The organism is Variovorax atrisoli, assembly GCF_014195185.1.
Lineage (GTDB): Bacteria > Pseudomonadota > Gammaproteobacteria > Burkholderiales > Burkholderiaceae_C > Variovorax > Variovorax atrisoli.
The window spans coordinates 667,139-721,790 of sequence record NZ_JACIBG010000003.1 but is presented as its reverse complement, the minus strand read 5'-3'; the positions used below and the strand labels follow the sequence as shown (position 1 = coordinate 721,790).

55 protein-coding genes and 2 tRNA genes (2 of these 57 cut by a window edge) are annotated in these 54,652 nt (G+C 64.6%); 45 read left to right on the top strand and 12 right to left on the bottom strand.

Translation table 11 applies throughout. The features are described 5' to 3' along the window. The 5 genes from FHY06_RS14560 to FHY06_RS14540 all read left to right on the top strand — a co-directional run. A protein-coding gene (locus tag FHY06_RS14560) for a helix-turn-helix domain-containing protein (RefSeq protein WP_184605586.1) crosses the window boundary here: on the top strand, window positions 1–299 show its 3' portion. 1 nt of this gene lie to the left of the window's left edge; 299 of the gene's 300 nt are visible here — the last part of the coding sequence; the start codon is cut by the window's left edge — 2 of its three bases fall inside, at window positions 1–2; it ends in the stop codon at window positions 297–299. Between the two features lie 124 nt (window positions 300–423). Continuing rightward, window positions 424–1,332: an LvrA C-terminal domain-related protein gene (locus FHY06_RS14555; protein WP_184605585.1), complete on the top strand. Its 909-nt coding sequence runs from the start codon at window positions 424–426 to the stop codon at window positions 1,330–1,332. Continuing rightward, window positions 1,329–3,149 carry a toprim domain-containing protein gene (locus tag FHY06_RS14550; protein WP_260310413.1) on the top strand — a complete coding sequence of 607 codons (1,821 nt, stop codon included), beginning with the start codon at window positions 1,329–1,331 and terminating at the stop codon, window positions 3,147–3,149. The genes FHY06_RS14555 and FHY06_RS14550 overlap by 4 nt, the downstream gene beginning before the upstream one ends. Window positions 3,150–3,568: 419 nt before the next feature. Next, window positions 3,569–3,820, top strand: a complete 252-nt coding sequence (locus FHY06_RS14545) for a hypothetical protein (protein WP_184605584.1) — start codon at window positions 3,569–3,571, stop codon at window positions 3,818–3,820. Further along, window positions 3,817–4,359: a hypothetical protein gene (locus tag FHY06_RS14540; RefSeq protein WP_184605583.1), complete on the top strand. Its 543-nt coding sequence runs from the start codon at window positions 3,817–3,819 to the stop codon at window positions 4,357–4,359. The genes FHY06_RS14545 and FHY06_RS14540 overlap by 4 nt, the downstream gene beginning before the upstream one ends. A 174-nt stretch (window positions 4,360–4,533) precedes the next feature. Here the strand turns inward: FHY06_RS14540 and FHY06_RS14535 are convergent, their stop codons facing one another. Further along, window positions 4,534–5,019 (bottom strand): hypothetical protein, encoded by a 486-nt coding sequence (locus tag FHY06_RS14535; protein WP_184605582.1) that lies wholly within the window; start codon window positions 5,017–5,019, stop codon window positions 4,534–4,536. A gap of 576 nt (window positions 5,020–5,595) precedes the next feature. Between FHY06_RS14535 and FHY06_RS14530 the strand changes: the two genes are divergently transcribed. The 27 genes from FHY06_RS14530 to FHY06_RS14405 all read left to right on the top strand — a co-directional run bounded on the left by FHY06_RS14530 (window position 5,596) and on the right by FHY06_RS14405 (window position 26,281). Next, window positions 5,596–5,907: a hypothetical protein gene (locus FHY06_RS14530; protein WP_184605581.1), complete on the top strand. Its 312-nt coding sequence runs from the start codon at window positions 5,596–5,598 to the stop codon at window positions 5,905–5,907. After that, window positions 5,904–6,215 carry an HNH endonuclease gene (locus tag FHY06_RS14525; RefSeq protein WP_184605580.1) on the top strand — a complete coding sequence of 104 codons (312 nt, stop codon included), beginning with the start codon at window positions 5,904–5,906 and terminating at the stop codon, window positions 6,213–6,215. The genes FHY06_RS14530 and FHY06_RS14525 overlap by 4 nt, the downstream gene beginning before the upstream one ends. 161 nt (window positions 6,216–6,376) lie before the next feature. Next, window positions 6,377–6,754, top strand: a complete 378-nt coding sequence (locus FHY06_RS14520; RefSeq protein WP_221404245.1) for a hypothetical protein — start codon at window positions 6,377–6,379, stop codon at window positions 6,752–6,754. Next, on the top strand, window positions 6,708–8,552 hold the full coding sequence (locus FHY06_RS14515) for a terminase large subunit (RefSeq protein ID WP_184605579.1): 1,845 nt from the start codon (window positions 6,708–6,710) through the stop codon (window positions 8,550–8,552). The genes FHY06_RS14520 and FHY06_RS14515 overlap by 47 nt, the downstream gene beginning before the upstream one ends. A 62-nt stretch (window positions 8,553–8,614) precedes the next feature. Then, window positions 8,615–9,202, top strand: coding sequence for an HK97 family phage prohead protease (locus FHY06_RS14510; protein WP_184605578.1), 588 nt, complete (start codon window positions 8,615–8,617; stop codon window positions 9,200–9,202). Window positions 9,203–9,211: 9 nt separating this feature from the next. Then, on the top strand, window positions 9,212–10,609 hold the full coding sequence (locus FHY06_RS14505; protein ID WP_184605577.1) for a phage major capsid protein: 1,398 nt from the start codon (window positions 9,212–9,214) through the stop codon (window positions 10,607–10,609). A 52-nt stretch (window positions 10,610–10,661) separates the two neighbouring features. Beyond that, window positions 10,662–10,898, top strand: a complete 237-nt coding sequence (locus tag FHY06_RS14500; RefSeq protein ID WP_184605576.1) for a hypothetical protein — start codon at window positions 10,662–10,664, stop codon at window positions 10,896–10,898. Beyond that, window positions 10,895–12,301 (top strand): phage portal protein, encoded by a 1,407-nt coding sequence (locus FHY06_RS14495; protein ID WP_184605575.1) that lies wholly within the window; start codon window positions 10,895–10,897, stop codon window positions 12,299–12,301. The genes FHY06_RS14500 and FHY06_RS14495 overlap by 4 nt, the downstream gene beginning before the upstream one ends. Continuing rightward, complete coding sequence (locus FHY06_RS14490; RefSeq protein WP_184605574.1) at window positions 12,286–13,365, top strand: phage portal protein; 1,080 nt, start codon at window positions 12,286–12,288, stop codon at window positions 13,363–13,365. The genes FHY06_RS14495 and FHY06_RS14490 overlap by 16 nt, the downstream gene beginning before the upstream one ends. A gap of 2 nt (window positions 13,366–13,367) precedes the next feature. Beyond that, window positions 13,368–13,721, top strand: a complete 354-nt coding sequence (locus FHY06_RS14485) for a head-tail connector protein (protein ID WP_184605683.1) — start codon at window positions 13,368–13,370, stop codon at window positions 13,719–13,721. Then, window positions 13,718–14,065: a phage head closure protein gene (locus tag FHY06_RS14480; RefSeq protein ID WP_184605573.1), complete on the top strand. Its 348-nt coding sequence runs from the start codon at window positions 13,718–13,720 to the stop codon at window positions 14,063–14,065. Before FHY06_RS14485 ends, FHY06_RS14480 begins: the two co-directional genes overlap by 4 nt. Further along, the gene (locus tag FHY06_RS14475) at window positions 14,058–14,573 is read left to right on the top strand and encodes an HK97-gp10 family putative phage morphogenesis protein (RefSeq protein WP_184605572.1); all 516 of its coding nucleotides are present in this window, start codon (window positions 14,058–14,060) and stop codon (window positions 14,571–14,573) included. Before FHY06_RS14480 ends, FHY06_RS14475 begins: the two co-directional genes overlap by 8 nt. Further along, window positions 14,573–14,956 (top strand): DUF3168 domain-containing protein, encoded by a 384-nt coding sequence (locus tag FHY06_RS14470; RefSeq protein ID WP_184605571.1) that lies wholly within the window; start codon window positions 14,573–14,575, stop codon window positions 14,954–14,956. The genes FHY06_RS14475 and FHY06_RS14470 overlap by 1 nt, the downstream gene beginning before the upstream one ends. A gap of 64 nt (window positions 14,957–15,020) precedes the next feature. Beyond that, window positions 15,021–15,500, top strand: a complete 480-nt coding sequence (locus FHY06_RS14465) for a phage tail tube protein (RefSeq protein ID WP_184605570.1) — start codon at window positions 15,021–15,023, stop codon at window positions 15,498–15,500. Continuing rightward, window positions 15,497–15,988 (top strand): hypothetical protein, encoded by a 492-nt coding sequence (locus FHY06_RS14460; RefSeq protein ID WP_184605569.1) that lies wholly within the window; start codon window positions 15,497–15,499, stop codon window positions 15,986–15,988. The genes FHY06_RS14465 and FHY06_RS14460 overlap by 4 nt, the downstream gene beginning before the upstream one ends. Further along, a complete protein-coding gene (locus tag FHY06_RS35215) occupies window positions 15,898–16,128 on the top strand; it encodes a phage tail assembly protein T (protein WP_457810496.1) in 231 nt (76 codons plus the stop codon). Before FHY06_RS14460 ends, FHY06_RS35215 begins: the two co-directional genes overlap by 91 nt. Then, the gene (locus FHY06_RS14455; protein WP_184605568.1) at window positions 16,125–18,545 is read left to right on the top strand and encodes a phage tail tape measure C-terminal domain-containing protein; all 2,421 of its coding nucleotides are present in this window, start codon (window positions 16,125–16,127) and stop codon (window positions 18,543–18,545) included. Before FHY06_RS35215 ends, FHY06_RS14455 begins: the two co-directional genes overlap by 4 nt. Continuing rightward, window positions 18,542–19,135 carry a hypothetical protein gene (locus FHY06_RS14450; RefSeq protein WP_184605567.1) on the top strand — a complete coding sequence of 198 codons (594 nt, stop codon included), beginning with the start codon at window positions 18,542–18,544 and terminating at the stop codon, window positions 19,133–19,135. Before FHY06_RS14455 ends, FHY06_RS14450 begins: the two co-directional genes overlap by 4 nt. A gap of 17 nt (window positions 19,136–19,152) precedes the next feature. Then, a complete protein-coding gene (locus FHY06_RS14445) occupies window positions 19,153–19,713 on the top strand; it encodes a hypothetical protein (RefSeq protein WP_184605566.1) in 561 nt (186 codons plus the stop codon). Next, window positions 19,710–20,105, top strand: a complete 396-nt coding sequence (locus FHY06_RS14440; RefSeq protein WP_184605565.1) for a DUF6950 family protein — start codon at window positions 19,710–19,712, stop codon at window positions 20,103–20,105. Before FHY06_RS14445 ends, FHY06_RS14440 begins: the two co-directional genes overlap by 4 nt. Then, complete coding sequence (locus FHY06_RS14435; protein ID WP_184605564.1) at window positions 20,105–23,155, top strand: phage tail protein; 3,051 nt, start codon at window positions 20,105–20,107, stop codon at window positions 23,153–23,155. Before FHY06_RS14440 ends, FHY06_RS14435 begins: the two co-directional genes overlap by 1 nt. Window positions 23,156–23,222: 67 nt before the next feature. After that, complete coding sequence (locus FHY06_RS14430; protein ID WP_184605563.1) at window positions 23,223–24,074, top strand: hypothetical protein; 852 nt, start codon at window positions 23,223–23,225, stop codon at window positions 24,072–24,074. Window positions 24,075–24,077: 3 nt separating this feature from the next. After that, complete coding sequence (locus FHY06_RS14425) at window positions 24,078–24,506, top strand: hypothetical protein (protein WP_184605562.1); 429 nt, start codon at window positions 24,078–24,080, stop codon at window positions 24,504–24,506. Beyond that, a complete protein-coding gene (locus tag FHY06_RS14420) occupies window positions 24,503–24,913 on the top strand; it encodes a hypothetical protein (protein ID WP_184605561.1) in 411 nt (136 codons plus the stop codon). The genes FHY06_RS14425 and FHY06_RS14420 overlap by 4 nt, the downstream gene beginning before the upstream one ends. Beyond that, window positions 24,910–25,230, top strand: a complete 321-nt coding sequence (locus FHY06_RS14415) for a hypothetical protein (RefSeq protein WP_184605560.1) — start codon at window positions 24,910–24,912, stop codon at window positions 25,228–25,230. Before FHY06_RS14420 ends, FHY06_RS14415 begins: the two co-directional genes overlap by 4 nt. Then, window positions 25,227–25,760 carry a hypothetical protein gene (locus FHY06_RS14410; RefSeq protein WP_184605559.1) on the top strand — a complete coding sequence of 178 codons (534 nt, stop codon included), beginning with the start codon at window positions 25,227–25,229 and terminating at the stop codon, window positions 25,758–25,760. Before FHY06_RS14415 ends, FHY06_RS14410 begins: the two co-directional genes overlap by 4 nt. Continuing rightward, window positions 25,757–26,281: a DUF2514 family protein gene (locus FHY06_RS14405; RefSeq protein WP_311733690.1), complete on the top strand. Its 525-nt coding sequence runs from the start codon at window positions 25,757–25,759 to the stop codon at window positions 26,279–26,281. The genes FHY06_RS14410 and FHY06_RS14405 overlap by 4 nt, the downstream gene beginning before the upstream one ends. A gap of 67 nt (window positions 26,282–26,348) precedes the next feature. Here the strand turns inward: FHY06_RS14405 and FHY06_RS14400 are convergent, their stop codons facing one another. Beyond that, the gene (locus FHY06_RS14400) at window positions 26,349–27,257 is read right to left on the bottom strand and encodes a UbiA family prenyltransferase (protein WP_184605558.1); all 909 of its coding nucleotides are present in this window, start codon (window positions 27,255–27,257) and stop codon (window positions 26,349–26,351) included. Beyond that, window positions 27,254–29,998 carry a hypothetical protein gene (locus tag FHY06_RS14395; protein ID WP_184605557.1) on the bottom strand — a complete coding sequence of 915 codons (2,745 nt, stop codon included), beginning with the start codon at window positions 29,996–29,998 and terminating at the stop codon, window positions 27,254–27,256. The genes FHY06_RS14400 and FHY06_RS14395 overlap by 4 nt, the downstream gene beginning before the upstream one ends. Window positions 29,999–30,112: 114 nt before the next feature. Between FHY06_RS14395 and FHY06_RS14390 the strand changes: the two genes are divergently transcribed. Further along, window positions 30,113–32,779: a glycosyltransferase family 4 protein gene (locus FHY06_RS14390; protein ID WP_184605556.1), complete on the top strand. Its 2,667-nt coding sequence runs from the start codon at window positions 30,113–30,115 to the stop codon at window positions 32,777–32,779. Further along, complete coding sequence (locus FHY06_RS14385) at window positions 32,760–33,077, top strand: 3TM-type holin (protein ID WP_184605681.1); 318 nt, start codon at window positions 32,760–32,762, stop codon at window positions 33,075–33,077. Before FHY06_RS14390 ends, FHY06_RS14385 begins: the two co-directional genes overlap by 20 nt. 357 nt (window positions 33,078–33,434) lie before the next feature. Here the strand turns inward: FHY06_RS14385 and FHY06_RS14380 are convergent. Next, window positions 33,435–33,510, bottom strand: a tRNA-Lys gene (locus tag FHY06_RS14380). 141 nt (window positions 33,511–33,651) lie between these two features. Between FHY06_RS14380 and FHY06_RS14375 the strand changes: the two genes are divergently transcribed. Continuing rightward, window positions 33,652–34,359, top strand: a complete 708-nt coding sequence (locus tag FHY06_RS14375) for an SDR family oxidoreductase (RefSeq protein WP_184605555.1) — start codon at window positions 33,652–33,654, stop codon at window positions 34,357–34,359. A gap of 50 nt (window positions 34,360–34,409) precedes the next feature. Here FHY06_RS14375 and FHY06_RS14370 read toward each other — a convergent pair. Then, window positions 34,410–34,485, bottom strand: a tRNA-Ala gene (locus FHY06_RS14370). 90 nt (window positions 34,486–34,575) lie between these two features. Between FHY06_RS14370 and FHY06_RS14365 the strand changes: the two genes are divergently transcribed. Next, window positions 34,576–35,442 carry an alpha/beta hydrolase gene (locus FHY06_RS14365; RefSeq protein ID WP_184605554.1) on the top strand — a complete coding sequence of 289 codons (867 nt, stop codon included), beginning with the start codon at window positions 34,576–34,578 and terminating at the stop codon, window positions 35,440–35,442. Window positions 35,443–35,451: 9 nt separating this feature from the next. Here the strand turns inward: FHY06_RS14365 and FHY06_RS14360 are convergent, their stop codons facing one another. Next, window positions 35,452–36,429: a GMP reductase gene (locus FHY06_RS14360; RefSeq protein WP_184605553.1), complete on the bottom strand. Its 978-nt coding sequence runs from the start codon at window positions 36,427–36,429 to the stop codon at window positions 35,452–35,454. 206 nt (window positions 36,430–36,635) lie between these two features. Between FHY06_RS14360 and FHY06_RS14355 the strand changes: the two genes are divergently transcribed. Continuing rightward, entirely contained in the window at window positions 36,636–39,056 is a 2,421-nt protein-coding gene (locus FHY06_RS14355) for a UvrD-helicase domain-containing protein (RefSeq protein ID WP_019654691.1), read from the top strand. A gap of 68 nt (window positions 39,057–39,124) precedes the next feature. On the opposite strand, the gene FHY06_RS14350 is transcribed toward FHY06_RS14355, so the two are convergent. Genes FHY06_RS14350 through FHY06_RS14340 form a run of 3 tightly spaced genes read right to left on the bottom strand, consistent with a single transcriptional unit; the run spans window position 39,125 to window position 41,468 of the window. After that, window positions 39,125–39,964, bottom strand: a complete 840-nt coding sequence (locus FHY06_RS14350) for a BPSS1780 family membrane protein (protein ID WP_019654692.1) — start codon at window positions 39,962–39,964, stop codon at window positions 39,125–39,127. A 9-nt stretch (window positions 39,965–39,973) separates the two neighbouring features. Further along, complete coding sequence (locus tag FHY06_RS14345; RefSeq protein ID WP_019654693.1) at window positions 39,974–41,038, bottom strand: homoserine kinase; 1,065 nt, start codon at window positions 41,036–41,038, stop codon at window positions 39,974–39,976. 58 nt (window positions 41,039–41,096) lie between these two features. Then, window positions 41,097–41,468, bottom strand: coding sequence for a hypothetical protein (locus FHY06_RS14340; protein ID WP_019654694.1), 372 nt, complete (start codon window positions 41,466–41,468; stop codon window positions 41,097–41,099). A gap of 97 nt (window positions 41,469–41,565) precedes the next feature. Here FHY06_RS14340 and polA point away from each other — a divergent pair, with 97 nt between their 5' ends. The 3 genes from polA (at window position 41,566) to FHY06_RS14325 (ending at window position 46,711) form a co-directional block, all read left to right on the top strand. Next, the gene (gene polA, locus FHY06_RS14335) at window positions 41,566–44,385 is read left to right on the top strand and encodes a DNA polymerase I (protein ID WP_184605552.1); all 2,820 of its coding nucleotides are present in this window, start codon (window positions 41,566–41,568) and stop codon (window positions 44,383–44,385) included. 113 nt (window positions 44,386–44,498) lie between these two features. Next, on the top strand, window positions 44,499–45,794 hold the full coding sequence (locus FHY06_RS14330) for a M20/M25/M40 family metallo-hydrolase (RefSeq protein WP_184605551.1): 1,296 nt from the start codon (window positions 44,499–44,501) through the stop codon (window positions 45,792–45,794). Window positions 45,795–45,808: 14 nt separating this feature from the next. Beyond that, window positions 45,809–46,711 (top strand): LysR family transcriptional regulator, encoded by a 903-nt coding sequence (locus FHY06_RS14325; RefSeq protein ID WP_019654697.1) that lies wholly within the window; start codon window positions 45,809–45,811, stop codon window positions 46,709–46,711. A gap of 3 nt (window positions 46,712–46,714) precedes the next feature. Here FHY06_RS14325 and FHY06_RS14320 read toward each other — a convergent pair whose 3' ends face one another. Further along, the gene (locus tag FHY06_RS14320) at window positions 46,715–47,926 is read right to left on the bottom strand and encodes a D-amino acid dehydrogenase (protein ID WP_184605550.1); all 1,212 of its coding nucleotides are present in this window, start codon (window positions 47,924–47,926) and stop codon (window positions 46,715–46,717) included. A gap of 192 nt (window positions 47,927–48,118) precedes the next feature. Between FHY06_RS14320 and FHY06_RS14315 the strand changes: the two genes are divergently transcribed. The 5 genes from FHY06_RS14315 (at window position 48,119) to FHY06_RS14295 (ending at window position 52,254) form a co-directional block, all read left to right on the top strand. Next, complete coding sequence (locus tag FHY06_RS14315; protein WP_145760397.1) at window positions 48,119–49,018, top strand: transporter substrate-binding domain-containing protein; 900 nt, start codon at window positions 48,119–48,121, stop codon at window positions 49,016–49,018. Between the two features lie 124 nt (window positions 49,019–49,142). Continuing rightward, on the top strand, window positions 49,143–49,892 hold the full coding sequence (locus tag FHY06_RS14310; RefSeq protein WP_184605548.1) for an aspartate/glutamate racemase family protein: 750 nt from the start codon (window positions 49,143–49,145) through the stop codon (window positions 49,890–49,892). A 104-nt stretch (window positions 49,893–49,996) separates the two neighbouring features. After that, entirely contained in the window at window positions 49,997–50,896 is a 900-nt protein-coding gene (locus FHY06_RS14305; protein ID WP_184605547.1) for a dienelactone hydrolase family protein, read from the top strand. 118 nt (window positions 50,897–51,014) lie between these two features. After that, the gene (locus FHY06_RS14300) at window positions 51,015–51,935 is read left to right on the top strand and encodes a ZIP family metal transporter (protein WP_126185431.1); all 921 of its coding nucleotides are present in this window, start codon (window positions 51,015–51,017) and stop codon (window positions 51,933–51,935) included. A 115-nt stretch (window positions 51,936–52,050) separates the two neighbouring features. After that, the gene (locus FHY06_RS14295) at window positions 52,051–52,254 is read left to right on the top strand and encodes a hypothetical protein (protein ID WP_019654703.1); all 204 of its coding nucleotides are present in this window, start codon (window positions 52,051–52,053) and stop codon (window positions 52,252–52,254) included. A gap of 79 nt (window positions 52,255–52,333) precedes the next feature. Here FHY06_RS14295 and FHY06_RS14290 read toward each other — a convergent pair whose 3' ends face one another. Both FHY06_RS14290 and FHY06_RS14285 read right to left on the bottom strand, forming a co-directional pair. Beyond that, on the bottom strand, window positions 52,334–53,782 hold the full coding sequence (locus FHY06_RS14290) for an N-acyl-D-amino-acid deacylase family protein (protein WP_132797307.1): 1,449 nt from the start codon (window positions 53,780–53,782) through the stop codon (window positions 52,334–52,336). Window positions 53,783–53,817: 35 nt separating this feature from the next. Beyond that, window positions 53,818–54,652, bottom strand: the 3' portion of a protein-coding gene (locus FHY06_RS14285) for an ABC transporter ATP-binding protein (RefSeq protein ID WP_019654705.1). The gene runs 158 nt beyond the window's last position; only the last 835 of its 993 coding nucleotides appear in the window; the start codon falls outside the window, past its right edge; it ends in the stop codon at window positions 53,818–53,820.

The window sequence follows — 54,652 nt, the reverse complement described above, 5'->3', positions numbered from 1 at the left end:
TGACAGTCGAGCCGCCTGAAGACCGCGCTCGGAAGATCGTGTCGAGCATCCTCAAGGCCACCCAGCGCGACGCCTCTCAGACCGCGATTGCCGCGGCCATGGGGGTGAGTGAGTCCACGGTCTCCAGGCTGCTCAGCGATCACCTGGACAAGCTGGCGCTGGTGATGGCTCATGCAGGCCTGAGAGTCGTCGCGCAGGACATGCGGTGCTTCCCACCTGACTACGTGGACGCGCTGCTGCTCATGGCCAAGCAGCACCTGAGCGCCGTGCAGACGGTTCGCACCCTGGAATGGGACTGATGCGCGGCCCGATCAATCGCGTGATCTACATCGCGCACTTCCTCTACTACCTCCGCGTCCATCGCTCCTGGTCGAGTGCGATGTGGTGCATGGCCCATGAGGGCAGAGCTTGGAGATCGCAGTAATGGCCCGCGCACGCAACATCAAACCCGGCTTCTTTCGCAACGCGGACCTGGTGGAACTCCCCTACGAGGCTCGACTGCTCTTCATCGGGCTGTGGACGATTGCTGACCGCAAGGGGCGACTCGAAGACCGCCCCAAGCAAATCAAGATGGAGCTTTTCCCTGCAGACAACCTGGACTGCGATGCGCTCCTGGATGAACTCGCGCAGATCGGGGTGGTGGAACGGTATCAGCACGGTGACAAGCGATACCTGCAGGTGGTGAATTTCGAGAAGCACCAGAACCCCCACAGGGACGAGAAGGCAAGCAGCATCCCGGGACCGGGCGAAGAGGCTGCTGAAATAGTCGATGAACAAGACTCGCACGATGCAAGCACTGTGCAAGCACCGTGCACCGATGGTGGCGACACCGTGGCAATCGGGCTGATTCCTGATTCCCGATTCCTGAATCCTGATTCCGGAAATACCCCCCTTACCCCCCAAGGGGGGCAGCGTGCCCGAAAACCTTCGGTTGACCTCGGCGTCGTGCTGGCAGGGTTCGAGGCGTTTTACGCGGCGTACCCTCGCAAGGCGGGCAAGAAAGCGGCGTCGAAGGCGTGGATCACGCTGAGGCCTGATGCGGCTTTGCAGGCCACGATCCTCGGGGCGCTTGCGGCACAGAAGCCGCACCTCGACACCCGAGAGAACGGACGGTTCATTCCGCATGCCTCGACGTGGCTCAACCAAGGCCGATGGGAGGACGAGATTCCGGGCGCAACGGCCAGGGCTGCGCCGGTCACTGACGACGGCCGGCAGTGGTGGCAGGCTGCCGGCTTCGAGCATCCGGGTGAAGCGGCGAACGCCCGCTGCCACATCGGCAACTACCGCGACTTTCGTGACGGCAAGCGGATCCCCGACGAGGTGGCTGCTTGAACGTCATCGAGCTGAAGCACATGCTGGCCAGCCAGGCTGCCGAGGTCGCGCGCATGCTGCTGCCACAGGGCAAGCAGCGAGGCTCCGAGTGGAAGGCCGGGAACACGAGCGGCGAGCCCGGAGACAGCCTTTCGGTGTCCATCCGCGGGCACAAGGCCGGGGTGTGGAAGGACTTCGCGAGCGGGGAAGGTGGGGACCTGATCGACCTTTGGATGGCATGCCGTGGCTTGTCGATGGTCGAGGCCTTGAAGGACATCAAGCGCCACTTCGGCATCCGCGACGAGTTGGTGAAGCCGCCCGAGAAGGCCTACCGCCGGCCGGAAAGACCGAAGTGCCAGTCCGCGAAGGGGCGCGTTCACGAGTGGCTGACCGGCCGCGGTCTGACCGACGACACGATCAAGGCCTTCCGAATTGCCGAGCAGTTGCAGCACGGCAAGACCTACGCGGTGTTTCCTTTTATTGACGAGACCGGCGCGCTGTTGAACTTCAAGTACCGCAATCCGGACGAAAAGAAGGACATGCGGCAGGAGAAGGATGCAGCGCCGTGCCTGTTCGGCTGGCACCTGATCGACCCGAAGGCGCGTACCGTCACGATTACAGAGGGCGAGATCGACGCCATGACGCTTCATCAGATGCGCGTGCCGGCGCTGTCGGTCAACCAAGGCGCGGGGAATCACCAGTGGATCGAGGTGGACTGGGAAAAGCTGGAGCGCTTCGACGACATCCTGATCTGCTTCGACAACGACGAGGCCGGCGACAAGGGCGCGGCCGAGGTCATCAACCGACTGGGCATCGAGCGTTGCCGACGTGTCCGCCTCGGGGCCAAGGACGCCAACCAGTGGCTGCAGGATGGTGCCGAGGCGGTCGATTTCCAGCAGGCGATGGAAGACGCTCGCCCGCTCGACCCCGACGAGCTGCGCAACGCCGATGAGTACACGCAGGCGGTCATCGAGTTGTTCTATCCGCCGCCGGGAACACCTGTCGCGCCAGCGCTGTACATCGACAAGGAGCTGGAGTGGTTCCGCTTCCGCATGGCCGAGTACACCTGCTGGACCGGCATCAACGGGCACGGCAAGAGCCTGATGCTCGATCAGATCCTGCTCGGCTTGATGTTGCAAGGCGAGCGCGTCGTGATCTTTTCGGGCGAAATGGGTGCTGTGCGCCACCTGAGGCGCATTCACAAGCAGGCCACGGGACTGGACCGACCCACACGGGAATACATCCAGGCGGTTGGTGCCTGGCTGCGAGAGAAGCTCTGGATCTTCGACCTGGTGGGCGTCGCCAAACTGGACCGCCTGCTGGAAGTATTTGCGTATGCGGCGCGGCGCTACGGCGTGCGGCACTTCGTCATCGACAGCCTGATGATGATCGACGTCCCCCAGGACGGGCCTGGCTCGATCACCAAGCAGAACGAGGCGGTGCAGAAGTTGGTGTCGTTCAAGAAGACGCACAACGTGCACGTCCACCTGGTGGCCCACCCGCGCAAGCTGCGCGATGAAGCAGAGGCGCCGGGAAAGATGGAGGTCGCCGGTGCCGGCGGCATCGTCAACGGCGCCGACAACGTGTTCTCCATCTGGCGGGCCCAGAAGGACGAGGCTCCCGCCAACCCCAACGACCCCGAAGCCGTGGCCGCGTGGGAAGCCATGCAGTCGGACATCGACGCGAAGCTGATCCTCAAGAAGCAGCGTGAGGACGGTGTGCAGGACTACACGCAGGTCCTTTGGTTCGACAAGCCCTCGATGCAGTACCGCACCAGCCAACGGCGTTACCCGCTGCGCTTCGTCGAGTTCTCAATCCAAGATCAGGAGGTGGGATGAAGCCGGCTAAGACCCACCAGCTGTTCCGCCGCCAGATGGCAGGTTGGGTGCCGCTGAGTTCGATGCTGTCAACGGAGTGCCAAACCCGAACGCTTGTGGCTCCCTTGAACTCCTCGCCGATAGCACGTGATCCGCACGGATCAGCATCGTCAACTGAGGATGCCCTTCCTCCGCAATGGTGGCTTCCAAGAAGCCATTCAAGACGGGCGTCACCGTCGTGCAAAACAGCGTTGGCACGGGACCCAGCGGAGTCTCCATGGTCCTAATGAGCGTTCCGTACTGCCATATAGGCACATTGTTGAAGAAGATGATTTGCCAATTAAGCATTGCGCCAGCCCTTCAAAAAATGGTTGTGTCGGCGCTTTCCATTCTGCCCCTCGCGGGTCTTGACCATTTCAAACTAAGGAGGGCTTGATGCCATGAGCATGCGCGAGTTTGAGCAGTACCTGAAGGCGTCCGATTTCTTCGCCGACACCATGAACGCACACCGCGCGGCAACGGCCGAGGTGATCGCGGCCTTCGCCCATCTGCTGAGGCGCCGCGGCGTGAGCGATGCCGAGTTCAAGGAGCTGCTTCGGCGCCTGGAGGATGCCACTGGCCGTCCTTCGGTGGACGGAAGTCGGCGCAACCTTGCGGCTCGGATCGGCGACAGCCTGAAGGGCCGCGCATGAAGGTCATCGAGCGCTACGCCAGCGCGGTTCGCTCGACGAACCTGGAGATCAACGAGCGCACGACGCGATCCGACTCGGACGTGCTCGGCGCGATGGGGCTCGCCGGCCGGGAATTCCCCTTGGCAGTGGCACTGCAGCGGCTGTTCCTGGGCGACGGCACCGCGGCGCGCGAGCTGGTCGAGATCCTGGCCGACGACGCATGGCGGCAGGCGAGGGCGATGAAGGTGAAGCTCAACCGGGTTCAGGCCTACGACCTGGCGCAGGGCTGTGTTGCGTGGCACCGGAACCCTACCTGCGAGCACTGCGGCGGGCATGGTGCGACGGTGATCCCTGGCAGCACGACGTTGGGCGTGAAATGCAAGCCCTGCAAGGGCACTGGTCGCACTTCACTGAGCAGGATCTTCAAGGAGCACGCGGAGGTCGCGGACTGGCTGGTAGCCCACATGGAGCGGCATCAGGCCATGGCAGGGCCGGAGGCGATGAAGCAGATTGCTGGCTATCTGGACCTGAAGATCGCCGTGGCAAAGGCAGCAGGGTAAAAAATATTTACTCTGAAGCAGGTTCTCGGCTAAAATGACGCTGCCTGTACAAATCCCGGGTGAGCCGGGAACAATAAGAGCAGCCCGATCCTTGATGGCGGAGCTTTCTCTTCAGGTTGATGACCCGTCTCGCGCAAGCTTGGCGGGTTTCTTCTTTCTACTATCGGCTCGGCACTACGGAATCCACGTGGTGTCGTTCCCCATGGCATCGAATATTGCAATGGATACGTGGTCACCCTTCCACATGCAAGTTAAGCCGTAGGTCATGTTCAGCCAATCAAGCCTCGCGCGTCCTTCCACGCTGTAAGCAACAACAATCATCCAGCGTTTTGAGCCTGCAGGGGCTAATGTGCGCAGCTTCGTGATGTCACTCATGATCGCGGCATCCATACTCGGCTTACCTGCATACGTACCCGCGTGGTGAGCGCTCTCGACTTTAAGTTCTACCCAGTATTGTTCCCCTTGATGTACATAGGCAAGATCGCAGGTCTTTTGCGATCCTGGGTAGGGAATCTCTCGGCCCATTACATTGAAGTGGGCCAATATTTGAAGGGCCATTTCGGCCTGCGCCGTGACCTCGTACTGCGCGCCCGTAGAAATATACGAGGCCAGACGGGCGGCCAGTGGCGTGAGCGCATTGAGAAGTTCGGTGGGAGTCATAGCATCTTCATGGTCGAGTTCAGATCGTCACAGCTCGTCGAAAGCCGGCCCGATGGCGGGCGACTGGACACAACGACTTCGTAAGGCGCTAGTGCGTCATCTGTTGTGCCTCGTAAAGTCGCGGGCGGCCTGAGACAAATTTCTGCTTTTTCGAGTGCGATGGGCCAACCGCCTAGCGTTCGCGATCTGCAACTTCTCGCTTGACGCGACGTACCGCCTGTTTGTGAGACTCGGTGCTGGTGTCGGAGACTCCTCCGCGGGTGACGGTAGTAGTCCCGTTCGACGTAGTGATGGTGATTGTTTGGCCATCCCCTCCCTTGACTCTGGTGGTTTGAGGCGGCGCCGCAATTGATTGCGATACGGCAACCATCAACACAGTCGAGACGACAGCAATTCGCCAGATGGACATACTCATCCTCACCTCCAGTTGTTGATAGTGCTTATCGTGACTGGTTGAGCGTTGTGCCGTATCCCATAAACATGGGGCTCGGGGTCTGTGCCCTTGAGGCTGATCTTCGAGGTTGATCATCAGTGCCTTGCCCGCCTTGTGCGGGCTTTTTCATTACTGAGGTGCCCATGCTCATCGCCTTGATCGTCCTGGTCATGTTGAATCTGGCGCTGACCATCGTGGTGTTCTGCTGCCAGCGCGCGCTGTGGGCACGGCTGCCGGCGCCCGTGTCGGTGGAGAACACGGTCGGCGAAGTGATCTCCGCCACGCAGGCGGCCGAAGCATGGATCGCTCGGCAGCAGGAACTGCGCAAGCATCCGCCCACGCTCACCCCCGAGGCACTGTCGCAGGTGGCTTCGTACCGTGCGAAGTACGGCGAGGCGACACAAGGGAAGACGGACCTTGAGGTGTTGGCGCTGTTCCGACTCAACCTGGCGTGACTGCGAAGTTCGACAACAACGACGGCCGCATCCGTGGTCGCGCATTGCAGGCAAGACGCCTAAAGGTGTGGAGCAAGGACCCTCGATGCGCCAAGTGCCGCAAGCTGTGCGAGTTCAACGCACTACCCGGTCGCGGCTTCCAGCTCGATCACAAGAACCCGATCATCAAGGGTGGCCCAGACACCGAGGAGAACTGCCAAGTGCTCTGCTGTGGCCCAGGCAGCTGCCATGACATGAAGACGGCCAAAGACCTTGGCCATGCCCCTACGGTGCGCATCACCGAGGACGGATGGCCGGAAGGGATGTGAGCGGGTGCCCTCGTGCATGTCTCTTTTCGCCCACTGTTGCGAAATTGCGGCTGGATTTTTAAGGCCACTCCCGGGGGGGAGGCGAATTTTTCGAGGGGGGGCTCCTTGGAAACCGGGCGCATCCCTCTCTTTTCACATCTCCAATTTGAAGGACGACCCTGATGCCCCGTGCAAGAACGCCGCTGGCGAAGGCAAAGGCGGCTGGCGCGGAAATCATCCATCCTGAACGGTTCCGAGACCGGAAGGGCCCGAAGAAGCCGCGCGCAGTTGGCGACCCCTACGTTGGCATGTCCGACAAGGAAAAGAAGGTGTGGGCGGAGTTTCGTGCCGAGTTGCCGTGGCTGACGAGCAGCCATCGCACCCTGTTGCGCCTGGCGTGCTACTGGACTGCAAAGCTGGACGAAAAGGAGTTCGGTGTCAGTGCCACCCAGGCCCTGAGTTCGATCCTGTCGAAGCTGGGAGCCACACCCGTCGATGAGACCAAAGTGAATCATGGCGACGACGAAGACGAAGACCCCGCCGACGAGTTTTTCAACTGATCGGGTCAGGGCCTACGCCGACGCAGTCGTAGCCGGCAAGATCGTTGCGGGCCCGCATGTCCGCAACAGCTGCAGGCGGCACTTGGAGGATCTGAAGAAGGGCCCGGACCGCGGGCTGTACTTCGACCATGAGGCTGCGGAGAAGGCGTTCAGGTTCTTCGAGAAGGTGTTGAAGCTCTCCGAGGGGCAGTTCGAGGGGAAGGCGTTCCAACTGCACCCGAGCCAGGCCTTCATCGTGGGTTCGCTGTTCGGCTGGAAGCGTGCTGACGGCACGCGGCGGTTTCGCCGCTCCTTCATCGAGCAGGGCAAGGGGAACGGGAAAAGCCCGCTGGCTGGCGGCATCGGGTTGTATGGCCTGGTCGCAGACGGGGAGGCCGGCGCGCAGGTCTACGCTGCTGCGGCGAAGAAGGAGCAGGCCGGCATCCTGTTCGCCGACGCCGTGAAGATGGTGAAGGCTTCGCCGGGTCTGAAGAGGAGACTCGAGTTCTCTGGTGGCGAGGGGCGCGAGTACAACATCGCGCACCATCGCAGCGGGAGCTTCTTCCGGCCGGTGTCGCGCGACACGGGAAAGACCGGTTCGGGCCCGCGGCCTCACTTCGTCCTGGGTGATGAGGTCCACGAGTTGCCGGACCGTAAGAGCATCGAAATGCTGGAGCGGGGCTTCAAGTTCCGCCGGCAGCCGTTGCTGTTCATGATCACGAACAGCGGCAGCGATCGGAACTCGGTCGCGTGGGAGGAGCACGAGCACGCGGTCAAGGTGGCTGCGGGACACACCGAGGCAGTGAACGATCCGACGTTCGTAGGCGACGTGATCGACGACACAACCTTCAGCTACGTTTGCGCGCTGGACGATGGCGACGACCCGTTGCGAGATCCGAGCTGCTGGCCGAAGGTGAACCCGCTGCTGGGCGTGACCATCACCGAGCAGTACCTGGCCGACGTGGTCGCCACGGCGAAAGCGATTCCTGGTCAGCTGAACGGCATTCTGCGGCTGCATTTCTGCGTCTGGACGGACGCCGAGACGGCGTGGATGACGCGGACCACGCTGGAGCCGGCGCTGGTCGAGTTCGATCCAGTGGTCGAGCATGCAGGCGAAGAGGTGTTCATCGGCCTGGACCTCTCCCAGTTCCGGGACATTACCGCCAAGGCTTCGGTGGTGCGCACGGGAACGACGGCAGATAACAAGCCGACGTTCGACGCCTGGATCGAGGCCTGGACGCCCGGTGACACGTTGCTGGCGCGCGAGCTGCGTGACAAGCTGCCGTACAGCGTCTGGAGAGACAAGGGCTTCATCCACGCGCCGGCTGGCGAGAGCATCAGCTTCCGTCACGTTGCGCAGGCTTTGGCGGACGATGCCAAGCAGTACGACGTGAAGCTGGTGGCTTACGACCGCTACGCCTTCCGGAAATTCGAGGAGGAGGTCGATGACATCGGCCTGAGCGTCGAATTCGTCGCCCACCCGCAAGGCGGCACGAAGAAGGGCGAGCCAACCGAAGGGATGATCAAGGCGGCGGAGGCGAAGAAGGCAAAGGCCGAGGGCTTGTGGATGCCGGGATCGGTGAGGCTGCTCGAAGAGGCCCTGCTTGAAAACCGCATCCGGCTGCGGAAGAACCCGGTGCTGGTGTCCGCAATGATGTCTGCGGTCATCGAAGAGGACAAATGGGGCAATCACTGGATCGCGAAGAAGCGCTCCATCAACAAGATCGACGCGGCCGTCGCACTAGCGATGGCGATCGGAGGGGCGCACGCTGGAGAAACAGTGCAGGCGCCCAAGTACCAGATGTTCGTCATCGGCTGACGAACGGAATCGAATCACCACCGAGGCCCGTCCCGTGCGGGCCTTTTTCATTGGAGCCACGTATGGACCGTGCTTATTCCACCTTGGAGATCAAGGCGCTTGGCGACGATAGCGGCGACGGACGCCGCACGTTCAAGGGCATCGCCTCCACGCCGACCGCCGACCGCGTGGGCGATGTGATGGAGCCAGAGGGCGCGCAGTTCAAGCTGCCCATCCCATTCCTATGGATGCACGACAGCAGCGATCCGATCGGCTGGATCACTGGCGCAAAGGTCACTGCGAAGGGCATCGAGGTCGAGGGTGAGGTCGCCACGATCGCCGAGGACGGCCCACTGAAAGAGCGCCTGAGCACTGCCTGGCAGATGCTGAAGGCGAAGCTCGTGCGCGGCCTGTCCATCGGCTTCAAGCCCATCGAGGCCGCGCAGATCAAGGGCTCCTTCGGTCTGCGCTACACGAAATGGCTCTGGTTCGAGCTGTCGGCCGTCACCGTGCCGGCCAACGCCGAAGCCTCCCTCACTGCGATCAAGTCGATCGATCGGGCCCTGCTCGCCGCGTCTGGCAAGCAGCAGGACCGGGTTGTTCGCCTGCTCGCCCCCGGCGTCTCGGGAAATCCGCAAGCCCGAAAGGGCGTCGTCTACCTCAATCCCTGAAAGAACATCATGAACCTGCAAGAACAGATCAAGCGCCTCATGGAGACGCGCACCCAGAAGGCCCTCGAACTGGAGGGCGTGCAGAAGAAGGCCCTCGACGAAGGCCGCACGAAGGACGAGACCGAGCGCGAGACGTTCAAGAACCTCACCGAGGACATCGCCCAGATCGACGCCGAACTGGCCGACTTGCGCCAGCTCGAAGCGCTGCAGATCGAGAAATCCACTCCTGCCGCTGGCGGCAATCCGGCGGCAGCGACTGGTGCTCGCGGTGCTCTGGCCACCGGCGGCGCCCCCGCTATCCACATGAAGAAGGATGCGGACGAGAAGTTCAAGGGCCAGAACTACACCCGCATGGTCATCGCCAAGGCGCTCGCACGTCTGAGCGATGGTGAAGCGACTGCCATCCAGATCGCGGAGCAGCGCTGGGGCAGGACCAACCCGACGCTCATCAACGTGATGAAAGCTGCCGTGCCCGGCGGCGGCTCGGGTTCGGGAGAGTGGGGCTCCGAACTCGTTGCGATCAACCAGCAGTACAACGGCGACTTCATCGAGTTCCTGTACTCGATGACGGTCTACGACAAGCTGCCGCTGCGCCAGGTGCCGGCCAATGTGCAGATCAAGGGCCAGGATGGCGCCGCGACTGCCTACTGGGTAGGCCAGTCGAAGGCCATCCCGGCAACCACCGCCGATTTCTCCGCGGTCAACCTGACCCCGCTGAAGGTCGCCGCCCTGGCAGTGGTCTCGAACGAACTGCTGCGCGATTCGAGTCCGGCAGCCGAGCAACTGGTTCGTGACGCACTCGCTGAAGCCAGTGCCCAGCGTGTGGACACGACGTTTATCTCGGCAGCAGCAGCGGTAGCGGGTGTGTCGCCGGCCGGCATCCTGAACGGCCTGACAGGCATCACCTCAGCGGGCACGGACGGCGAAGGCCTGCGCTCGGACATCAAGGCGCTGTATGCCCCCTTCATCGCAGCTAAGAACGCCAACGGCCTGCAACTGGTGACCACGCCGTCGCTCGGCAAGGCGATCCAGCTCATGACCAACGCCTTGGGCCAGACCGAGTTCCCCGGCATCACCGCCAACGGCGGCACGCTGCTGGGTGATCCGGTGGTCACCGGCGACAACGTCGGCTCGGGTCAGCTGATCCTGCTGAAGCCCAGCGACATCTACCGCATCGGCGATTCCGGCATCGAGGTCTCGATCAGCCGCGAGGCAATGATCGAGCAGGACACGGCACCCACCGGCGCCACCGATACGCCTACGGCCGCCTCCGCGAACATGACCTCCATGTTCCAGACCGAATCGACCGCGATCAAGGTGGTGCGGTCGATCAACTTCGCGAAGCGCCGGGCCTCTGCAGTGGCCTTCGTGACCGGAGCCGACTACGGCGCCCCCGTCACGCCCTGATCGTGACCAGCCGGGCCCTTCGGGGCTCGGCCACCTTCCTTAAGGAGCCGACATGTCCAAGAACCTCATCGCCCTCAAGCCATTCACCTATGCGGGTCGAGCCCTGCAGGCGGGTGACCCGTTCACTGCTTCGAGCGCGGAGGCCCGTGCACTGTGCGCGATTCGCCGCGCCGCTCCTGCCGACACGTACCAGACCGCCGAGGCAAAACCTGAGGTGACGAAGGAGACGCCTGAAGTGAAGAAGCCGTCTGGCAGGGCTGCATCGAAAAAGGCGAGCAGCAAGGAATGAGCGCACTGTCGCGCCTCGTGAACAGCGCGCGTACCAAGGCGGCCAGCATCATTGCTCCGCGCACGGTGCAGCCCGGCGGCTTGGTGTCGCTGAATTCGGGCGGTGTCTGGCACGACATCACTCCGGCGCAACCGCCGGGGTACTTCCAGCTGGACATCAACGTCCGGCCGGAGACTGTGCTGTCCTTCCCCGCTGTGTTCTCGTGCGCGACGGTGATCTCAAACGACATTGGCAAGCTATGCACACGCCTGATGGAGCGGGGCGAAAACGGCATCTGGACCGAGACGACCAGCGCCGCCTACTCACCGGTCTTGCGCCGGCCGAACCACTATCAGAACCAGATCCAGTTCAAGCAGTGGTGGGTCATCTCGAAGCTCATCTGGGGCAACTCCTATGTGCTGAAGGTTCGAGATGGTCGCGGCATCGTGGTTGCGCTCTACATCCTCGATCCAGCCCTTGTGATGCCGATGATCTCGCCGGACGGCTCGATCTTCTACCAGTTGGCCAAGGACAACCTCTCCGGCCTGCAGGAGGCGACTATCTATGTGCCTGCGTCCGAGATCATCCACGACCGGATGAACTGCCTTTTCCACCCGCTGGTAGGCGTGGGCCCGCTCTATGCGGCCATGCTGCCGGCGTCGAGTGGCCTGGAAATGCTGCGGGACTCACAGCGCTTCTTCAAGCAGGGAGCGAAGCCCAGCGGCCTATTGGTTGCGCCTGGCGCGATCTCCGACCCGACGGCGAAGGAACTGAAGGAGTACTGGAACAACAACTTCACGGGGCCGAACGCCGGCAAGGTCGCAGTGGTCGGCGATGGCCTGCGCTACGAAGCTATTCGCATGACTGCAGTGGATGCGCAAATGAAGGAACAACTGGGCCTGACTGCCGAGATGGTGGCGCAGGTCTTCCACGTCCCGCTGTTCAAGGTCGGAGGACAGCTACCGGCGGGCCAGAAGGTCGGCGATCTGAACCAGATCTACTTCAACGACGCGCTCCACTCGCTGATCGAGGAGATGGAGGCTGCGCTGGATGACGGTCTGAGCTTGCCTGACAAGTACCGCACCGAGCTTGATCTGGACAACCTGCTGCGCATGGATCCGGCGACGCAAGCCGATGTAGCCGTGAAGCTGGTGGGCGGAGGCCTAAAGACGCCGAACGAGGGGCGCCGTGGGTTCAATCTGCCCCCGTTGACCGGTGGCGATACGGTCTACATGCAACAGCAGGACTTCCCGCTTGACCAGGTTCGGCTGAACAAGATCGCACCGCCAGCGCCTCCAGCACCGGCTTCAGCACCTGCTGAACCTGAGTCGCAGCCTCCCGCCGACGACGGCGACATCACGGACGAGGAGCAGCGCGAGCTGGCCGACTACATCGCAAAGGAGCTGGCATGCGAGCCGATCTGAAAGCCTTGGCCGACATCGTGATCCAGTCCGTGAAAGCTGCGGTAGCGCCCTTGGCAAGACGGCTGGATGACCTCGATTCGGTGATCAAAGGAGTGCCCGAATCCCTAGGGCCCCACATCGAGCAGACCGTCAAGAAGGCCGTCGATGCGCTGCCGCCCGCCAAAGACGGCAAAGACTTCCCGGTGGAAGAAGTACAGCGGATGGTGGCTGATGCTGTAGCTGCACTCCCTCCCGCAAAGGATGGGGCGGACGGTGCAAGCGTGACGGTGGCCGACCTGGAGCCGCTGGTCTCCGATGTCGTCGCGAAAGCCATTGCTCTGATTCCTGCGCCGAAGGAGGAAAGCACCTTTCCGGCGGAGGAAGTGCGTCGAATGGTGGAGGAAGAGGTCGAGAAATCGTTCTCTGCGATTCCGCGTCCCAAGGATGGCGAGCCCGGCAGGAGCGTGACGGCAGAAGAGTTGGCGCCCATGGTGACGGATGAGGTCGCCAAGGCTGTTGCTGCGATCCCTGCGCCCAAGGACGGCGAGAGCGTGCCGGTCGAAGAGGTCAAGAAAATGATCGATGAGGCGGTTGCAGCCGCGGTTGCTGCGATTCCCCCAGCCCAAGACGGCCGCGATGGCCAAGCCGGCAGAGATGCGCTGCAGATCGAACTCCTGCCGGAGATCGATCTCGCGAAGTCCTACGCGCGCGGCACCTATGCACGGCATGCAGGCGGGATGTGGCGGGCGTTCGAGGCCACGAAAGGCCTGCACGGCTGGGAGTGCGTCGTGGACGGCATCGCCGAGTTGCGCATCGATCAGCCCGGCGGGCGCGAATTCACCCTGGTCGCGCGCACGTCGAGCGGTGCTGAGGTGGCGAAGTCGATCAAGGTAGCCGCGCTCGTGGACAAAGGGGTCTTCCGCGCGGAGGAGGCCTACGAGGCCGGCGACGGCGTGACCTGGGGCGGCTCGTTCTTCATCGCACAGAAGGATGCACCTATCGGCAAGCCCGGCGAGCCTGGCTGCAATGGTTGGCGCCTGGCAGTGAAGCGCGGTCGCGACGCCGGAAAGGCGGTGCTGCTGTGACCATGCTCGTGACGCTGGGGCAAGCCTCCGAACACCTACGCCGTGACGGAGACGATGACGACGCGGACCTGACGCTGAAGATCCACGCTGCCTCGGGCTCGGTGCTCAACTATCTCAAGGGCGCCAATCACTTCCAGCCTGAGCTGGACGGAGAAGGCAAGCCGGTGCTCGACGACGACGGGAAACCGGTCTACACCACGCAGGTGCTGTACGAAGTGCAGGCGGCGGTCCTGCTGATGGTCGGCTACCTGTACAAGGACCGCGACAACGACAAGAACCACGAGTACGAGACCGGCTACCTCCCGCGGCCGATCACGGCGCTTTTGTACAACCTGCGGACTCCGGCGCTGGCATGACGCTCGAAGCCGGAACCCTCAACCGCCGGGTGTCGCTGCAGCGCAAGGTTGTCGCGCAGGACCAGACCACCGAAGCGCAGGTGGAGACTTGGGTGGAGGTGGCCAAGGTCTGGGCGAACATCCGCTACCTCAACGGCACCGAGACGATCAAGGCGGCCACGCCAACCAGCATCGCCAAGGCCTCGATTCGCATCCGCGCGCGCGATGACGTGGCTGACACCTGGCGCGTCGTGCGCACGAAGGGCGGCAAGGACACGTTCTTCAACATCACCGCGGTCCTGCTCGACGAGCAGGGCGGCGAGTTCATCGACCTGGCGGTCGAGACCGGAGGCAGCCATGGCTGACACCCGGACCATGAAGGGTCTCGACGGGCTGCTCGACCAGATGCAGAAGCTTCCGGCCAAAATCGTCAGCAAGCGCGGCGGTGTTGTCGCCCCTGCGCTGCGCAAGGGCGGCGTCGTGATCCAGAAGCAAGCGCAGGCCAACATCCGCGCCGTCACGCGCAACAAGATCGGCGAGGGCTACATCAACACGGACACACTGGAAAAGGCCGTGGTCGTGCGCCGCGACCCGAACCCGCAGCGCAGCGGCGCCGCCGAGCGCTACCGTGTGGTGATTGCCCGAGGGCGGAAGTACCCGGGCGGCCGCGTCAACAAGAACGGCGGAAAGCCCCTGACGGCCGTGATGACAGGGAGGTATCTGGAATACGGCACCGAGGATCAGCCCGCTGAACCCTGGATGACGCCGGCCTACGTGAACAAGCGCGATGCCGCGCTGAACACGGTGGTCGAAGAGATGGGCAAGGGCCTGCAGAAGGCGATCCGCAAGGCAGAGCAGGGGGCGAAGAAGTAATGCTGCCGAAGATCCAGCACCTGCTGAAGGCCTCACCGGCCGTCACCGCGCTGATCGGCGCCGGCACGGACCCGGTGACCGACCCGGTGCGCGTCTACCGCCATGGCGACGCGCCGCAGGGCGTCGTTCGGCCTTATGTCACCTGGAACGTGCCCGCCGGCGACGTGGAGAACACGTTTGACGGTGCAGACGCGGACCTGTTCCGCGTGCATGTCGATTGCTGGTCCGACGGCGACGCCGAAGTGGAGCAACTGGCCAAGGCCGTGCGCACCGCCCTGGAGGTGGAGGCCTACTGCGTGGGCTACTACGCCGACGACCGCAACCTGGAGACGAAGCGCTACCGCATGGGCTTCGCCTTCGATTTCATCCTCTCGCGCGAATAGCGCCCCGCGTTTCCCAACCCTTGGCCGCCTTGAGCGGCCTTTCCTTTTTGCGAAAGGCAAAACTATGGCAACCACCAAGCCTGTCATCAAGAGTCAGGGCACCGAGCTCTACTACGCATCGGGACCAACCGCTGTCACCAAGATCGTGTGCCCCACGGGTATCAGTGGCCTGGGTGGTGCGCGCGGCCAGATCGATGTGACCTGCCTTGACGATACCGAAGACGAAGAGTTCGTCGGCGGCCTCGGCACCCCCGGCCAGGTGACGATCCCGTTCAACCTGCACAAGTCCGAGATCAGCCACGAGGCGCTGATGGCACTGAAGGCCTCAGGCGAAACCGTGTCCTGGGGCATCTACAGCTCCAACGCGGCCACTGCACCGACGGCCGTGGCCTCGGTCATGCAGCCCGTGGTCGGCCGTGTTTCCGCGGTCTTCAATGCCTACGTGGCCGACGTTGCCATCGACATTGGCGCGAAGGACATCTGGAAAGGCACGATCACGCTGCAGCGCAGCGGCCCGGTGACCTGGGACCTGCTGACGGCATGAGCAAGTACGTCGCCTTCTTCGTTTCGACGGAGATCCACAAGCGCACCGTCGAACTCGCCGACGGTTCCAAGCATGAGCTGCACTTCCGCGAGTTGCCGGTGGCGGACTATCGCAAGTTTCAGATCGCCGAAGCTTCGAAGGACGAGGATGTGCGGGCTGCCAGCATCTCCCGGATGATCGCGGCCAGCATGTGCGAGGCTGACGGCTCGCCGGCTGTCACTGTCGAAGAGGCGATGAACATGAAGCCGAACGTGAGCAGCCGCCTCTTCGATGTGGTCCTCTCGCTGGGAGGCATCGGCACCAAGGGGGAAGCATCGCCTCCGGAGGCGAAGAGTGGTTCTGGCACGTCCTCGCTCTCGCCCTCGGAGGCCGATCCGTCGCAGAGTGGAAAAACGCCATCTCCCTCGGAGAGTTCGAGCGATGGGTCGCGTTCTACCGAAGCCACCCCTTCGACGACCACCACCGATACCACCGGCCAGCGGCCCTGATCGCCCACAGCATTGCGGGGCAGCCTTTCGAGGACCTTATCGAGTTCCTTCAGCCACCGCCGACCGACGGCTACACCTCCGCGGACCTTGATCTGTTCAAGGCCGCCAGGATTCGGCCACCCCCGAGGAAATCTGAATGAGCATTGGCACCATCACCGTCGATCTGCTGGCGCGCACCGGTTCGTTCGAAACGGACATGAACCGATCCGCCAAGCTGGCCGAGAAGCGAGCGAAGGAGATCGACGCGGCCGTGACCAAGGCCGGCGCCGCCATTGGCCTCGCGCTCAGTGCGGCCGGCGTGGCTGCGCTGGCCATGGCTAGGAACGTCATCGACGGGCTGGATGCGCTGAACGATGTGAAGGACGCCACGGGCGCCAGCATCGAGAACATCAGCGCTCTGGAAGATGTCGCGCTGCGCACTGGCACCACGCTGGAGAACGTGTCAGGCATCCTGGTCAAGTTCAACAGCGCGTTGAAGGAGGCTGACGGAAAGAATGGCGTCTCGCAGGCGCTGCAGGCTATTGGCCTCGATGCTGCGGAGCTGAAGAAGCTCGACCCGGCCGAGGCGCTGCGCCAGACCGCTGTGGCGCTATCGGGCTTCGCCGACGACGGTAACAAGGCCCGGCTCGTGCAGGAGCTGTTCGGTAAGTCGATCAAGGACGCGGCGCCATTCCTGAACGACCTGGCCGAGAAGACGAAGCTGGTGGGCACCGTGACGGACGAGCAGACCGCGGCCGCCGAGAAGTTCAACAAGCAGCTGTTCGATCTCCAGAAGAACTCCCTCGACGCGAAGCGGGCCCTGTTGTCCGACTTGCTTCCGGGCATCTCGCGCGTGATCGAGGAGTTCACCATCGGCCGCAAGGTCGCCGGCGGCTTTCTCGACGCGCTACTGACGTTCGGCACCATCAACCCATTCCGTGACCAAGCCGGCAACCTGAAGGCCCTGCGCTCTGAAATCGAAGGTCTGGAGGGCGACCGTGCCCGTTACCAGCGCGCTGGCTCGGATACCCGGGCGATCGACGAAGCGCTGGCCAACAGCCGCAAGCAGTACACGTACCTGAAGGCTATCCAGCAGCGCGACGCCCTGGCCGACGTGGGCGACACGTCGGATGCCGTATCGCGCCGATTCCTGCGTGAGCCGCCCAAGCCGACCGTGGGTGAGTTCAAGGAGCCGAAAGGGACGAAGGGCCACAAGGACAACAGCGCCGCGCAGGAGGCCAAGGCCCAGCTGACGCAGGACCTCGAAGACATGAAGAAGAACACGGCGTTGCTGGCCACTGCCTTCGACAACGACGAGAAGATCCTGTCGGCCAAGCGCGCGGCCAGCCTGATCAGCGATGTCGAGTACTACGCCAAGAAGCGCGACATCATCATTGCCACCGGCGAGGTCGAGGACGCCGGCCTACAGGCGAGCATTGACCGGCTGAAGCGCGAGCAGACCACGCTGACGGGCAAGGACGCGATCGACAATCAGCGCAAGCTGAACGACGCCGAAGCCGAGCTGCGCAAGAGCCGCGCCGAGACCGCGACGCAGCTGACCACGCTGAACATCGAGGCCGAGGCCTCGGCCAAGAGGCTGACGACTTCGATGGAGGATGCACGCGCCGCGGCCCAGTCGCTGCTCGATGTCACCAACCGGGCGCGCGCCCTGGAGCTGTCCGGGATGGGGCGCGGCTCGAAACAGCGCGACTTCGACGCGGCAATCAACCAGATCGAGCAGACCTACGAGCAGAAGCGCCAGGATCTGGAGCGCGACCGCCGGAACAACAAGTTCGCTGGCCGCGAGGACGACTACAAGCGCGAGCTGGCGCTGATCGAGGAGTTCCAGAAGAAATCGATCGACAGCTACGTCAGCTCGTATGCCCTCATCGAGGAGAAGCAGCGCGATTTTCTGCTCGGTGCGTCCGAGGGCGCAAAGAACTACGCCGACGAGGCGGCGAACGTCTACAAGCAGACCGAGGACGCGGTCAAGAACGCCTTCGGCAACATGGAAGACGCGCTGGTCGAGTTCGTGAAGACCGGCAAGCTGGACTTCAAGAGCCTGATCGACTCGATCATCTCGGATGTCGCGCGCCTGGTGATTCGAGCGCAGGTCACTGGTCCGCTTGCCAACATGGTGAACGATGCCCTCAACAACATCAGTCCCGGCAAGGTGAGTGGCGATGCCGATTACCTGAAGTTGATCGGCCTATCTGGCAACTCTGGGCTGTCCATCACCGGTGGCAGCGGCGGAGGCGGGAGCAATTGGCTGGGCGACCTGTTCAGCGGCATCGGCAACATCTTCGGCGGCTTTTTTGCCGATGGCGGATCGCCGCCGATCGGGAAGGTCTCGGTGGTGGGCGAGCGCGGCCCGGAGCTGTTCGTGCCGAACACCGCGGGCAAGGTGATCCCGAATCACCAGCTGGCACGCGCGAGCGGCGGCGTCACCACGAACAACTACTACAACGTCGGCGAAGTGGCCACGGTCGGCATGCTGAAAAGGGCGCTGGCGGCGCAGCAGGCTCAGACCGCAGCCGGCCTGGTGCGAAGCCAGGACTACGGGGGGCGCCTGTCATGAGCGTGATCGCGCTGCCGAACGGGTTCTGCCCCAACAGCTTCACCATGCAGATGATCACGAACCAGCGCATGGCCGCTTCCCCGTATGGCGGAAGCGAGCAGGTCGTGGACATGGGGAACGATCGCTGGATGGTGTCGCTGTCGCTGCCGAACCGCCTGTTCGCGGACGCAGCGCGTGTCGAGGCATTCATTGCTGCGCTGCGCGGCATGACAAACACGGTTGCGCTGTACCACTGGATCCGCAAGCAGCCGCGCGGGACCATGCGCGGGTCTCCGACAGCGCAGGCGGCCGCTGCCGGTGCGCAGGTCCTGCAGTTGAACACTACGGCAGGGGCGACCCTGAGGGCAGGAGACCTGATCGGCGTCTCCGGTCTCCTGCTGATGGTCGCCGAAGACACGGTGGCCAACGGCGCCGGCTACATGATCGTCTATATCGTGAACCGGCTGCGCGTGCCGGTAGCCAATGGTGCGCCCGTGACCTGGGACAAGCCGACGACCCTGTTTCGCCAGACCTCTCAGTCTGCAGCACTTCAGTACGTGCCGGGCTACGCAACCTCGGTGTCGTTCGACTTCGCGGAGGCTATCGGATGAGATCGCTGTCTCCCACGATGGTGGCCGCACTCAGTGCGCCGGTGGTGAACGTGGCTCAGCTGGTTCTCATGGACTTCGGCGGCGGCCTGGTGATCGCTCTGAACTCGCGCAATCACGACATCGAGTGGGGCGGTGTGGTGTACCGCGGCGCAGCTGGGCTCGGCACCATCAGCCCGATTGATGACTCGCCGGGCGAGGTGAAGGGGCTCCAACTACAGATGTCTGGTGTCCCCGTCGAGTATCTGTCGATGGCGCTCGATGATGCTGCGGTGGTGCAGGGCGCCCGATTGGTGGTTCGGCTGGCGGTGCTCAATGACGCAGGCGCCGTGGTCGATGCGCCGATCGACTGGGATGGGTACATGGATACGACGCCGATCGAGACTGACGGTGTTACGTGCACGATCACCGCGACCGCTGAAAGCTCCGCAGTGGACTTTTTGCGCGGCAATCCCAGAACGACCAGCAACGCAGATCAGCAAGCTATGTATCCGGGCGACCGGGCCATGGAATTCATCGTGTCGCAAGACGGTGTTCCCATCGTCTGGCCCACCAAACAGTACTACATCGACAGCCGATGAGACTTCCAAACTGGCAAGAGCGTTTTTCCGACTTCGGCAAGGCGCGCGCAAGCATGCCCTTCGCCTGGGGCTCGAACGACTGCTGTACCTTCGCGGCAGCCGCGGTGGAGGCGATCACGGGCAAGAACCCGATGTCCTCGGTCGCGTCTTACACCACGGAGATCGCGGCCATGCGACTCGTCGTTGCCGCCGCAGGATTGCGGGCGCTGGCGTGTGAGTACCTGGGCTCATCGGTATCGCCCCTCATGGCTGGCGTGGGCGACGTGGTGCTCGTGGAGAACGAAGGGCGCGAGATGCTGGCTGTGTGCAACGGTGCGAACGTGATGGCACCGTCCAAGCTCGGCATGGTGGCACTGGACATGAGCGCCGCAAAAGCGGCCTGGAGGATCTGATGCCACAGGCGATTGCATGGGGAATCAGCGTCCTGGCTGGGGCTGGCGGAACCATCACTCTCGGGATGCTGGTCGCCGCCTACGCCATCACCCTCGTCGGAACGTTGGCGCTAAGCAGCTACCAGAAGCGCAAGGCCGAGCGCATGGCTAAGGCGCAGTTCGACGCCGCGCAGGTGGATCGCCTTGTGAACGTGTCCGGCACTGTGGCACCTCGCCGGCTGGCGCTGGGCCGACTGCGCACCGGCGGTCAGGTTTTCTACAAGGCCTCAGTCGGTCAGTACAAAGAGCTGTTCATCATGTGCGTGGCCCTGGCCGAGCACGAGATCGACGGCATCGAGCAGATCTATCTCAACGATCAGCCGGTAGAGGTCAACGCGCAGGGACAGGTGACGACCGCACCCTACGGGCGACCCGCTACGATCAGCGCCGAGAAGCAGGTGCCCTACGGCTCCCTGACTGTCACGCTCGACTTCGACCCGATTCCGGGCTCCGTATCGGCCACAGAGTCGCCCCCTGGACAGGTCGGCGGCCACGAGGTGCAGTGCAGCGTTGACGGCCGCGTCGTGACCATCATCGACCCCTTGCCAGGCTGGCTGCTGCGCGTCAACTACCAGTACTCGGGCTTCAATTCCTTTGTGCGGATCCTCTCGCACCTCGGCTCTCCCGACCAGCCGGCGGACTGGGAACTCACGCAGATGCTGCCGGGCACCTGGACCGCTGAGCACCGGGCCCGCGGCGTCGCCTATCTCGTGTGCCACTTCGCCTACAACGACGGGGCACTCCCATCGGGCATCCCCACGGTGACGGCTCAGATCCGCGCCGCCAAGCTGTACGACCCCCGAACCGGCACCACGCAGTTCTCCGAGAACCCTGCGCTGATGATGCGCCACGTCCTGCTGCATCCGCAGTTTGGCAAGCGCACCAGCATCCGCCCCTCGGAGGATGCGCGCATCATCGCCGCGGCGAATGCATGTGATGTCGGCATCAGCTACACAGGCAGCGACTGGGTGCAGATGTACCGCTCGGCCGGGATCTACCTCGAAGGTTCGCCCGCGCGCGATGTGCTGGACGACTTGGCGCAATCGATGGCCGGGGAGTGGGCCTATGCCGCCGCCGAGTTCTTCGTGCGCCCTGGTGTGTATCAGTTGCCGGTCATGGACCTGACCGAAGCCGATCTGGCCGTGGTGCAAACCGATAGTGAAGGCTCGATCTCTCAAAGCGCGATTCGCATCAGCCCACACCGCCCACGCAATGAGAAGGTCAACACGGTCGCGATTCGCATCTGGGACCAGGCAGCGAGCTACGTGATGACGCCGATCACGCCGTTCACCAGCGACGCACTCGTGGCGAAGGATGGGGCCGTTCTCACGCAGGAGGTGACTATGCCGGGCGTGTTCTACGCCGGCCAGGCGCGGCACATCGCCGGCATCATGCTGCGCGATGCGCGCGACCCGCTCACGGTGACGCTGCCGTTCAAGCTGCGCGCTTACCCGCTCGAGTTGTTCGACGGCGTGCGATTGACTCTCGCGCACTTCGGATGGGTGAACAAGGAGTTCCGAATCCTGAGCCGCACGTTCTCACCGGAGGGGTTCGTGGTGCTCACGCTGAAGGAGACCACGGCCGCGATCTTCGCTTTCGGCGGCGCGTTCCCGCCAGAGGGCTATGCAACGAACAGTAACCTCCCGAAGCCTTGGGACATCCGGCCCCCGTCAATCCAGACGATTACCAGCGGCGAGAGCGAGCTGATCGTCCAGACGGACGGAACGCTGATCAACGGGGTGCGCGTGACCTGGAACCCCATCGCGGACCAGTCGATTGTCAGCGGCGGCCAGGTGGAGGTCCGATACCGCGTTCTCCCGGATGGCGACTGGATCAGCGTGTTCGTCCCGGGCGACGCGACGGAGGCGAGGTTCGCTGGTCTGCCAGATCTTGCCGTCATCCTGATCAAGGCGCGCACGCGCAACAGCGTGGCCTCCAGCGACTGGAGCATGCAGTACCAGCACACGGTGATCGGCAAGACCGAGCCGCCGCCCGACGTGGAGAACCTTACGATCGCGGGGAGTGTCCTCTCCTGGAGCCTGACGCGACGAGTGCCCGACTTGGCCGGCTTCGTCTTTCGTTTCCACTACGGCCAGAACCTCGACTGGAACAGTGCCGCGCCGCTGCACGACGGGCTCGTGACGGAAAGCCCTTGGGAGCCAGAGACGCGGCCCGGCGGCGTGGTCACGATCATGGTGAAGGCGCAGGACACTAGCGGCAATCAGTCGCGCCTGGTCGGTAGCGTCGTCATGAACCTGGGTGATCCGCCGATCGCCAACATCGTCGAGGAGTGGGACTACAAGGCGCTGGGCTGGCCAGCGGCAGCCGGTGAGCAGAGCGGCTGGACGCTGGTGAGTGGCAATCCCACTGCGAACCCGCTGGATTCCTTCTACGGTTCCGATGCGCAAGCCTTCTATGGCGGCGACACGGACCCTTTCTACAAGGCCGAGTCGTATTCGGAGATGGTCTACGTGACAACCGAACTCCCCGTTAGCTCGGCGCTGGCCGGCTCGATCATGACGCTGCTGGCCGACGTTGAGGGCGTGGACCTCCGCATCGACTACAGGCTGGCCGGGCCCGGTGTGTTCTATGGGCCCGACGCGGATTCGTTCTATGGACCTGACACGGATCCTCGATATGGCCTCGCTGGCGACTGGATGCCATGGCCAGGCCAGCTGGTCGTCGTGAACGATGTCTACCAGTTCCGCGTCATCATCGGCGCCGGCGCGACGCGGGGCATCCTGAAGGGCCTGGCGGTCACAGTCGATGCGCCTGATCTAGAAGAGCTACTTCCGGACGTGCCGATCTCCGCCGGTGGCACGGTCATCCCCTACACGAAGGCGTTCACAAAGATCGTCGTCGTCTCCGCAACGCTGCAGGCCAACGCAAGCGGCGCCGAGACGATTCGCATCGACAAGACCAACCCTCTGGCTCCGGTGATCGGGGCCTACAACGCTGCCGGGACCGCAGTGTCCGGCGCCACAGCAGACATCACGATCCGCGGCTACTAGCTCGCACCTCATCGCAACCAACAGCCCGCCTTCGAGCGGGCTTTTTCGCTCATCGAAAGGAGCAAGCATGGCAGCACCACCCGCAAGAGACGACATTTCCGGCAGCGGCGCTACGCCGAGCAACGGGCAGGCGCGCACGGGCTTCGGCAAGCTCTATGACTACTTGATTGGGCTCCTGGGCCTGACCGGCAACGCCAGTGACGCCAGGGATGCGCTCGGCATCGGCTCGGTGATCACTTTCCGCAACCTGCTGATTAACAGCAACTTCTCGATCAACCAGCGCGGCTATGTCTCAGGCACCGCCACCGGGACCGCCAACCAGTACACGCTGGACCGCTGGCGCGTGGTCACCTCCGGGCAGAACATCTCGTTCGGCTCCGCCTCGCCTGACCGCATCGTGACTGCGCCGGCTGGCGGCATGGAGCAGGTGATCGAAGGTGCCGCCATCGAGGGCGGCGTCTACACGCTGAGCTGGGCAGGCACGGCAACTGCAACCGTGAATGGCGCAGCGATCACCAACGGCGGCAATACCGCGGCGCTGACTGCTGGCGCTAACGTGACGGTGCGATTCACTGGCGGGACTGTGGACAAGCCGCAGTTCGAGCGCGGGACCAAAGTCACGCCTTATGAACGCCGTCCTCCGGGCCTCGAACTTCTCCTCGCTCAGCGCTACTACGAGGTAGGGCAAGGCGAAGTCTCGGGTAACGGCCCCACAGGCATCGAGTACGCCTCGCGCGTTCACTTCAAGGCGACAAAGCGGGCCACACCGACGGTCACTTCGGCGATCGTCTCCAGCGTCAACGCCACCGTGCTGGACATCACCGCGGTGGACGCGAATGTAGCGCGCGTGCGCGTGCAGCCGCTGGCCTCCGGCGGCTTCATCGGCGTGGCTTCTTACACGGCATCTGCGGAGCTCTGAACCATGTACACGATCTACCCTGACCACATCCTGCGCCAGTCCGATGGCGCACGCATTCCGCTCGATCCGGAGAACTCCGACTTCGCGGCCTTTCAGGAATGGCAGGCAGGCGGCGGGGAGGCTGACCAGCCGCCAGGTCCTACCTTCGAGCAGCGCACCGCGGTGTTGCTGGCCAAGGTGGACGATCACCTGAACGCAGCCGCACGAGCCAAGGGCTACGACAGCATCATCACGGCGGCGCTGCGCGCTGCACTGCCGGCCAGCCGCTTCCATGAAGAGGGCATCGCCTTCGGGACCTGGATGGACGCTGTCTATGCCAAGTGCTACGACGTGCTGGCGGCCGTGCAGAGCGGACAAGCCGAAGAGCCGGACGAGGCGCAGCTGATCGCGATGCTGCCGGAGCCGCAGCTGCCGGCGCAGGGGACCAGATGAACCAGCAACCCCTGACCGACATCGTCGCGCTCGCCATCTTGATCGCCGCAGCCTTCTTTTCGCGCGCGGTGGCCGAAGCGGTCGGCCCCTACCTGGTGATCGTGGTGGCCTCGGCCATCGGCGCTTCGTTCGCGCTGGCACGGCGTGAGAAGTCCACCCGCGGCCGTGCGCTGTGGTTCTTCACGCGAGTGGTTGGGCTGGCCGTGCTGCTGACCGCCGGGGCGGCGGCGGCGGTCAGCGCCTACCGGCCTGACCTGTCGCCGCGCGTGCTGCTTGCGCCGATCGCGCTGCTCATCGGCTTCATCGGCGACGGCTGGCCGCGGCTGCTCGCCAAGGCGGTGCAGATGCTCTACGGCCTCATGGACCTGGCGCGGCCTGGCACGAAGGATGGAAAGGATCTGCCATGAACGAGCTGTACCTGTTCGCCCTGGTGAACGCCGGGCTGTGCGCCGGCATCGTGTTCATCTCGATCTGCCGCCTCAACACCATGCAGGGCACCGTCCTCGTGCGTGTGCAGAGCGAGTACGCCGGCTACATCGGCGGGGCGTTGGCCTCGGCGCTGCAGCCCTGGTGGAACGAGTGGCCGCAGTGGGGCTCGCTGGCGATCGCTGGCTGCCTGCTGGCCGGTCTGCTGTTCAGCGGTCACGCATGGCGCCGAGACCGGCCACCGGCCACGGCCACCGCGCCGGCGCCGCTTTCCGACTTCCCGGAGATCCACCAATGACCCTCGACGAAATCACCCGTACCGCCATCGATCCGGCGCTGGCCTGGCTTCCGCCTAAGATGGACAGCCTGGAGGCCCGGCAGGAGCTGCTGACAATCGGCCTGCAGGAGTCACGGTTCGAGCATCGGTGGCAGGTGCTCAACGACCCGAAGAAGAAGGGCCCGGCGCGGTCTTTCTGGCAGGGAGAGCAGGGCGGCGGCATGGTCACGGGCACCATGACCCACCCGGCCAGCAAGGGGCTCGTGCGCGCGGCGTGCGCGGAGCGCAAGGTCGCCTTCACGTCCTGGGCGATCTGGACGGCCATCGAGAACGACGACGTGCTGGCGGCGATCCTGGCCAGGCTGCTGCTGTGGACCGAGCCGGGCCCGCTGCCGCGCGTGACGGACGAGGATTCAGCCTGGGACCTGTACCTGCATGCCTGGCGCCCTGGTGCCTACGCGCGCGGCATGCCGGCCGAGCGGGACGCCCTGCGCAAGAAGTGGGACGTCAACCACCGCCGCGTGCGCGCCTTCCTGGGCGCACCGTCGTGATCCTCCCGGATCTGAAAACCCCGCTGCTCTGGGCGCTGGGCCTGGGGCTCGTGGCCGCGCTGGCCACGACCGGCATCGAGCGCACGCGCGCGGCAGGTGCTCGCGCCGACGCCGCCACCGCCCGCGGGGAACTGGCCGACTACCGCGCCACGGCCGCCGAGTCCGGCCGGCTGGCGGAGCGCGCGGCGCGCAACACCGAACGGACCTGGCGCTCTCGCGTCGATGGAGTGATCCAAGATGGACAGAAACAACTCACTGCCGTGCGTGCTGACGCCGCTACTGCTATCGCTGCTGCTCGCGAGCTGCACGGCCAGCTTGCCGCCTATCGCGCCGCCGCCCGTGCAGCCACCGCAGCGCCCGCCGCTGCCGCAGGAGGGACGCCAGCCTCCGACCCCCTCGATCTGCTCGCCGACCTGTTCGGCCGGGCTGACGCGCGAGCGGGAGAACTGGCGCGCATCGCTGATGAACGCGGCGCTGCCGGCTCTACCTGCGAGTATTGGGCTGAAGCCACCAGACCCTGAATCAGGCCAGGGCGCGCGGTAGTGGCGGCGCTGTCGCTGACACTAGCCACGAAAAAACCGAGAGCTTCTACCAAGGAGGAACGGTAGTCAGCATCAGCAGGCCGATGACGATGTGGATGTTTCTGTAGGTGGTTTGCAGCCAGCGCACATTCGCATAGGCGAGGCCAGCGTGAAGGGTTCGCCAAGTCGCGAACAGATGAATGGCATATAAGCCGATTGCTAGGGAAAGAATCGACGGAACAAGTCCCCGCCAAGCCATCACTGTCAGTGTGATGTAGGCCAAGCTGAACAAGAGGGTCCCTGCTGCAAACGATGCTCTCTGGCCAAAGGCTACGGCATTCGTTCGGATGTTATTTCGCTGATCTGCGTCATGATCGCGTGTCTCGTGGATCAAGTGCCCTGCAGCAAAGACAAGCCCAAAGTAGCAGCCGATAACCACACTTCGGGGCGAAACCGGAGACAGCGCGGCATATCCAAGCAGGAAGTGCAGCGTACCGCCCAGGACATGCAGCAGCGAGTTCAGCAAAGGCACTCCCTTGCCGTTGAGGCCTGGAAGTGAATAGACGGCACTGAGCATTGCGATTAGCACTGCTATGGCAAAAGAGCTCTTGCCGATCAGTGCAAAGACTAACAATGCGAGGGCCAGCAACGCCCAAGCAAGAAACCTCATCCTCTCAGCGTTTTCACCTTTGGCGAGGTAAGTCCCTTGAGCTCGCGTTGGGTCGTGGAGATCTGTGTGTCCTCCCGACCAATCGTTCAGGACGAAGACATGTGCTACGAGCAGGAGATTGCCTGCAATCAAAGCTGCGGCGGTGAGCAATGTTGCTGCGCCAAAACCGGACATCGCGAAGCAGGCGCCGATGACTGGTGCTCCCTGGAGTACGCAGACCTCATCAAAGCGAATGCAGGTCAGGAGGCGCCAGAGCGACAAGAGATGCTGCCGGATGGCGGGTTGCCTGATGTCAGGCTGTCTCATGAGTTAGTGCTTCGCAAACTGGTGGTACGAGGGTCGCTCTGGCCTTCAATGCTCCGGCTGGCGTAGTAGAGCCTCAGCCAGAGTGCAAAGCCGACCTCTTGCGACCAATAGTAGCGTCGCACCGTAGCGCTCATGTCGTTGTGATAGAGCAAAGGGGGAGTGCTCGCCAGGTACGCGAAGTCATTGGATGCGAGGACTTGCAGGATGTGTGTTGCCTCGTTGCGCTGGGCGGAAGTGATGGGTGAACTCTCTAATGTGTTCACTAGCGAGGCAACCTTTGGCCATATTGCCTGGTCGGGGACGATCGGTTGAAGCCTGGATGTAGGTATTTCCAGCGCGCAACCTAAGCGGCGCAGATCTGCTTGCCTCAGGTGGATCATCGTGGGAGCGCCAGCGTAGTAGACCCAGATCGCAGGGTCGTCGGCATGCCTTCTGAGCGATTCGCACAACAAACGCGCGCCGGACGGGTCTTTTTCAGCTAGAAACAGGTACATGTGCATCTGAATGCCGATGTCCGCGGGATTGGGATCCGCCCCCGGATCGAGGCATTGGTAAGCTGTGCGCGGTGCCAGCCAGGTGCGATAGAGACCGTCATCCGTGCGAAAGCGCCGCATGATCCCCATTGCCTTCGACAACTTTATGCGGTCTTTGCCAGGCGCCACGCGCCACACGAGCGCGGTATCGTCCGAATCCGGCGTGATCGCACAGCCGAGAACGCCGATCGTTTGAGCATCGGGTCTGCCGTGATAACGGACAAGGCCGTCGTCCTCGATCTGTTGAGTGAGGAAATCGCGTGCACGCCTCAGCATTTCTTCCATGCTGGCGACGTGCTCGATCGGACCTGCGATGTCCAGCATGATCGCGTTGAGATAGGTGTTGAGTTCGACTTGAGGCTTCTCGAAGCGAGTCTCGCTCGTGAACGAAGTGAGCCAATAGCCGGGCGCGCTCTGCGCGCGAGCAATACGTTCGACTGCTCGGCTCGCTGATTGGTCGAGGAAGCGCTCATGGGGATCACCCGCGGCCGGTAAATCAAAGGATTTCTCACGCAGCAACCGAGCTTCGCCGCCAGGATGAGCGCGCACTAAAACTGCCAGCTTGTGCCGCCCTGGCCGTAAGTCATCCGCGGGAATTCGCAGCCGCCATCCGGCATGACTTCTTTCGGCCAGCGTCTGAACAACATCTGGACGCTCGAAAAAGTGGCTGGTGCCCGCCACCTCATGTCCATCGATCAGAACTGCGACGTCTTGGGGTGAACTCGAATCCACGAGTGCCCAACCAGCGACATCGATTCGCCGCTCCACCCGATCACCTTTGGCTGCGTCATGTACTACGACATCTAGGAACTCGATCAAGTCCACATTGCCGCGCAGATCCATGAACAGGTCGCGCTGCACAGGTGGATGAGACAGTTCGGCCACGAAAGCTGCGTTTCGCACGTCCCACATAGGCTGCATCCTGTCGTCGGCCTTTGTAGTCAACATCCTTGTGTCGGATTCGCCGGTGTACCAGAAGGCGCCGATTGCCTGGATGGCGATAGACGCCGCACAGGCGCCGGCAAATACCACTCGCGTACTTCGCGACATACTCGCCAGAATGGGGGGAAGCATCCACACGAGTAGCGGCACGAGGTCCGTTAGCCAGCGAGGCCCCCACGCGATGCCTTGCCGCCAATCAACCATCGCGTAGCCGATGACCTGGGCGATGATGGCTATGCACAACGCTATCGTCAGCCCGCGATCACTTTTTTCCCGAAACGCACGAACGACGAGAAATGGAACAAACAGCAAAAAGGGAGAAAAGACGAATAAGCCGCGCGTGGGACTGAATAGCAGTCCCGCGATGCCCTCAAGAGTGTTGTCGTTGAAGTCGCTAGGGTGAACGGTGAGGGCGTAGGCACCTGCTACATGCCCGACCACACCCAAGTTGTACGTCAGCGTGAGCAAGACTGGCACTGCGCCTGCTAGAACGAACCAAGTCCACCGCTTCCCCGCCCATTGCAGTCCCCACAACCCGAGCGCTGCGGCCAGGATGGCATCGGGAGGTCTATTTGCTGCAATCAGCGCACATAGGAATCCAGCCACCGCTATGCGTGCAAATGTTCGTGGGCCTGTGATGAGCCACATGGTTGCGATGATCAGGAGCTGTGCCAGCCCATGCATCCAGAGTGCTTGGCTGCTGATCACCCATGCAGTCGTTCCGAAGGCGAAGGCAAGGCTAAGCAGTGATGCGGTGCGCGCATCTGTTCGTCTGCGCAGCAGCAGGTACAGCAACGCGACCGATGTCGCCGCGATCAAGGAGGCGCACAGTTTCTCCATGATGCGAGCCACTTTGTCAGTGACGTGCGGCTGCCAGCCGATGCTGTCCAGATAATGCGCTGCCGGTAGGTACAGAGGGGTGAGGACGAGCGGGACGACCAGCGGATACTTCGATACCAGCTGGTTCCGACGTCCCCGCTGAAGCCAAAACGCCGTCCCATCATGCGTGTCAGCTGTTGGAGCTGAACGGCCCAGCGCAACTGGTCCGGCAATCGGATCCATCAACACCGTATGGTTTCGAAGGATCGAAAAGGGCAGGTAACGCGCTGCGAAGGTATCTGCTGCGGATATCAGGCGGCCATTGGCGTTGAAGACCACGAACGCGAAAATGGCCAACATCAGGGCGATCACCGCATCACGTAGATAAGACCCTGGCGGCCCTTGCTGTTCTGTTCCGCTTGGCCGTCCAGGGTCGGTTCCGGTCATCTCAATGCTTTCTGAGGGATAGTCCTGAGCTTCATCGGCAGTTCGGCTGCCGAACAGGATTATGCATTTGTAAGCTATAGTTACTAGTCTTGCCGTTTCGCGGCCGGAGTCCTCATGCAGCGCCGCTATTCACTCGATCGGCATCTAGTACCGGCCGACCTCGCCATCTTCACCATCTGTGCGAGCAACTATTTGGCCCACGCCTGCGTGCTAGGGGCTTCTGTGCGTCAGCACCAACCGGGGGCTACTCTGGTTGTCTTCCTGCTGGATGAACTGCCGGACGGAATTGAACTGCCGGAACACGTGGTACTTGTTGCAGCCGAAGCCGTCTTCGAGCGTCGGGAATGGAATCATCGACGCAGCCACTACAGCTTTCTGGAATTCGCAACAAGCGTGAAGCCGGCCTGCTTCCGCTTTCTGTTGGACCAGGGCGTGCAACGCGCGATCTATCTTGATCCGGACATCCGCGTGTTTCAGAGAGTCGATCAGTTCTGGGACGGCGCGGGCGCAGACGCCGAACTTGTACTTACGCCGCATACGCTGGCGCCGCTTCCGGACGATGGATGTATGCCGGATGATCTCGTCATCCTGCGGGCGGGTCTCTACAACCTCGGCTTCGCTGCGCTGCGAGACACACCGCGCGCTCGGTTCCTGCTGCAATGGTGGGATGAGAAGTTGCGCACGCTGTGCTTTGAAGATGTGCGCACGGGTGTGTTTACTGATCAGAAGTGGATGGACAACGCGCCATTGCTTGTGCCCGGAGCGAACGTCCTGCGGCACATAGGCTTCAACGCCGCGTATTGGAATCTTCACGAACGCAGCCCCTACTGGTTGGGCGATCGCTGGCAGATGAAGGCCGCGAGTGGGGAGATGCGGGATCTCGTCTTCTTTCACTTCAGCGGTTTCAACCCCGACTTGAAGCGGCTGTCGCGCTATGAGAGCCGCTTCGGCTGGAACCTGCCGGGCGACGCGCAGACCTTGTTCGGCGAGTACGCGCACGCACTGAAAGATGCTGGTATCGACCGATTCCGCACGTTGGAACTCCCGCGGGTTTCGTTCGCCGACGGTGCCACATGGGATCGGGCATGCCGTGCGCTGTATCGCCAGTTGCTCACCGAAGGAGTGGACTTGGGTGACCCGCTGGAGGATCCGGCGTTCTTGGGTTGGGCAAGAGACAAAGCGCCCGGCGATCATGTGACTCGGTACATGCGAACGGTGCTTGAGATGCGTGCCGATCTTGTGAACGCATTTGATGATGGCCACGATGCAGTGGGTCTGATGGCCTGGATGCGAACCTCCGGCCTGCGCGAACTAGGCCTTGATCGCAGCCTCGTGGAGCGTCTGGGAATTGCCGGCAAGTCCGACCAGATGAGCGTGAACTACATCGGTTACCTCAGCGCCCATCTTGGGGTCGGAGAGGCGGCGCGAAACAGTGTTGTGGGTCTGGATGCCGCGGGAATTGCCGTCCGCTGCCATGATATTTCGTTCGATACGACAGCACCGACGGGGCGGTACACCCTCCCGACCCCGCGCTGGGCCTCAGGCGTGCCTGCCGCGACGATCGTCGGCTGCAATGCGGACATGCTGCCCGATGTGCTGTCGAAACTGCCGTCGGAGTTTCTGAGCCAGTATCGCATCGGCTGTTGGTACTGGGAGACTCCCGACTTCCCGGAGGACTGGACGGATCGGTTCGAATTGGTGGATGAGATCTGGGTCGGGACACAGTTCGTCGCTGATGCCATTCGGCAGAAAACCACCATCCCTGTCACAGTGATGCCCCCCACGGTAATGCCACCGCCGGTCAAGCGCGACCGCGCGTGGCTTACGGAACTATTGCCGGAGATCAGGAGCGACGAGTTCGTCTTTCTTTTTCAGTTCGATGTTGCTTCCGTTCCATTCCGGAAAAATCCAGAAGGTGTAGTCGCTGCTTTTGTTGAAGCCTTTCGGCCGTCGGAGGATGTTCGATTGGTCGTCAAGGCGCTGAACGCAAAGGCGGCGCCTGACCTGATGCAGTCGCTGCGCGATTCGGCAGAAGGCCATCGCATTTCTTTCCTATCCGAAGCGATGGACAGCGACGAGCGCTTCCGTCTGCTGGCGTCTGTGGACGGCTTTGTCTCGCTGCATCGGGCTGAAGGTTTCGGTCTCTCGATTGCTGAAGCGATGGCATATGGCCTGCCCGTGGTGACTACGGGTTGGAGTGGCAATGCAGACTTCACGCATCCCAACAACGCAGCATTGGTGCCTTTCGATCTCGTGCGCAGCAATTCTGCCCACGGGCCGTATGGAGCGGGGACGCTCTGGGCTGAACCCAAGATCGACGCCGCTGCCAAACTGATGCGGCGTGTGTGGTTGGACCTCACATGGCGGGCACAAATTGCACAGGCGGGGCAGCAAACTGTGGCCTCTCAGTTCTCCGCCGGTGTGGTGGGCACTGCTATGCGGGCTCGCCTCGTGCAGGTCGCTGGATTGCGTCGGGGTCAAGTTGCCGCTCGGCAACGATCGGCCCTCAAGAATGCCGCCAAGGTTCTGCAATCGCGTAACACATCGCTTTTAACCACTGTGCTTCGCGATATGGTCCGTTACCCTGGCTACTACCTCGTTCGGATGCCACGCGTGCCCCGGCTGTTGTTGCGCCATGGGATTTACGGGGTGGCAACGAGGGCAGAGGCCCTCGCGACTGCCACCGTCGATGTCAAGGGCCAGTATCGCGTCACGCGCATGCTGGCCCAACTACGCAAGCGACTGCTGAAGTGGCGAGGCGATAGTCCGCGTCTGCGCTGATGCCCTTGCGGGAACTCCAGCCGCGATAGCGATCGCCACGGCGCAGACCGAGATCAACAAGGTCGAGTCATTCAGCACGCGCCTGTTCGTAGCCGGCTGGCGCCCATTCGTCGGCTGGATTTGTGGATTCGCTGTGGGCTTCAAGTTCATCGGCGGTCCGGTGCTGTTCATGGTGACCCAGGCGCTGGGGCATCCTGTGATGCAGCCGATCTTCGGGACCGAAGAGATCTGGCCGCTGCTGCTGGGCATGTTGGGGCTCGGAGAGCCTGCACCATTGACGAGGCGCGCGACATGCTGATGCTCCAGTCTGTGAGCGCGATCAGGGCATGCCCGGCAGGTGACGATGCGCCCGATATGAAGAAGAGACGGTCGAGATCTGACCTTGCCGGTTGGTCAGGGCCTTGAGGTGGGGATTCGCCGATAAGCAATGCAACGACGTAGTCTCGACATGAGAGTGGATGCAATCGTACCCACGCCATGGCTCACCACCGGTAATGCTTTTTCCCATGAGCGTCACGATCAGTGGATGGCGCGCAAAAGAAAAAACCTCCCAGTCTTTCGACGGGAGGTTTCTCTGTTTGCGGAACACGTTCTGCAATTGCGGAACAGTGCTCCTTAAGAAATAGCGCGAAAACCGCGCAGTTCCTAGTGTTGGTGGTGGGCCCTGAGTGACTCGAACACTCGACCTACGGATTAAGAGTCCGCTGCTCTACCAACTGAGCTAAGAGCCCTTGCGTTGAAAACGTTTAGTGTTTTCTGGCAAGACCACGAGTATATCCCATAAATCGAGCTTGTCCAAAAAATTTGTGACTTGCAGCGTTAGGATTCGTCATCACCGATGGGGCAGGGCCCCTCAACCCAGGAGAACTTCGATGAGCGACGCCAGCACCACGCCACATATCTTGATCACCGGCGCTGCCGGCGCACTCGGCCGCGCGGTGGCCCAGCACTTCATCGACCAGGATGCGCGCCTTGCGCTGGTCGATCACCACGCGGGTCGTCTGGCCGAGGTGTTTCCCGGGCTCGACAATTCGCAGCACCTGCTGCTGTCCGGCGACGTGACTTCCACGACCGAGATGGCCGCTCTTGCAGAGCAGGCGCTCAAGTCCTTCGGCCGCATCGACACACTGGTGCACATCGCGGGTGGCTTCGAGATGGGAGAGGCGACCCACGCGCTCTCCCGCGCAAGCTGGGACCGCATGATGAATCTCAATGCCTGGTCGTTCGTCGCCGTGACGCAGGCGGTGCTGCCTTCGATGATCGGGCGTCGCTCCGGCAGCGTCATCGCCGTCACTGCGAAGGTCGCGGCGCGCGGCGTACCGGCCATGGCTGCGTACATCGCATCGAAGAGCGCATTGCAAAGGCTGGTGGAGGCCATGGCGGCCGAGGCGGCGCCGCATGGCGTCAACATCAACAGCGTGGCTCCCAGCGTGCTCGATACGCCCGCTAACCGGCAGGCGATGCCCGATGCGAACCCCGCCGAATGGGTGTCGACATCGGTCGCCGCGCAGACCATCGCCTTCCTCGCGTCGCCTGGCGCGGTAGCGCTGCATGGGCAGCATCTGACGCTCGATAGCTGAGCCAAAAGAGAAAAGGCCCTGGCGGATGCCAAGGCCTTTTCGGTGTCGGTTGGTGGAGAGGAGGAGGATCGAACTCCCGACCTCCGCATTGCGAACGCGGCGCTCTCCCAGCTGAGCTACCCCCCCAACGCAAGGCGAATTTTAACCAGAACTCCCGTTTTGGCGCATGCCGCCGTGCCAAGATGCGCGCCTCGTGAAACACGGAGCAAAGACTGCATGGCCTCGTTCGAACCCGCCTGGCTGGAAGGCATGTACAACAACCTCGCGCGGGTCAGGAACCATCCCGCGTATTTCGAGCGCTGGGCGAAGGAATCGGCTGCGGAGCGCGAAGCTCTTCCGGCCCGCATCGACGTGCCCTACGGCCAGGGCGTGAACGAGACGCTCGACATCTTTCCCGCGCCGGTGCCCGATGCGCCGGTACTTGTCTTCATCCACGGCGGCTACTGGCGCGCGATGGACAAGAAAGACCATTCCTTCATCGCCCCGGCTTTCAACGATCGCGGCATCTGCGTGGTGCAGCCCAACTACGCGCTGTGCCCCGGAACTTCCGAGCGGCCGGTCACGGTGCCCGGCATCATGCTGCAGATGGTGCGTGCGCTCGAATGGACGTGGCGCCACATTGCTGATCACGGCGGCGATCCGACGCGGATCACCGTCGCGGGACACTCGGCGGGTGGACACATGGCGGCAGCGCTGCTCGCCTGCGACTGGAAGGCAGTCGCCCCCGACCTGCCTGCGCATCTGGTGCGCAATGCGCTGTCGATCTCGGGCCTCTACGATCTCCGTCCGCTGCAGCGCACGCCGTTCCTCGAGAACACGCTCAAGCTGACCGACGCCGATGTACTGCGCGCCAGTCCTGCCTTGTGGCCGGCGCCGAAGCGCGGCCAGCTCTATGCGGTTGCCGGCGGCAGCGAAAGCGAGGAATTCATCCGCCACAACGCCATGATCCGCGACGCGTGGGGCCGCAACACCGTGCCGGTGTGCGAGGTGCTCCCAGGGCTCAACCACTTCGACGTGGTGGACGCGCTCGCCGATCCGGCGCATTCGCTGCACCGTCACGCGGTGCAGCTCCTGGAAGCCTGACGGGGGCAGTTACATCAGCAGGTGCTCGCCGGCGTTGTCGCCGCCGAGCGTCACGTAGTTGACCTTGCGGATGTCCATCAGCGCGCGGCCGCCCGCGTAGCTGATCGAGCTCTGGACGTCCTGCTCCATCTCGATCAGCGTATCGGCCAGCTTGCCCTTGATGGGTTCGAGGATGCGCTTGCCCTCGACGTGCTTGTATTCGCCCTTGTTGAAGTCGCTGGCCGAGCCGTAGTACTCCTTGAACAGCTTGCCTTCGACCTCGACGGTCTTGCCGGGCGATTCCTCGTGCCCCGCGAACAGCGAGCCGATCATGACCATCGACGCGCCGAATCGCACGCTCTTGGCGATGTCGCCGTGGTCGCGGATGCCTCCGTCGGCAATGATCGGCTTGGTCGCCACGCGGGCGCACCACTTGAGCGCCGACAGCTGCCAGCCGCCCGTGCCGAAGCCGGTCTTGAGCTTGGTGATGCAGACCTTGCCCGGGCCGATGCCGACCTTGGTCGCGTCGGCGCCCCAGTTCTCGAGGTCGATCACCGCCTCGGGCGTGCCGACGTTGCCGGCGATCACGAAGGTCTTCGGCAGCTTCTGCTTGAGGTAGCCGATCATGTTCTTCACGCTGTCTGCGTGGCCGTGCGCGATGTCGATCGTGACGTACTCGGGCACGAGGCCCTGGGCCACCAGCTGGTCGACGGTGTCGTAGTCCGCCTTCTTCACGCCCAGCGAGATGGAGGCGAACACGCCCTTGCCCTGCATGTCCTTGACGAACTTGACGTTGTCGAGGTCGAAGCGGTGCATCACGTAGAAGTAGCCGTTCTGCGCCAGCCACAGGCAGATCGACTCGTCCACCACCGTCTTCATGTTGGCGGGAACCACCGGCAGGCGGAAGCAGCGCTCGCCCAGCGTGACGCTGGTGTCGCACTCGGAACGGCTCTCCACGCGGCACTTGCGCGGGAGGAGGATGATGTTGTCGTAATCGAAAATCTGCATGACCAGGCTCCTGGAAGGAATCGTTGAGAGGAACGAATGAGCGCTTGGTCCGGCCGGTTCCTGCAGTACGTTTCGCAAAGGAAACGCCCACAAAAAACCGGGCGCAAGAAACTTGGGCCCGGTGATTGATTTTACGCGGACTCGCGAAGTCAGGTCTTCCGCTTCTTCGTATAACCCGCATACGCCGTGGTTTCTACAATCGGAGGATGTTGTTTAACGATCCCGCGGCCGACGCCAACCCCCCAGCGCTGCCGCTGCTCCAGAATCTGAACGCGGAGCAACTCGCCGCGGTCACGTTGCCAGAAGGCAACGCCCTCATCCTGGCAGGCGCCGGCTCCGGCAAGACGCGGGTGCTCACCACCCGCATCGCCTGGCTGCTGCAGACGGGCCAGGTCTCCGCCGGCGGCATCCTGGCCGTGACCTTCACCAACAAGGCCGCCAAGGAAATGATGACGCGCCTGACGGCGATGCTGCCCGTCAACGTGCGCGGCATGTGGATCGGCACCTTCCACGGCCTGTGCAACCGCCTGCTGCGTGCGCACTGGAAGCTCGCCAACCTGCCTTCCACCTTCCAGATCCTCGACACGCAGGACCAGCTCTCGGCCATCAAGCGCCTGATGAAGCAGTTCAACGTCGACGACGAACGCTTCCCCGCCAAGCAGACCCAGTGGTTCATCGCCGGCGCCAAGGAAGACGGCCTGCGCCCCGACGCCATCGAGGTGCGCAACGACGACGACCGCAAGAAGGTCGAGCTCTATCGCCTCTACGAAGAACAGTGCCAGCGCGAGGGCGTGGTCGACTTCGGCGAGCTCATGCTTCGCAGCTACGAGCTGCTTCGCGACAACGAACCGGTGCGCGAGCACTACCAGCGGCGCTTCCGCCACATCCTGATCGACGAGTTCCAGGACACCAACCGCCTGCAGTACGCGTGGATCAAGATGCTTGCGGGCAACACCGTCGAGGGCCGCTTCGTCCCGGGCGAGCACAACAGCGTGATCGCCGTGGGCGACGACGACCAGAGCATCTATGCTTTCCGCGGTGCGCGCGTGGGCAACATGACCGACTTCGTGCGCGAGTTCGACGTGCGCCACCAGATCAAGCTGGAGCAGAACTACCGCAGCTACAGCAACATCCTCGATTCCGCCAACGAGCTCATCGGCCACAACAAGAAGCGGCTGGGCAAGAACCTGCGCACCGACCAGGGCCCCGGCGAGCCCGTGCGCGTGTACGAGGCCCCCACCGACCTCGCGGAGGCGCAGTGGATGGTCGAGGAAATGCGCCAGCTGGTGCGCGACGGCTACGAGCGCAAGGAAATGGCCGTGCTCTACCGCAGCAATGCGCAGAGCCGGGTGCTCGAAACCGCGCTCTTCAACGCCTCGGTGCCGTACCGTGTGTACGGCGGCCTGCGCTTTTTCGAGCGCGCCGAAATCAAGCACGCGCTGGCCTACCTGCGCCTGCTGGAGAACAAGGACGACGACACCAGCTTCCTGCGCGTCGTCAACTTCCCGCCGCGCGGCATCGGCGCGCGCACGCTCGAAACCCTGCAGGACGCCGCGCGCGCGGCCAACCGTTCGCTGCACGACGCGGTGAGCGTGGTCGGCGGCAAGGCGGGTGCGAACCTCACGGGCTTCGTCGCCAAGATCGACGTGCTGCGCGAGCAGACCCAGGGCGCGAGCCTGCGCGAGATCATCGAACTGGTGCTCGACCACAGCGGGCTCGTCGAGCACTACAGGGCCGACCGCGAAGGCGCGGACCGCATCGAGAACCTGGAGGAACTGGTGAACGCGGCCGAGAGCTTCGTCACGCAGGAAGGCTTCGGCCGCGACGCCGTGGCGCTGCCGGTGGACGAGTTGCGCCAGTCGCCCGCGAGCCAGGGCCTGGACCCGAACCGCCCGGTGCTCGATGAGCCCCTGGCGCCCGATGCAGAGACCGGCGAAACGCTGAGTCCGCTGGCCGCCTTCCTCACGCATGCCGCGCTCGAATCGGGCGACAACCAGGCACAGGCGGGCCAGGACGCGGTGCAGCTCATGACCGTGCACGCCGCCAAGGGCCTGGAGTTCGACTGCGTGTTCATCACCGGCATGGAAGAGGGCCTGTTCCCCCACGAGAACTCGATGAGCGATTTCGAGGCGCTGGAGGAAGAGCGCCGGCTGATGTACGTGGCGATCACGCGTGCCCGCAAGCGCCTGTACCTGAGCCACTCGCAGACCCGCATGCTGCACGGTCAGACCCGCTACAACGTCAAGAGCCGCTTCTTCGACGAGCTGCCCGAAGGCGCTCTCAAGTGGCTCACGCCCAAGAACCAGGGCTTCGCGCCCTCGGCCTTCGGCTATGGCGGCGGGTATGGCAGCACCCGCGGCGGCTCAGGCGGATACGGTGGCGGTTATGGCGGCAGTTCGGGCGGAGGCCGCGACAAGGACACCTTCGCCAGTCCGCCCGTGCCGCCGCAGAAGACCGCGCCTTCGCACGGCCTGCGCTCGGGCATGCAGGTGTTCCACAACAAGTTCGGCGAAGGCACCGTGACCGCACTCGAGGGCACCGGCGACGATGCACGCGCTCAGGTCAAGTTCGCGCGCCACGGCGTGAAGTGGCTGGCGCTGTCGGTGGCCAAGCTCACGCCGATCTGATCCGGCGGTCCAACGGATAGCGGACGGCGGCAGTCAAGCTGCCGTGCCTGCCGCGGCGGAGGCGGCGATCAGTCGGGGTAGAAGGTGTCGCGGAAGGTGAACCAGTTCGACGCCTGTGTCATCGCCGCGAGCGTCAGCACGGTGCCGAGCATCAGCAGGTTGCCGGCCGTCATCGCACCGGTGTCGGAGCCCAGCGAGCCCACGCCGATCACGATGGTGCCCACCAGCGCCGCTGCCAGCAGGCCGAGCAGCAGCACGCCGCACCACGCCAGCCAGTACAGCGCATAGGCGCCGAAGTTGCGGAACATCGCGACCAGGCTGAAGAAGATGCTCTTCACCGGCTCGACGCGGTGCCAGTGAACCAGCGCGGGCGCATGCCAGATGGCGGCAATCAGCGGCAGGGTGAGGCACATCTGCAGCAGGTTGGCCAACTGGAAGCGGCTGCTTTCCATTACCTCCTTGGCAGGGGCCTCGCCGGCGAAGTAGCTGCGCATGAACTGGCCGCCATCGACGACCGCGGTCACGAAGACCGTCAGCAGGCAGTACACCGCCGAGATCACGCCGAGCACTGCCAGCGAGCGCCATTCCGCCCGCATGGCCCGCGCCACCGACAGGAACATGAGCGCGCCGGTCGGCTTCCTCGGGCCGGGCGTGCCGTCCGTTTCGGCAGCCTTGTCGCTGGCGGAGGCGTCGGCCACCGAGGCCGCGACCATGAAGCCCAGCGTGGAGAAGGGCAGCAGCACGAAGGGAAGGAACCTGCCGATGACCGGCAGCTGCGAGATCGTCGAGATCAGCGCCATGAACATCAGGAACAGCGACACGAAGGCCAGCGGCTGCCGCCAGAAGTTCTTGAGCCCTAGGCGGACCCATTCCACGCCGGTTCGCGCCGGCACGAGGTTGAGTTTCATGTGTGCAGGTCAGGCAGCCAGCAGCGGCTCGAGGGCCTGCGCCATGGCATGCGGATGGGTGGCGCGCTCACGCAGCACGCGCTCGAAGTGCGTGGGGTCATGGGGCTTGAGCATGCTCGCCTCGCGAGGCAGATGGAAGTCCCAGAGCCGCGAGATCCAGAAGCGCAGCGCCGCGGCGCGCAGCATCGCGGGCAGCAGGGCGCGCTCGGACGCGTTCAGCGCACGCACGGACTCGTAGGCCGACAGCAGCGCATCGGCGCGTTCGGGATCGTGGCGGCCGGTGGGCAGGTCGATGGCCCAGTCGTTCAGGCACACGGCCAGGTCGAACAGCCAGGTGTCGGTGCCGGCGAAGTAGAAGTCGAACACGCCCGTCAGCCGCGGGGCGGCGCCGGGCTCGCCGTCGGTCGCGAACATCACGTTGTCGCGGAACATGTCGGCGTGCACCGGGCCGCGCGGCAGCGCCGCATAGGCCGACGATTCTGCGATGTGATTCTGGTAGGCCAGCTCGGCGCGCAGCAGGTTCGCCTGTGATTCCTCGATGTACGGCAGCACCACCGGCACCGTCTCGTTCCACCAGGGCAGGCCGCGCAGGTTCGGCTGGATGCGGGGGTAGTCGCGCCCCGCGAGATGCATGCGCGCCAGCATCGAGCCCAGTTCGGTGCAGTGCGCCGCGGTCGGGGCCAGCTCGCTGCGGCCCGAAAGCTTCTGCACCACCGCAGCCGGCTTGCCGGCGACGACATGCAGCAGGTCGCAGGACGCGGCGGCCTCGGCGGGGGGCGTGGGCTGTCCCTTGCGGACCTTGCCTGCCGTATCGGGCTCGGGTTGCGCCACCGGGGCAGGTACCGGCAGGCCGGCGTCCGCCAGATGCTTCATCAGGCAAAGGTAGTAGGGCAGCTGCTCGGCGCTCAGGCGCTCGAACAGTGTCAGCACGAACTCGCCGGACTCGGTGGTCGCGAAGTAGTTGGTGTTCTCGATGCCGCCCTCGATGCCGCGCAGCTCGCGCAGCGGGCCCAGCCCCAGGCTCTGGACGAGCGCGTCGGCCTCGCCGAAGCCGACTTCGGTAAAAACTGCCATGGCGGTACTCAGCGCCGCATTGCTGCCGCGAAAACCAGAACGGAAGGCCTCATTGCGGTCAGAACTTCAGCACGTTCCAGACACGGGGGCCGTTGGCGCCGGTTTCGCTCGAACCCTGGCGGCCGGTGGCGGCATCTGCCGGCAGCACCTCGTAGCCGGGCATGTTCGACTTGGGCTTGACGTTGATGCTCTGGGTGCGGCCGCCGTAGCGCACTTCGTCGACCGAGGCTCCGCTGTCCTCGGTGTGGATGTTCTCCACCTTCTGGTTGCGTCGGCCCTCGGCCTTGGCCTGCTCCTGATTTGGGAGCGCCTCGGCCGGAGCCGCCGCGGGGGCGGGCGTGGCCTGCTGCGCCTGCACGGCGGCAAAGGGGGTTGCGAAGGCCAGCGCCAGCAGGATGCGGCGGGCGACCAGGAGTGTGGAGCTAGGCATGCAAGCATTGTAGGCTCGCAGCCGCTTGCGGACCGTCGGTTGACACCTCACGCCGTCGTGGTTCGGGGCGCCGGCGCGGGCACGGCAAAATGGCCCGATGACCGACAAGAAAACGCTGCTGCTCGTCGATGGCTCGAGCTACCTCTACCGCGCCTTCCACGCCATGCCCGACCTTCGGGCCGTGCCAGGCGACCCGAAGAGCCCGGCGACCGGCGCCATCCGGGGAATGATCAACATGATGACCGCGCTGCGCCGCGAGGTGCGCGCGGACTACGCCGCCTGCATCTTCGACGCGCCCGGCAAGACCTTCCGCGACGACTGGTACCCCGAGTACAAGGCCAACCGCTCGCCCATGCCCGACGACCTGCGCAGCCAGATCGAACCCATCCATGAAGTGGTGAAGCTGCTCGGCTGGCCCGTGCTCAGCGTGCCCGACGTGGAGGCCGACGACGTCATCGGCACGCTCGCCCGGATCGCCGCCTCGCAGGGCGTCGAGGTCATCGTCTCCAGCGGCGACAAGGACCTGAGCCAGTTGGTCGACGAGCACATCACCATCATCGACACGATGAACGGCAAGAAGCGCGACGTGGCCGGCGTCACGGCCGAGTTCGGCGTGCCGCCCAGCCTGATGATCGACTACCAGACGCTGGTGGGCGACTCGGTCGACAACGTGCCCGGCGTTCCCAAGGTCGGCCCCAAGACGGCCGCCAAGTGGCTGCTCGAATACGGCTCGCTCGACGCGCTGATCGAGCGCGCCGCCGAGGTGAAGGGCGCCGCGGGCGAGAACCTGCGCAACGCCCTCGGGCAGCTGCCGCTGAGCCGGCGCCTGGTGACCATCCGCACCGACTGCGACCTCGACGGCCACGTCACCGGCCTGCCCTCGCTCGAAGGCCTGCCCGTGGGCGCGCCGCAGACTGCCGAGCTGAAGCCCTTCTACGAGAAGTTCGGGTTCAAGAGCCTGGTCAAGGGGCTCGAGGCGCAGGCCGTGCCGCCCGAGCTGATCGAGGAAAACCTCAGGAAGAAGGCGGCTTCCGGCAAGGCCGATGCCGACCAGGGCGGCCTGTTCGACGAGCCTTCCGAGATGCAGGCGCTGGAGGCCGCCTCGCCTGCAAGCAACCTGAAGTACGAGACCATCACGACCTGGGAGCAGCTCGACGCCTGGCTCGCCAAGCTCGAGGCGGCGGATCTCGCCGCCATCGACACCGAGACCAACTCGCTCGACGAGATGGTCGCGCAGATCGTGGGCATCAGCTTCAGCGTCACCCCGGGCGAGGCCGCGTACATCCCGCTGATGCACAACTACCCCGACGCGCCGCAGCAGCTGCCCTTCGACGAGGTGCTCGCGAAACTCCGGCCCTGGCTGGAGAACGGCGCGAAGAAGAAGCTCGGCCAGCACATCAAGTACGACCGGCACGTGTTCGCCAACCATGGCATCGAGGTGCAGGGTTACGCGCACGACACCATGCTGCAGAGCTATGTGCTCGAGGTGCACAAGCCGCACGGCCTTTCGAGCCTCGCCGAGCGCCACCTGGGCCGCAGCGGCATCTCGTACGAAGACCTGTGCGGCAAGGGCGCGCACCAGATCCCGTTCAGCCAGGTCGACATCGCCAAGGCCGCCGAGTATTCGTGCGAGGACAGCGACCAGACGCTGGACGTGCACAACACGCTCTGGCCGCGCCTGCAGGCCGACGAGAAGCTGCGCTTCATCTACCAGCTCGAGATGGATTCGAGCGAGGCGCTCTACCGCGTGGAACGCAACGGCGTGCTGATCGACGCACCCACGCTGGCCGCGCAGAGCCACGAGCTCGGCAAGCGCATCATGGAGCTGGAGCAGGAGGCCTACGAGATCGCGGGCCAGCCCTTCAACCTCGGCTCGCCCAAGCAGATCGGGGAGATCTTCTTCACCAAGCTGGGCCTGCCCGTGGTCAAGAAGACGCCGAGCGGCGCGCCCAGCACCGACGAAGAGGTGCTCGAAAAGCTGGCCGAAGACTACCCCCTGCCGGCCAAGATCCTCGAGCACCGCAGCCTCTCCAAGCTCAAGGGCACCTACACTGACAAGCTCGGCCAGCTCGCCAACCCGCGTACCGGCCGAGTGCACACGCACTATGCGCAGGCGGTGGCCGTCACGGGCCGCCTGAGCAGCAACGACCCGAACCTGCAGAACATCCCGATCCGCACGCCCGAAGGCCGGCGCGTGCGCGAGGCCTTCGTGGCGCCGGCGGGCAGCGTGATCGCCAGCGCCGACTACTCGCAGATCGAGCTGCGCATCATGGCCCACATCAGCGGCGACGAATCGCTGCTGCGTGCGTTCACCGAAGGCATCGACGTGCACCGCGCGACGGCCGCCGAGGTGTTCGGCTCCACGCCCGACCAGGTGTCGAGCGAACAGCGCCGCTACGCCAAGGTCATCAACTTCGGCCTGATCTACGGCATGAGCAGCTTCGGGCTCGCCAAGAACCTGGGCATCGAGAACAAGGCTGCGGCCTCCTACATCGAGCGCTACTTCGCGCGCTATCCGGGCGTGAAGGCCTACATGGACGAGACCAAGGCGCTGGCCAAGGAGCAGGGCTACGTCGAGACCGTGTTCGGCCGGCGCCTGTACCTGCCCGAGATCAATTCGCCCAACGGCCCGCGCCGCGGTGGCGCCGAGCGCGCGGCCATCAACGCGCCGATGCAGGGCACCGCGGCCGACCTCATCAAGCTCAGCATGGTCAAGGTACAGAACGTGCTGGACGAGGAGAAGCGCGCCACGCGGATGATCATGCAGGTGCACGACGAACTGGTGTTCGAGGTGCCCGAGGCCGAGATCGAATGGGTGCGCACCGAGATCCCGCGCATCATGGCGGGCGTCGCTTCGCTGAAGGTGCCGTTGCTGGCCGAGATCGGTGTCGGTCCCAACTGGGACAAGGCGCACTGACGAGTCAGCGCGACGCGGCGCAAGTCGGCGCACAGGCAAGAAAAAGAAGACACAGCAGGGAACGGACAAGCACGCGGCAACCAGCCAGCCAGAGAAGAAAGAAACCACAGCACATGAAGAACCGATTCCCGCAACGCGGATTCCTGCTCGCCGCCGTCTGCGCCGCCTTCGTCGGCAGCGCTTTCGCGGCGCCCGATGCCAACGTCGCAGCGCTCGCGGCCAAGGAAAAGCCGGCCCTGCTCGACACGCTGAAGGAGCTGGTCTCCATCGAGTCCGGCAGCCGCGATCTCGACGGCCTCGAGAAGATCTCCGACCTCATCGCCGCGAAGTTCAAGGCGCTCGGCGGCGAGGTCGAGCTGATCGACCCCAGCGCGGAGGCCTACCGCATGGAAGACACGCCCGAGAAGATCGGCCGCGTGGTGCGCGCCACCTTCAAGGGCACCGGCAAGAAGAAGATCCTGCTGATCGCGCACATGGACACGGTCTACACCGTGGGCATGATCAACAGGCAGCCCTTCCGCATCGACGGCGACAAGGCCTACGGCCTGGGCATCGCCGACGACAAGCAGGGCGTGGCCGTCATCACGCACATCGTGTCGATGCTGCAGGCGATGAAGTTCAAGGACTACGGCACCCTCACCGTGCTCATCAACGGCGACGAGGAGATCAGCTCGCCCGGCGCACGCGCGCTCATCACGCGCATGGGCGGCGAGCACGATGCGGTGCTGTCGTTCGAGGGCGCCTACGTCAAGGAGGACAAGCTCTCGCTCGCCACGGCCGGCATCGCCTCGGTCACGCTGAACGTCACCGGCAAGGCCTCGCATGCGGGCTCGGCGCCGGAGCTGGGCGTGAATGCGCTGTACGAGCTCTCGCACCAGATCCTGCAGATGCGCGACCTGTCCGACCCGGCCACGGGCCTGAAGATGAACTGGACCATCTCCAAGTCGGGCAGCAACCGCAACGTGATCCCGGCCAGCGCCACCGCGGGCGCCGACGTGCGCGTGCTCAAGGTGAGCGACTACGACCGCATCGAGCAGCAGGTGAACGAGCGGGTGAAGAAGCAGCTCATTCCCGAGGCCAAGGTGGAGCTGAAGTTCGAGCGGCGCCGTCCGCCGCTGGAAGCAACCGACGCCTCGCGCGCGCTGGCCCGGCACGCCCAGCAGATCTACAAGGACGAGCTCGGCCTGCCGCTGGGCGCGGACGACAAGGCCGCCGGCGGCGGCACCGACGCCGCCTTCGCCGCGCTGAAGACCAAGGCGCCGGTCATCGAGCGTTTCGGCCTGCAGGGCTTCGGCGCGCACTCGGCCGATGCCGAGTACGTGCTGATCAACTCGATCGAGCCGCGCCTCTACCTCGGCGCGCGCATGGTGATGGACATCGCCCGCGGCAAGGCGCCAGTGGGCAACTGACCCCTTCGCTCGCGATGCGACTGCGCCACATCGAAGTCTTCAACGCGATCATGCTCACGGGCAGCGTGAGCGCGGCGGCGCGGCTCATCAACATCACGCAGCCGGCGGTGAGCCGCACGCTGCAGCATGCCGAGCTGCAGCTGGGCTTTCCGCTGTTCCAGCGCGCCAAGGGCCGGCTCACGCCGACCACCGAGGCGCTCACGCTGTACCCGCACATCGAGCGGCTCTTCGCGCAGCTCGACGAGGTGCAGCGGCTCGCCTCCAACCTGCGCACCGCGGGCGACACGGGCGAACTGCGCATCCTGAGCGTGCTGGCGCTGAGCTACGACATCCTGCCGCGCGCGCTCAAGGCATTCCGGGAGAAGCATCCGGGCTATGCGATCACGGTGGAGTCGCTGCATTCGCCGCAGATCATGTCGGCGCTGCTGCTGCAGGAGGCCGACGTGGGCTTCGCATTCAGCCCGGCGGTGCATCCTTCGCTCACGCAGGAGACGCTGGCCGACAGCCGCATGGTGTGCATCGCGCCCAAGGGCATGCTGCCGCGGGCGCTGGTGCGCAACGGCTCGGTTGCGCTTCACGACCTCGTGGACCGGCCGGTGATCGGCCTGGACAGCCGCGACCCCGTGGGCACCAGCCTGAGCCAGGCCTGCCGGCAGGCGGGTGTGGGCTTCCAGCAGGCGGTGGTGACGGTGCAGACCTACCACGCGGCATTGGCCATGGCGCACCATGGCATCGGCATTGCGCTGGTCGACGGCTGCACCGCGCGCTCGGCCGACCGCGAGAAGGTCGACGTGTTGATGCTGGAGCCGCACATCCCGGTGCCGATCCGCGCTCTGCGCTTTGCGGCGCGGCCCGATTCGGTGGCGGTGCGCGGCATCACCCGCTGCATGCAGCAGGCGATCCAGGAAACGATCTAGGGCCTAGGCTCCCAAGGCCTGCGCGACGCGCAGCGCCGAACCGAAGGCCAGGGTGAAGCCCAGTGCGCCGTGGCCAGTGTTGAACAGCATGTTCGAAGGTGCGCCGTCCAGCCGGCCGATGATCGGCAGGCCCTTGGGTGTGGCGGGGCGCATGCCGGTCCACGGGTGCAGTTCTTCGAGCCGGCTCGCATGCGGGAAAAGGGCGCGCGTGGCGGCCGCCAGCGTCTCGATGCGCGTGGCCGGAATGCTCGCGTCGTGCCCCACCAGTTCAGCCATGCCCGCCACCCGAAGGCGCGAGCCGATGCGCGCGAACACCACCTTGCGCGCACTGTCGGTCACGTTCACGCGCGGGGCGGCGCCGGGGGCAGCGTCGACCTCCACCGTGATGCTGTAGCCCTTGAGCGGATACACCGGCAGGTAGGCTCCGAGCGCGCGCCCCAGCTTGTGCGAGGCCGAGCCCAGCGCCATCACGAAGGCATCGGCTTCCACGTCGCCGTTGCCGGTGCGCACCGCGGCGACGCGGCTTGCGCTGCGCACGAAGCTGCTCACCTCCGTGCCGGAGATGAAGCGCACGCCGCGCTCGGACAGGGCCTTCGCCAGCTCGGTGCACACCTTGAGGCAGTCGGCCGCGCATTCGCTCGGCGTGTAGACGGCGCCTGCCATCCTGTCGCGGTAGCCGGCGAGCGCGGGCTCGATCGCAATGCATTCCTCGGGCGTCACCAGCCGCTGCTCGCTGCCCATGGTGCGCTGCAGTTCGAGCTGCGCTCGCGCGCTTTCGAGCGATGCTGTGCTGGCGTAGAGCACCAGCTTGCCGGTGGCGGAGAAATCGCAGTCGGGCGAGAGTTCGGCGCGCATGGCCTCGAACTCGATGCGGCTCGATGCGGCCAGCTCCAGCAGCCGCGCGGTGGTTTCGCGCGAGGTGCGCGCGTTGCAGGCTGCGAGAAACTCCATGCCCCAGCGCCATTGAAGCGGATCGAGCTGCGGGCGCAGCTTCAGCGGCGAGCTGGACGACAGCAGCAGCTTGGGCAGCTGCCTCCAGATCGACGGATCGGCCAGCGGCTGCACGTAGGAGTAGCTCAGCTGCGCGCCATTGCCGCCGCTGGCGCCCGAGCCGGGGGCGGCGCGGTCGATCACGGTGACTTGATGGCCCTGGCGGTCGAGCTGCCAGGCGGTCGCCAGGCCCACGATGCCGGCGCCGAGCACACACACATGCATGGGGCAGCTTTCCGGAGATTGAGTCGAGAACAGTGAACGCGACTGTAGGCGCGCGCGGCCGACGCCGGAAATGCCAAAAGCGCCCCCGCCCATAACCTTTGGGCATGGCCCGGCCTGCTATTGGAATTTGTCGTTTCATTCGTCCCCTTCCTACACTGGCCGCCTGTTCAGTTCAACCGTATGAGGGCCCGAATGAAACGCTCCGTCCTGATGGCCTCCGTGGCCTCCATCGCTGCCTCGCTGCTCTTCGCCTCCACGGGCGCCCAGGCTGCCGACACGCTCGCCAAGATCGCGCAGTCCGGCAAGATCACGCTGGCCTACCGTGAGTCGTCGGTGCCCTTCAGCTACCTCGAAGGGCCCGGCAAGCCGATCGGGATCGCGGTCGATCTTTCCAACGCCGTGGTCGAGGCGGTGAAGAAGAAGCTGAACAAGCCCGACCTGCAGGTGGCGCTGATGCCCGTGACCTCGCAGAACCGCATTCCCCTGATCACCAACGGCACCATCGACCTGGAGTGCGGCTCCACCACCAACAACACCGCACGCGGCAAGGAAGTGGCCTTCGCCATCAACCACTTCTATACCGGCACTCGCCTGCTCGTGAAGAAGTCCTCCAACATCAAGAACTACGCCGACCTCGCGAAGAAGACCATCGCCAGCACCACGGGCACCACCAATGTGCTGGTCATGCGCAAGTACAACATCGAGAAGAACCTCGGCATGGACATCGTGCTCGGCAAGGACCACGCCGACGCGTTCCTGCTGCTCGAGAGCGACCGTGTCGTGGCCTTCGCCATGGACGACATCCTGCTGTACGGCCTGATCGCCAACGCCAAGACGCCGGGCGACTACGAGGTGGTGGGCGACTCGCTGCAGGTGGAGCCCTACGCCTGCATGCTGCCGAAGGACGACCCCGCCTTCAAGAAGCTGGTGGACGACACCTTCGCGGGCCTGATGAAGAGCGGCGAGTTCGAGAAGCTCTACAACAAGTGGTTCATGCAGCCGATCCCCCCGAAGAACGTGCCGCTGAACCTGCCGATGAGCCCGCAGCTGAAGGAAAACCTCAAGGCCCTCAGCGACAAGCCCGCGACTTGAGGCCACCCCCGGGCTGCGCGCACTTCGCGTCGCGCACGCCACCCCCTTCCCGGGGGGCAATACCAGCGGGCCGGCGAAGCCGGTTCCGCGGTATTCCTGAAACAGAGATAGAGACAGAGAGATCATGAGTTCGACCAACGTCGTCGGCATTCTTGGCGGCATGGGCCCGGCGGCCGGCGCCGACTTCGTGCGGCTGTTCGTGCAGGCCTGCGCGCAGCAGCTGCGCGCGCGCGGCGAACCGGTGCGCGACCAGTCCTTTCCCGAGCACTGGCTGGCCCAGGTGCCGGTTCCCGACCGCACCGACGCGCTGGCTTGTCCCGAACAGGGCGCGCACCAGCCGCTGGAGCCGATGCTGCAGGCGCTGGGCCGCCTCGCCGCGCTCGGCAGCCGTGCCGTGGCCATCGCCTGCAACACGGCCCATGCCTGGCACGCGAGCCTTCAGGAGCGCTTTCCGCAGGTCGAGCTGCTGCACATGGCGCGCGAGACGGCGCAGCACCTGGCCCGCCAGGGCGCGACCGGCGTGGCGCTGATGGCCACCGAGGGCACCTACCGCGTGCGGCTCTACGAGCAGGCGCTGGCCGAGGCCGGACTGGGCTGCCACATCCCTTTGCCCGATGAGCGCCAGGCCATCACGCGAGGCATCTTCGACGGCGTGAAGGCCGGCAACATGCTGCTGGCCGAGCAATGCTTCTCGGAGGTCGCGCTGAGGCTGGCCGAGCGGCACGGCCCGGTCTCCATCATCATGGGCTGCACCGAGGTGCCGCTGGGCCTGCAGGACTCGGCCGCGGTGGCAGGGCTCGACCTTGTCGACCCGGCGCAGGTGCTCGCGGCGGCGCTGGCCCGGCGGGCCTACGGGGCGCGCCAACCCCATTGAAGTTTGGGGGACATAGGGGCAGCGGCCGATTTCGCCTACATTGCGGCGTGCGTTTTTCCACAACGCCACGTCCCTTGTCCGACGATCCAACCGGAGCCCGATACATGCCTCTCGACGACGACAGCCGTTCCGACTTCGATTCGCTTCGCCCCGGCGACAGCACCGAGCAGGGTGCCACGCGCCGCACCGCCCTCAAGGCCGCCATCGGCGTGGGCTATGCCGCAGCCGTGATGCCGGTGAGGGCGCAGACCGCCATCAGCACCCCGGCCGACGGCCTGAAGGCCGGCCCCATCAAGTACGCCGTCGGGGACTTCGAGGTGCCCGCCTATGCGGCGGCGCCCGCCGGAAAGACCGGCCTGCCGGTGATCCTGGTGATCCAGGAGATCTTCGGCGTGCACGAATACATCGCCGACACCTGCCGCCGCTTCGCCAAGCTCGGCTACCTGGCCATCGCCCCCGAGCTGTACGCGCGCCAGGGCGACCCGCGCGGCTACACCGACATCCCGAAGCTGCAGGCCGATATCGTCTCCAAGGTGCCCGACGCGCAGGTCATGGCCGACCTCGACGGCGCACTGGCCTATGCCAAGGCCAACGGCGGCGACACCAGCAAGACCGGCATCACCGGCTTCTGCTGGGGCGGACGCATCGTCTGGCTCTATGCGGCCACCGGCAAGGTCAAGGCGGGCGTGGCCTGGTATGGCCGCCTGGTCGGCCAGGCCAGCGAGCTGACGCCGAAGCACCCGGTCGATGTCGCCGCCAGCCTGCAGGCGCCGGTGCTCGGCCTCTATGGCGGAAAAGACCAGGGCATCCCCCTTGACACGGTTGATAAGATGAAAGCAGCTCTGGCAACCGGAACCCCGGCGGCCAAGGCCTCGAACTTCGTCGTGTATCCCGAAGCGGGCCACGCGTTCCATGCCGACTACCGACCCAGCTATGTGAAGAGCGCGGCGGAAGACGGCTGGCAGCGTGCCACGGCCTGGTTCAAAGCCAACGGCGTCGCCTGAAGACGGCGCCCGTCAGCCAACCCCGCCGAAGGCCGTCCTCGTGACGGCCTTTCTCTTTTTATGATCGGTATGCGGCCCCGGAAAAGTTCCAGCGGCCGTCTTTCTTGCGCAAGCAGCTATGAATTTGATAGTCATCATCGCGGCGACCCTGGTTGCCGGTATCGGAAGCGTGTGGGTCGCGGCCCTGCTGTTGAAGGTGGGGGTGCGCAGCGGCTCGGGCGGCGTGAACCCGCAGCACCTGTTGAGCCTGGCGGCCGGCGCGCTGCTCGCCACCGCATTCATGCACCTGCTGCCCGAGGCCTTCGAAAGCCGCATCGAGCCCGGACTGCTGTTCGGCGTGCTGCTGTTCGGGCTGGTGTTCTTCTTCCTGCTCGACAAGGCGGAGCTGTGGCACCACGGGCACGAGCACCATCATGGCGAAGAGAAGAAGGGCGCGGCAGACGGCCACGATCACCACCACCACGGGCACGACCACTCCCACGGCCATGTCCATGCACACGACCATGACCACAGCCACGGCCCCCGCACGGGCGGCTGGGCCGTGCTCACCGGCGACAGCGTGCACTGCTTCGGCGACGGCATCCTGATCGCCTCCGCCTTCACCGCCGACCTGCGCCTGGGCATCGTGGCCGCGCTCGCGGTGCTGGCGCACGAGATCCCGCACCACATCGGCGACCTCGTCGTGCTGCGACAGAGTTCCGCCAACCAGCGCGCGGCGCTGGTGAAGGTGTCGCTCGCCGGCACCATGACCGCGCTGGGCGGCATCGTGGGTTGGTGGCTGGTCGACCAGCTGCACGGCCTGCTGCCGTACTTCCTGGTGCTGGCTGGCAGCAGCTTCGTCTACGTGGCGCTGGCCGACCTGATCCCGCAGCTGCAGAAGCGCCTGCCCGCGCGCCAGACCGCCGCGCAGATCCTTTGGCTGGTGGCGGGCATTGCGCTGGTCACGCTGGTCAGCCGTCTCGCGCACGGCGAGCACGGGCACGAGCACGGCCATGACGACCCCGGCCACGGGGAGCATGGCCACGTGCACAAGGACTGATCTTCAGGCCGGCGCGCGAAACTTTCCGACACCGACACCTCGCGCCGGATGATCCGCAACGGCCCAAACAGGCGCACCATAGGGGGCCTGTCAGAAACAAGCCGAGGAACAGATCATGAACGCCACCGCGCGATCCGCTTCACCCGCCGAAGACGATGAGGACGACCTGCCCGTCGACGACTTCGAGGAGCCCGACACCGACGTGGGCGACGATCTCTCGGAGGAAACGGGCATCGATCTTTCCGATGCGAGCGAACTCGACGCGGACAACGTGCCGGCCGACGAAGAATTCGACCGCGTGATGAACGCGCCCGATTGAAGGGCTCGCCCGGCTCGCGAACTTTCACTTTCCTTGTGTCGCTGCGGGCTCCAGGGCATCCCCGCAGAGGGGCTGTTCGCTAGCGCCGCGTGATCACCTGCCCGTTGCGCGCCCCGCAGTGCGCTCCGTTGCGCCATGTCAGCGCGCCGTTCACGATCACCGCTTCGATGCCTTCGGCCGGCTGCATCGGTGATTCGTAGTTCGCGGTGTCGCGCACCGTCGCGGCATCGAAGATCACCACGTCGGCGTGGTGGCCCGGCTTCAGCGTGCCGCGCTCGTGCAGGCCGAAGTTGCGTGCGGTGAGCCCTGTCATCTTCCATACTGCCGTCTCCAGCGGGAACAGGCCGACGTCGCGGCTGTAGTGCCCCAGCACGCGCGGGAAGGTGCCCCACAGGCGCGGGTGCGGCTTGTCGCCCAGCGGGATGCCGTCGGAGCCGATCATGGTCTCGTCGAAGGCGAGGATGCGCTGCACGTCGTCCTCGTCCATCATGAAGTAGATCGCGCTGCCGGGCTGCAGCCGCTTCGCCGCCTCTTCGCCCGACACGCCCCATTCGGCCGCGATGTCCTTCAGGTCGCGGCCCGCGCATTCGGGGTGCGGCACGCTCGAGGCGATGAGCACGCGGCCTTCCATCATCCCGCGGTCGGTGCGGATCATGGTGGAGCCGGCGGTGTAGGGGTAGCAGTCGAGCCCGATGCACTGGTGCTTCATCGCTTCCTCGATGAAGGGCAGCGTGACCTTCGTCTTGCCGAAGTTGCGCGTGTTCTGCACCTTGTGGTGCGACACCACCACCGGAATGCCCAGCGCGCGCCCGATGTGGAAGGTTTCCTCCAGCGACTCCATCACGCGGTCGCTCTCGTCGCGCATGTGCGTCACGTAAAGCGCCTTGCGCGAAGTGAGCGGGCGGCCGACCTCGATGATCTCCTCGGTCGTCGCCTTCACCGCCGGCGGGTAGAAGGTGCCGGTCGACAGGCCGATGGCGCCGGCCTGCATCGCTTCCTCGACCATCGCCTGCATGGCCTTGATCTCGGCTTCGTTCGCGGGCCGGTCGAGGTCGGACATGGCGACCGCGCGCAATGTCGAATGGCCCACCATCGCAGCGACGTTCACCGACGAAGGCGTGGCGCGCAGCGCATCGAGGTACGCGGCGAAGCTGGTGAAGCGGCCTTCTGCGGGCGAATCGAGCAGGCTCAGCGGCATCGGCAGGTCCATGTCGGCGCGCAGCGGCGCGGCGCTGATGCCGCAGTTGCCCGCCACCACGGTCGTCACGCCCTGCGACACCTTGAACGGCATCTGCGCCTGAGACAGCACCGCCTGGTCGTCGTGCGTGTGCGAATCGATGAAGCCCGGCGCGACGATGCGGCCGCTGGCGTCGATCGTCTGTTCCGCCGTGTGGCCCGCGAGCTTGCCGATGGCGACGATGCGGTCGCCGACGATGCCGACGTCGGCGTCGAAGCGCGGAGCCTTGGTGCCGTCGATCACGGTGCCGCCGCGGATCAGCAGTTCGTAGTGGGGGAGCTTGTCGGACACGGGGGAATCCTTTCTTTCGAGTTTCTTGTCTCTCTTCAGCGGAAATGGCAGGCGACCAGATGGCTTCCGTTCGCGGACGACGAAGGCCGCTCGCCGAGCTCCGGCGCCTTCTCCTTGCACACGGCCTGCGCCATCGGGCAGCGGGTGTGGAAGCGGCAGCCCGAGGGCGGGTTGGCCGGGCTCGGCGGATCGCCCTGCAGCAGCATGCGGCGCGCCGGCGTGCGCGGGTTGGGCACCGGCACGGCCGACAGAAGAATCTCGGTGTACGGATGCAGCGGCGCCGAGAACAGCGTGTCGCGGTCGGCGATCTCGACGATGTGGCCGAGGTACATCACGGCGACGCGGTGGCTGATGTGCCGCACCACCGCGAGGTCGTGCGCGACGAAGAGGTACGCGATGCCGAACTCGGCCTGCAGGTCCATCAGCAGGTTGACCACCTGCGCCTGCACCGACACGTCGAGCGCCGACACCGGCTCGTCGCACACGATCAGCTTCGGGTTCAGCGCCAGGGCGCGCGCGATGCCCAGGCGCTGCCGCTGCCCGCCCGAGAACTCGTGCGGAAACTTCTTCGCCGCCTCGGGCCGCAGCCCCACGCGCGAGAAGAGCCACTGCACGCGTTCGCGCCGCTCGGCGGCCGCGCCCATGCCGAAGTTGCGCAGCGGTTCCGCCACGATGTCTCCGGCCGTCAGCCGCGGATTCAGCGAGGCATACGGGTCCTGGAAGATGATCTGCAAATCGCGCCGGCGCATGCGCATGTCCTCGGCCGAGAGCGACAGCAGCTCCCGGCCTTCGAGCTGCACCGAGCCCGAGGTCGGCTCGACCAGCCGCATCACCGACTTGGCCGTGGTCGTCTTGCCGCAGCCCGATTCG

Coding starts and splice junctions, on each gene's coding strand:
- FHY06_RS14555 (WP_184605585.1), top strand. CDS start 424: ATGGCCCGCGCACGCAACATCAAACCCGGCTTCTTTCGCAACGCGGAC.
- FHY06_RS14545 (WP_184605584.1), top strand. CDS start 3,569: ATGAGCATGCGCGAGTTTGAGCAGTACCTGAAGGCGTCCGATTTCTTC.
- FHY06_RS14540 (WP_184605583.1), top strand. CDS start 3,817: ATGAAGGTCATCGAGCGCTACGCCAGCGCGGTTCGCTCGACGAACCTG.
- FHY06_RS14535 (WP_184605582.1), bottom strand. CDS start 5,019: ATGACTCCCACCGAACTTCTCAATGCGCTCACGCCACTGGCCGCCCGT.
- FHY06_RS14530 (WP_184605581.1), top strand. CDS start 5,596: ATGCTCATCGCCTTGATCGTCCTGGTCATGTTGAATCTGGCGCTGACC.
- FHY06_RS14520 (WP_221404245.1), top strand. CDS start 6,377: ATGCCCCGTGCAAGAACGCCGCTGGCGAAGGCAAAGGCGGCTGGCGCG.
- FHY06_RS14515 (WP_184605579.1), top strand. CDS start 6,708: ATGGCGACGACGAAGACGAAGACCCCGCCGACGAGTTTTTCAACTGAT.
- FHY06_RS14510 (WP_184605578.1), top strand. CDS start 8,615: ATGGACCGTGCTTATTCCACCTTGGAGATCAAGGCGCTTGGCGACGAT.
- FHY06_RS14505 (WP_184605577.1), top strand. CDS start 9,212: ATGAACCTGCAAGAACAGATCAAGCGCCTCATGGAGACGCGCACCCAG.
- FHY06_RS14500 (WP_184605576.1), top strand. CDS start 10,662: ATGTCCAAGAACCTCATCGCCCTCAAGCCATTCACCTATGCGGGTCGA.
- FHY06_RS14495 (WP_184605575.1), top strand. CDS start 10,895: ATGAGCGCACTGTCGCGCCTCGTGAACAGCGCGCGTACCAAGGCGGCC.
- FHY06_RS14490 (WP_184605574.1), top strand. CDS start 12,286: ATGCGAGCCGATCTGAAAGCCTTGGCCGACATCGTGATCCAGTCCGTG.
- FHY06_RS14485 (WP_184605683.1), top strand. CDS start 13,368: ATGCTCGTGACGCTGGGGCAAGCCTCCGAACACCTACGCCGTGACGGA.
- FHY06_RS14480 (WP_184605573.1), top strand. CDS start 13,718: ATGACGCTCGAAGCCGGAACCCTCAACCGCCGGGTGTCGCTGCAGCGC.
- FHY06_RS14475 (WP_184605572.1), top strand. CDS start 14,058: ATGGCTGACACCCGGACCATGAAGGGTCTCGACGGGCTGCTCGACCAG.
- FHY06_RS14470 (WP_184605571.1), top strand. CDS start 14,573: ATGCTGCCGAAGATCCAGCACCTGCTGAAGGCCTCACCGGCCGTCACC.
- FHY06_RS14465 (WP_184605570.1), top strand. CDS start 15,021: ATGGCAACCACCAAGCCTGTCATCAAGAGTCAGGGCACCGAGCTCTAC.
- FHY06_RS14460 (WP_184605569.1), top strand. CDS start 15,497: ATGAGCAAGTACGTCGCCTTCTTCGTTTCGACGGAGATCCACAAGCGC.
- FHY06_RS14455 (WP_184605568.1), top strand. CDS start 16,125: ATGAGCATTGGCACCATCACCGTCGATCTGCTGGCGCGCACCGGTTCG.
- FHY06_RS14450 (WP_184605567.1), top strand. CDS start 18,542: ATGAGCGTGATCGCGCTGCCGAACGGGTTCTGCCCCAACAGCTTCACC.
- FHY06_RS14445 (WP_184605566.1), top strand. CDS start 19,153: ATGGTGGCCGCACTCAGTGCGCCGGTGGTGAACGTGGCTCAGCTGGTT.
- FHY06_RS14440 (WP_184605565.1), top strand. CDS start 19,710: ATGAGACTTCCAAACTGGCAAGAGCGTTTTTCCGACTTCGGCAAGGCG.
- FHY06_RS14435 (WP_184605564.1), top strand. CDS start 20,105: ATGCCACAGGCGATTGCATGGGGAATCAGCGTCCTGGCTGGGGCTGGC.
- FHY06_RS14430 (WP_184605563.1), top strand. CDS start 23,223: ATGGCAGCACCACCCGCAAGAGACGACATTTCCGGCAGCGGCGCTACG.
- FHY06_RS14425 (WP_184605562.1), top strand. CDS start 24,078: ATGTACACGATCTACCCTGACCACATCCTGCGCCAGTCCGATGGCGCA.
- FHY06_RS14420 (WP_184605561.1), top strand. CDS start 24,503: ATGAACCAGCAACCCCTGACCGACATCGTCGCGCTCGCCATCTTGATC.
- FHY06_RS14415 (WP_184605560.1), top strand. CDS start 24,910: ATGAACGAGCTGTACCTGTTCGCCCTGGTGAACGCCGGGCTGTGCGCC.
- FHY06_RS14410 (WP_184605559.1), top strand. CDS start 25,227: ATGACCCTCGACGAAATCACCCGTACCGCCATCGATCCGGCGCTGGCC.
- FHY06_RS14400 (WP_184605558.1), bottom strand. CDS start 27,257: ATGAGACAGCCTGACATCAGGCAACCCGCCATCCGGCAGCATCTCTTG.
- FHY06_RS14395 (WP_184605557.1), bottom strand. CDS start 29,998: ATGACCGGAACCGACCCTGGACGGCCAAGCGGAACAGAACAGCAAGGG.
- FHY06_RS14390 (WP_184605556.1), top strand. CDS start 30,113: ATGCAGCGCCGCTATTCACTCGATCGGCATCTAGTACCGGCCGACCTC.
- FHY06_RS14375 (WP_184605555.1), top strand. CDS start 33,652: ATGAGCGACGCCAGCACCACGCCACATATCTTGATCACCGGCGCTGCC.
- FHY06_RS14365 (WP_184605554.1), top strand. CDS start 34,576: ATGGCCTCGTTCGAACCCGCCTGGCTGGAAGGCATGTACAACAACCTC.
- FHY06_RS14360 (WP_184605553.1), bottom strand. CDS start 36,429: ATGCAGATTTTCGATTACGACAACATCATCCTCCTCCCGCGCAAGTGC.
- FHY06_RS14355 (WP_019654691.1), top strand. CDS start 36,636: ATGTTGTTTAACGATCCCGCGGCCGACGCCAACCCCCCAGCGCTGCCG.
- FHY06_RS14350 (WP_019654692.1), bottom strand. CDS start 39,964: ATGAAACTCAACCTCGTGCCGGCGCGAACCGGCGTGGAATGGGTCCGC.
- FHY06_RS14345 (WP_019654693.1), bottom strand. CDS start 41,038: ATGGCAGTTTTTACCGAAGTCGGCTTCGGCGAGGCCGACGCGCTCGTC.
- FHY06_RS14340 (WP_019654694.1), bottom strand. CDS start 41,468: ATGCCTAGCTCCACACTCCTGGTCGCCCGCCGCATCCTGCTGGCGCTG.
- polA (WP_184605552.1), top strand. CDS start 41,566: ATGACCGACAAGAAAACGCTGCTGCTCGTCGATGGCTCGAGCTACCTC.
- FHY06_RS14330 (WP_184605551.1), top strand. CDS start 44,499: ATGAAGAACCGATTCCCGCAACGCGGATTCCTGCTCGCCGCCGTCTGC.
- FHY06_RS14325 (WP_019654697.1), top strand. CDS start 45,809: ATGCGACTGCGCCACATCGAAGTCTTCAACGCGATCATGCTCACGGGC.
- FHY06_RS14320 (WP_184605550.1), bottom strand. CDS start 47,926: ATGCATGTGTGTGTGCTCGGCGCCGGCATCGTGGGCCTGGCGACCGCC.
- FHY06_RS14315 (WP_145760397.1), top strand. CDS start 48,119: ATGAAACGCTCCGTCCTGATGGCCTCCGTGGCCTCCATCGCTGCCTCG.
- FHY06_RS14310 (WP_184605548.1), top strand. CDS start 49,143: ATGAGTTCGACCAACGTCGTCGGCATTCTTGGCGGCATGGGCCCGGCG.
- FHY06_RS14305 (WP_184605547.1), top strand. CDS start 49,997: ATGCCTCTCGACGACGACAGCCGTTCCGACTTCGATTCGCTTCGCCCC.
- FHY06_RS14300 (WP_126185431.1), top strand. CDS start 51,015: ATGAATTTGATAGTCATCATCGCGGCGACCCTGGTTGCCGGTATCGGA.
- FHY06_RS14295 (WP_019654703.1), top strand. CDS start 52,051: ATGAACGCCACCGCGCGATCCGCTTCACCCGCCGAAGACGATGAGGAC.